The organism is Amycolatopsis sp. NPDC023774 (genome assembly GCF_040639695.1).
GTDB lineage: Bacteria > Actinomycetota > Actinomycetes > Mycobacteriales > Pseudonocardiaceae > Amycolatopsis.
The window spans coordinates 559,551-615,651 of the sequence record NZ_JBFAAJ010000002.1 but is presented as its reverse complement, the minus strand read 5'-3'; the positions used below and the strand labels follow the sequence as shown (position 1 = coordinate 615,651).

The following is a 56,101-nucleotide window of genomic DNA, read 5'->3' as shown; positions in this document are numbered from 1 at the left end:
GCCTCGACCATCGCCGCGTGGTTGCGGCACATCAGCGCCACGCGCTGGCCCGCGCGCACGTCGAGCTTCGCCAAGGAGTTGGCCAGCTGGTTGCTGCGCTCGTCGATGTCGCGGAACGAGCGGCTGTTTCGCTCGTCGTGCACCGCGATGTCGTCGGCACCGCGCGCGGTCGCCGCGAGGTAGCCGCCGGCGATCGTGGCGCCCCACTGGGAAAGGGAGTTGAGCTGCTTCGCGACCTTGTCCGGCCGGCCCGCGACGAGTACGCCCGCGCGCACCAACGTGTTGGCCGTGCGCAGCGCCGTCGCGCGGTCGTACTCAGGCGGCTCGGCGGCTTCGCCGGACAGCTGCAGCTCGATCCGCCGCGTCAGTTCCTTCAGCATGCTCTTGACGGCCGAGCGCGAAAGCAGGTCGCGGTGTTCAGGCGGCAGCGACGGGAGCATCAGGCGCAGCACGATCTCCGTCGCCCCGCCCGCGAGCGCGCGCAGTTCGAACGAGACCCAGTTGCGCTCGTCAGGCAGCCCGCACCACACCACGTGCTCGCCGGGCCGGTGCACCACCGCGTGGATGGTGCCTTCCACCAGCGTCTCCCGGTCGGGAGCCAGCCTGATCAGGCAGCGCGGGCCGCGGCCACGCGAGGGCGCCTCGGTCACCTCGCACCAGCTGATCACCGGCAGGAATCTCGGGTAGAGCTCGGGGGAGCCGACGATCTGCCACACCGCGTCGGGCGGGTGCCCGACGGTCGAGCTCGCCTCGACCACATCGTCTCGCATTGCGATCCGCCTCACCGCCGCGCGCGTTGCGCTCCCCGGTACGTACCGGACGCGCGTTCAGGTGCGGGCACGCTACCAGCAATCGGCTCAGCTCCGGTACTCCGAATGACCAGGAATCCGGCGGGACGGGAATTTTCAGACGAGAGTGGCGGGCACGGCAGGAATCGACGAGAGAGCCGAGCCGAGCTCGTGCCCGACGGCGAGCCGGACGTCATCACGCAGGCTGGCCAGCTTCGCGACGTCGAGACCGGTGGCGATGCCCTCGCGGTGAAGCAGGTGCACGAGGTCGTCGGTGGCGATGTTGCCCGAGGCCCCGGGCGCGAACGGGCAGCCGCCGATCCCGCCGAGCGAGGAGTCGAACCGGCGGATGCCGAGCCGCAGGCCCTCCCACGCGTTGGCGGCGGCGAAGCCGTAGGTGTCGTGCAGGTGCAAGCCGAGCGGCACGTCGGGCACCGCGTCGCGCACGGCTTCGATCCCGCGGCGCAGCAGGCTCGGGTTGGCCGCGCCGATGGTGTCGGCGAGGTGCAGCACACCGGCGCCGAGCTTGGCCAGGCGTTCCGCGGTGGCGGCGGTGCGCGCGGGGTCGGTGTCGCCGTCGAACGGGCAGACGAAGGCCGTCGCGATGGTCGCCTCGATGGCGACGTCCGCGGCGGTGAGGATCTCGGCGCACCTCTCGAGCCGGGCCAGCGCCCCTTCGGTGGGCACGCCGGCGTTGGCCGTGCTGTGCCCGTCGCTCGCCGAGACCACGAGCCGCACGGAGCGCGCGCCGGCTTCGACGGCCTGCTGGGCGCCGCGCTCGGTGAAGACGAGCGTGTGGAGGGTGGCGGGGCTGGTCGCCGGGTCGAGCGTGCGCAGGACCTCGTCAGTGTCGGCCATCTGCGGCACACGCCGCTTCGAGACGAAGGAGCCGACCTCGAGCGCGCGGAAACCGGCGTCGACGAGGCCGCGCGCGAGGCGGAGCTTGTCGGGGGTGGGCACGGTGCGCGCTTCGTCCTGCAGGCCGTCGCGCAGCACGACCTCGGTGATGAGGACCTCGTCCATGGTGGGTCTCCTTTGTTCTCGGTCTGTCTCGGTCTCGGCGGAGGGTCAGATCACGCCGTCGGCGCGCAGGCGCGCTCGGGCCTCGTCGTCGAAGCCGAGCTCGGCCAGCACGTCTTCGGTGTGCTCACCGAGCTCCGGCCCGAGCGTCCGCACGCTGCCCGGGTGCTCGCCGAGCGCGGGGACGACGCCGGGGAAGGTGACCTCGACGTCGTTGTCGTCGATGCGCACGGTTCGGCGCTGGTGCATGCCGCGGGCCTCGAAGTGCGGGTCCTTGGTGATGTCCTCGGCGGTGAGGATGGGGCCGCAGGGCACGTCGGCGGCGCGCAGCGTCGTCTCGGCGGCTTCCTGCGAACGGCCCTGCGCCCAGTCGCCGATGACCTGGTCGAGGCGGGCGGCGTTGGCGACGCGGCCGGCGTTGTCGGCGAGCGCCGGGTCGTCGGCCAGGTCGGGGCGGCCGATGGCGTGGGCGAGGCGGCGGAAGATGGCATCGCCGTTACCGCTCACGACGATGTACTTGCCGTCGCCGCAGCGGTAGGTGTTGGACGGCGCGATGCCGGGCAGCGCGGAGCCGGCGGGTTCGCGGACCACGCCGAACGCGTCGAAGTCCGGGACCAGCGATTCCATCAGCGAGTAGACGGCCTCGTACAGTGCGACGTCGACGGTCTCGCCCCCGCCGCCCTCGCGTTCGCGGCGCAGCAGGCCCATCAGCGCGCCGATCACGGCGTAGAGGCCGGCGACGGAGTCGGCCAGGCTCACGCCGACGCGCGTCGGCGGGCGGTCGGGGTAGCCGGTGAGCGCGCGCAGTCCGCCGACGGCCTCGGCGACGCCGCCGAAGCCGGGCCGGTCGCGGTACGGGCCGGTCTGGCCGTAGCCGGACACGCGCACGAGGACGAGGCCGGGATTGAGCCGCTTGAGCTCGTCCGGGCCCAGACCCCAGCGTTCGAGGGTGCCGGGGCGGAAGTTCTCGAGGACGACGTCGGCCGTCGCGATGAGCTTGCGTGCGACGTCCTGACCCTCGGGGGAGCGCAGGTCGAGGGTGACGGACCGCTTGTTGCGGCCCAGCGCGCGGAAGAGCAGGGAGGTGTCGCCCGCGTGCAGGCGCCAGCGCCGCAACTCGTCGCCGCTGCCCGGGCGCTCGACCTTCACGACGTCGGCGCCGAAGTCGGCCAGCAGTCTGCCGGCGGTGGGTGCGGCGATGAAGTTGCCCAGTTCGACCACCCGCACCCCGGTGAGGGGGCCACGATTGCTCATGATCACGCTCCAACCACATAGTGAGTTGCAGACTCAGAATACGGGTGTTCGGGTCGCCGTCAAGACGATCGAGGCTGACTACACTCGGCGAAACAGTCGGGTGGGTCACAGAAGCGGGGCGGCGATGGCGGAAGAGCGGGGCGGCACCGCGCCGGTGCTGGTGCTGCGGAAGTTCAAGCAGATCCTCGAGTCGTTCACGATCGAGGAGCCCGAGCTGACGCTGCAGCAGATCACCCGCACCACCGGCCTGCCGGCGAGCACCTGCCAGCGACTGGTGCACAACCTCGTGCGCGAAGGCTTCCTCGACCGCTACGACGACACCTACCGGGTCGGGCTCGGCCTGGTGCGCTGGGCCGCGCCGGGCACCTTCGGCCTTGACCTGGTGCGGCTCGTGCGACCCGTGCTGCACAAGCTGCGTGACGACTCGGGCGAAACGGCCTGCCTGTACGTGCGCGACGGCGCCTTCCGCACGGTGGTGTCGCTGGCCGAGTCGCGTCACCCCGTGATCCGGCTCTTCGTGGTCGGCATGGTGATGCCGCTGCACGCCGGCTCGGCCGGGAAGGTCTTCCTGGCGTGGGACCGGCTGGCGCTGCGTGATGCCGTCGGCCACGGCCTGGCGCGCTTCACCGAGCACACGATCGTCGACATCGACCTGCTCAACCAGCAGCTCGCCCAGGTCCGCGCCGACGGCTACGCCAGCAGCTTCGAGGAACGCGACCTCGGCGCGGCCTCGCTGAGCGCCCCGGTGTTCGGGCTGACGGGCGAGCTCAGCGCCGTGATCGGCATCGGCGCGCCGACACAGCGCATGACGTCGGCCGACGTGCCGCGCCTGGCGCCCCTGGTGGTCGCCGCGGCGGCCGCGGCGTCGGAACGGCTGGGGTACCGCGCGGGAATGGCGCGCGACGTCATCGGCTGAGAACTCCCGGGGGCCGGCGCGGCTGTTGCGCGGGGGATGGTCGGCGACGTGATCAGCTGACCCGTGCGGCTTCACGTGTCCGAATGAGCGCGGTGGAGGGGCCTTGCCTTGCGCCGGGCTGGTCCAGCCATTGCCGGTTCCGCGCGGGAATGGTCCGCAGCTTCCTCGGCTGACCTGCGCGGCATCGCTCGACAATGGATGGGTCTGGCCTGGTCGCGCACAGTGCGCCCCTGCTTCGAGCCGATCTTCGCTTGGTTCCGGCCGCGAACTGGTTCCGCGTTGCCGGCGCCCGTCGCCGGCGGCTCGCCTCCACCGCGCCCGCGAGGCCGCGGGCGTCCCCCGAAGCAGCCTGCGCCGGCCGCGGCTCGCGCGGCCAGGAACGGTCGCGGTGTCCGGTATGGGTTGTTCACCGGATTCGTTGCGAAGTGAAGATTTCTTGTCATGTGATCCGCCTGCGCGGCTCGCCACTCTTCGTGCTGGTGAGCGGCCTGTCGGGGGCGGGTCCGTCCCGATTGGTGGACCCCTCAAGCTGATGCACAACGCTCCGCGACTCTTGACGCCCGCACGCATCCCGCCACATCATGGGGGAACGAATCACATAGTGGATCCTGCTGTCGCTTGATCCGCGCGGCCATGACTGTCAAAGGAGACGACGGATGGCGAACCCCCTCGACACGGCGGAGCCGGGGACGGCCGCGGTCGCGGCACGGCTCGATCGGTTGCCGGTCACCCGCACCCACCGGCGCGCGACCGTCGCCGTCGGGCTCGGTCTGTTCTTCGAGTTCTACGAGGTGTTCCTGACCGGGACGATCAGCGCGGTGCTGGTCAGCGAGTTCAAGCTCAGCAAGGCGGCGCTCCCGCCGCTGCTGGCCTCGACGTTCCTCGGCATGTTCTTCGGCGCGTTGCTGCTCGGCCGCCTGGCCGACCGGTTCGGCCGGCGCGGGGCGTTCCTGCTCAACCTGGCGCTGTACTCGTTCTTCTCGCTGCTCGGCGCGTTCAGCGGCAACGCCGTCATGCTGCTGATCACCCGGTTCTTCGCCGGCGTGGGCCTCGGCGCCGAACCGCCGCTGGCCGATACCTACCTCACCGACCTGCTGCCCGCCCGCAAGCGCGGCAAGCTGATCGCGTGGGCGTACACGCTCGCGTTCTGCGGCGTGCCCGTCGTCGGGTTCCTCGCGAAGGGGCTCACGAACGGGTCGTTCCTGGGTATCGCGGGCTGGCGCTGGCTGTTCGTGATCGGCGCAGCCGGCGCCGGGGTGGTGTGCCTGCTGCGCCGCGGCTTGCCGGAGTCGCCGCGCTGGCTGCACTCGGTGGGGCGCGCGCAGGAAGCGGAGACCGTGATCCGGGGGCTCGAGGCCGAGGCGGGCCAGACCCCGGCCGCGGAGCCCGTGCCCGCGCCGGTGGAGAAGCCCGCGCGCAAGGCCGCGCCGGTGCGTGACCTGTTCGGGCCGACGTACCGCCGTCGCACGATCATGATGACGCTCTTCCACGTGTTGCAGACCATCGGCTACTACGGCTTCGGCACGATGGTCCCGCTCGTGCTCGCCGCAAAGGGCTACCCGGTTTCGCAGTCGCTGCTGTTCACCGCGCTCACGTTCCTCGGCTACCCCGTGGGCTCGGCGTTGTCGCTGCCGCTCGTGGAACGCTGGGAGCGCAAGCACTTGGTCATCGGCTCGGTGCTCGCGATGGCGGTGTTCGGCCTCGCGTTCGGGCTCGCGAACTCCATCGCGCTCGCCATTGTGTTCGGGTTCGTCTACACGGCGATCAGCAACGTGTTCTCCAACGCGTACCACATCTACCAGGCCGAGATCTTCCCGACGGGGCTGCGCTCCACGGCGTCCAGTGGCACGTACTCGATCTCGCGGCTGGCGAGCGGGCTGATGCCGTTCGTGCTGGTCCCGCTGCTCGACAGCTCGGGCGCGACCACGCTGTTCGTGGTGATCGGCGCGGCGCTCGTGCTGGTGGCGCTGGACATCGCGATCCTCGGCCCGCGCACCACGGGCCGCTCGGTGGAGAACGTGGCCGGGCAAGGCTGACCGCTCCGGACATAATGGGCCCCGTGGAAGATCTGGTTGAGGAGTACGGCCCGCGGTGGGAATCCGGGCCGTACGAACGGGGAACCGACGGACCGCGCGTGATCCTGGTCGGCACGGACACGTCGCCGACGGGGTTGCGCGCGGCTTCGTATGCGGCGGGTCTGGCCAGGCGCCAGCGGGCGCGCCTGGTGGTCGTGTACGTCGCGGCGCCGTCGATGTGGGCCGGGCTGGCCGCGGCCACCGCGGTCGATGTCGAGCAGCAGACGTTCACCGAGGAAATCGCGCAGCTGCGGTCCGGGCTGCGCGGACGCGCAGACGAGCTCGGGGTGCCCGTGACGTTCGTGGTGCGCCGCGGCGAGGCCTATCCGGAGCTGAAGGAAGCCGCGCTCGAGGTGAGTGCCGACATGGTCGTGGTCGGGGCGTCGGAGCAGGGCGGGCACCGGCTCGTCGGCTCGGTGGGCAACCGTCTGGTGCGCGCGGGGATCTGGCCCGTGGTCGTGGTGCCCTGACCGGCGGTCGTTGACAGGTGCACGGGAGTCGGTAAGGATTCTGAACCGGTAAGTTTCCTGAACCGGCCGGAGGACGACAGTGGGCACTCGCGACGACCTGCTCGACAAGGCGCAACCGGTGGCCGCGGCGGCCGCGGAGCACGCCGGTGAGACCGAACGGCGTCGCGCGCTGGCGCCCGAGGTGGTCTCCGCGGCCAAGGCTTCGAGGCTGTTCCGCGCCGGGCTGCCGGCCGCGCTCGGCGGCGCGGAACCTTCGGCGGCGGCGATCCTGCGCGCTGCCGAGCGCGTGGCCGAGGCCGACGCGTCGGCGGGCTGGTGCGTGTCGATCGCGGCCACGAGCAGCCTGCTGGGCGCGTACCTGCCGGAGAAGGGCGGCCAGGAGGTTTTCGGTGACCCCGACGCCGTGGCCGCCGGCGTGTGGGCGCCGCGGGGCAAGGCCGTGGCCGTGGACGGCGGGGTCACGGTGTCGGGGCGCTGGTCGTTCTGCAGCGGCGTGACGCATGCGGACTGGATCTTCCTGGGCGTCGTGCTCGACGGGAAGCTCGTGGTTGCCGCGATCCCCACGGCTGAGTTGCACATCCACGACACCTGGCACACGTCGGGCCTGCGCGGCACCGGCAGCCACGACACGAGCGCCGACGCGGTGTTCGTGCCGGACCACCGGATCCTGTCCGTTGTGGACGGTCCGCCCGCCGGCGCCGGTCAGCTGCACCGGTTTCCGCTGTTCGGGTTCTTCGCCGCGTCGATCTCGGCCGCCGCCCTGGGCAACGCGCGGGGCGCGATCACGGAATTCACCGAGCTGGCCACGGCGAAGCACCCCAGTGGTTCCCGCCGCACACTGGCCGAACGCTCGGCCACGCAAAGCGCCGTCGCCGAAGCCGAAGCGGCCCTGCGCGCGGCGCGCGAGTTCTACTACCGCGCGATCGACGACGCCTGGCAGGCCGCCGCTTCGGGCACGCTCGTGCCGGAAGACCTCCGCCTGGCCCTGCGGCTCGCGTGCACCCACGCGGTGCGCGTCTCAGCAGACGTCACCCGCTCCCTCTACGACCTCGGCGGCGGCTCGGCCATCTACGAGGCTTCCCCGCTGCAGCGCCGGTTCCGCGACGGGCACACGGCCACCGCACACTTCCAGGTCAACCCCGCCACCTACGAGCTGACCGGCCGCGTCCTGCTCGGCCTCTCGACCGACACGGCGCAGCTGTGAGCGCGCTCGGGGTCGTCGCGCCGTTCTGGCTCGACCGGCCCGCAGGGGAGGCCGTGGACATCGCGGTGGAGGCCGACCGGTGCGGCTTCGACGAGGTGTGGGTGGGGGAGATGGCTACGTTCGACGCGTTCGCGCTCGCCACGGCCGTGAGCCTGCGCACCGAGCGGATCGGCGTGAAGATCGGGCCGGTGCCGCTCGGGGTGCGCTCGCCCGTGGCGCTCGGGCTGGGCGTCGCGTCGGTCGCGGAGCTGGCGCGCCGGCCGGCGGGGCTCGCGCTGGGCGGCTCCAGCCCGGCGATCGTGAGCGGCTGGCACGACCGACCGTGGGACCACGCCGCCGGGCGGATGCGGGAGACCGTGGCCGCGGTGCGGACCGTCCTCGACGGACAGAAGCTGTCGGTGGCCGGGAAATACCTGCGCAGCAACGGTTTCCGGCTTCGGGAGCCGGTGCCGGTACCGATCACGGTGGCCGCGTTCGGGCCGGCGATGACCCGCGTGGCGGCGGAAGTCGCGGACGAGGTCGTGCTCAACCTGGTGCCGCCGGCCCACGTCGCGCGGACGCGCGAGGAGATCGACGGCCACGCGCGAGCCGCGGGCCGCACACCGCCGCGGCTGGCGGTGTGGGTGCCCGTGGCGCTCAACCCGGGGGAGCCGACGCTGCGGCAGCTCGCCGCACAGGCGAGCGTGTACCTGCGTCCGCCGGGCTACGGCGAGATGTTCACCGCGCTCGGCTACGGCGAGCTCGTCGCCGCGGCGCGAGCCGGTGCTTCGCGTGCCTCGCTGACCGTGCCGCCCTCGCTGGTGGCCGACGTCGGCGCCATCGGTACCGCGACGGAGGTCCGCGCCCGCCTCGCGGCCTACCACGACGCCGGCGCCGACCACGTCGGCCTGGTCCCGGCCACGGCGGAAGACCCGGCCGGCCGCACCCTGCTGCGCGAGCTGGCCCCGTGACGGCCGGGTCGCCGCGCTTCACGGCCGAGTCCGTCGGCCGGGCCCTCGACGTGCTCGGCGAACGCTGGACGCTGCTCATCCTGCGCGAAGCATTCTTCGGCGTCCGCCGCTACGCCCACTTCGCCCGCAACCTCGGCATCCCCCGCCCGACGCTGTCGGCGCGGCTCAAGCAGCTCGTGGAGCAGGGCGTGCTCGACCGCGTGGTCTACGCCACCGACCCGGACCGCCACGAATACCGCCTCACCACGACCGGCAAGGAGATCTTCCCGGCGCTGGTGATCCTCATGCGCTGGGGCGACGAGCACCTCCCCGTGCCCGACGGCCCCCCGCTGGTGCTGCGCCACTCCTGCGGCGAACCCGTCGCCCCCCTGCTGACCTGCACCCACTGCGGCGACGAGATCACCACGGCGAACGTGACCCCCGAACCGGGCCCGGGGTACCGCTGACCCGGGCCCGGTTACGGGCTGGCTACGTAGGCCGGGATCCCGCCGTCGGCCACCTTCAGGTCGTAGCGCCCGGCGGGCACGGACCCGAACGTGACGTGCCCGTCGGCGTCGGTGGCTCCCGTCGGCACTGTTCGGTGCGCGAGGATGTCCACCAGGCTCACGGCGGTGTCCGCGGAGGGCTTCGCCGGTAATGCCAGACTGGGGCTGGGATCCGGTGTTGGTCAGTGTGACGGTCACGTGGACGTGGTCGCCCGGCGCGTAGCTGTCGCGATGGCACGCTGCGCGTACAAGACCGCGTGGATGAACGGAGAAAGCCACCGAAGCCGTCGCCCTCAGCTGGTCCGACAGCGGCGGTACCGCGCGCACTCGATGTTCTGGTCGCCGGTGACATCGAAGCCTTCGTAGGCGTCGGCGAGCAACCAACCGTTAGGGAGTGTCGTGCGGTACAGCTGGTAGTAGCGCGCAGGAGGGTCGGCAAAGGTGAAGCCGCCGTCGGTGCCGGTCACGGCGTCGAGGGTCCGGTCACCGTAGATCGGATCGGCGCGCGCCGGCCAGCTCTTCGCCGAGGTCGGAGGTCTTGTTGTCGTTGCGTGAACGCGGTCTCCGTCGGGCCGTCCTGGCAGTTGTAGACCCTCGGGGTGGGGGTTCGAGTGCGGGTACGTCCACCTTCCCTGGCGGAACTCACCGAGGAGCACGGAATGTCCACTTCGGACGCTCCGCCGGTCGTCGGCGCCGACGTGCTCGTGGTCGGCGCCGGACCTACCGGCCTGCACGCCTGCTTCGCGTGTGGGAGCTCGGCGTGGAGCTGGTCGCGAGTCCTCGGCGCCGCGGAGGTCGCCGGCGTGGAGCTGACGAGCGGTGACGGCGCGCGGGCGCTGCAGTGCGGGCGGATCATCGCCGCGCTGGGTTCACCGCCAACCTCGGGCCGCCGCAGTGGGAGCATCGACGTCGAGAACCGCCGCCACATCCCGGTCGAAGCGACCAGAGCCACCTCGTCCCCCGGCATCTTCGCCGCGGGCGACATCAACGTCTATCCCGGCCAGGTGCGGCTCATCGCCGTGGGCTTCGGCGAAGCCGGGACGGCCGTGAACAACGCCGTGCACCACCTCGACCCCGCCGCGCTGGTGCCCCCCGGCACTCCACCCGACGAGCCCGCCCGCGCTCGCGGCTGAAAAACCGTTGGCAGAGAACAACATGCCGTACGTGATCGCCGAGCCGTGCATCGGCCTCACCGACCGCTCCTGCATGGAGGAGTGCCCGTCGACTGCATCTGCGGAGGCGAGCAAGCGTTACCTCAACCCGTTCGAGTGCATCAACTGCGGCAACTGCGAACCCGCCTGCCCGGTCGAGGCGATCTCGCCCGGGCCGGCATTTGCCCGACGAGTTCCCGCCTTCGGCGCGGATAACCGCCGCTTCTTCACCGAGGCCTTGCCCGGCCGCGACGCGCCCATCGGCCAGGCCGGCGGCGTGATGTCGTTCGGCCCGGCCGGCACGAACACGGCGCTGGTCGCGGAGTGCGGCCCGCGCGGCCGAGCTAGCCGCCGCTCTCGACGAAGGAGTCCCAGTGCTGCTGGGCTTCGTCGCGCCACTCGGCGTGGCGGGTGTGGAACAGCTCGGCCGCCTGCGTGCCGCTCCAGCGGTCGGGCAAGAGGTTGCGTGGCAAGTCCGGGTCGAGGAACGGGAAGCGGCGCCACTCGTGCACCAGGCGCGTCTGAGCGAGCAGCACGGCCTCGCCAGATCGGGGCGCGAGGCCGGTGAACTCGTCGATGAAGCGCTCGTAGTGGTGTTCGAGTTCGCGCAGGTCCCAGGCGCGCGCGACCATCTGCTGCTCGTCGCCGATCTCGGCGTAGCTCGCGACGAACGACATGGCCTGCCCGCCGTCGGTGAGCTCCGCGACGAGCCGGGCGGCCTCGGGTTCGGCGCCGACGTTGGGGCTGATCCACACGCCTGGCGCGGGCGAGCCGAAGCCCGCCCAGCTGAGCCGGGTGCGCATGCGGTGGCGCAGGTCGCGCTGGGATTCGGGCACCGACACGAGCAGCACCAGCCACGTGCGGTCCCACTCGCCGGTCTGCCGGCCGAACCCGTAGATGCGCTCGGCGCCTTCGCTCAGCAGACGGCGCCCCGGCGGCGTCAGCAACCAGCGCACGCGCCGGCCCGCGCGTTCGGACTTCAGCCAGCCCTCGCCGGAAGCGCGGGCGAGCGCCTGGCGGGCCGACTTCTCCTCGACCTTGAACAACGCGAGAGCGTCGACCAGCGACGACGTCCAGACCGGCTCCTGGCGAGGCAGCACGTACTCGCCGAGCACTGTCATGAGCAGCGACCGGGCGCTGGTGTGCGCCAGTTCGCGCCGCCGCGTGACGGTGGGCCGGGGGGCCGCCACCTGCGGATCACCGCCTTCCGGGAGAAAAACTGGTACAAGCGTCTGCTCAGATTACCCGGTTGGGGGTGCCTGAGCGCGTTCCCCAGGGGAGAACGGTTGCTCTCCTCGCAAGGCCTCCAGCCTGAACTTCCCCGGACGTTTTCGTGCCCGCCCCCGGACGTTTCAGAGCACTGAGATTTCCACTTCCGCCGGCCGCCTGACCTCGGTGACGATGTCGGCCTCGGTGATCACGCCGCCCGCGATCGTGAACGCCATCGCGACCCGCAGCCGGCCAGCGGCGCCGCGACGATTCCCGGCCGGCCGCCGAAGAGCGAGCCGCGAGACGGCGGCACGGTCGGCGAACCGGCCGGCGCCGGCCGCGATGTGCTCGGCCCCGCGCACGAGCTTCGCGACGTCGCCCTCGGCACGCAGCGCGGCGTCGGGATCGAGCAGCGCCACGAGGACCGCGCAGTCGCCGCCGCGCGAGGCCGCGAGGAACGCGTGGCCGGCCTCACGCTTGCGCCAGGTCCGCCTGCGCGCCGGCCGGGGTGCCGCAGACGCGCCGGCGGGCCCGGCTCGCGACCCGGCGCGCGGCCGCCGGGGCGCGGCCGACGACCGGGACGACCTCGTCGCACGACAGGCCGAAGAGGTCGTGCCGCACAATGCCAGGCGCTGGCCGGCGAGAGCGTGTCGAGGACCCCGAGCAGCGCCAGGCCGACCGAGTCGGCCATCACGGCCGCGGTTTCGGAGTCGGTGGCGGCGCCGCCGTCCGGAGCTGATCGCCGGCGGGTTCCTCGCGGTGAGATTGGCGGAAGCGCACGACGTCGCGGTAGACGCGGCTGACGACCGTGGTGAGCCGGCCGCCGAGGTTGGTCACGGCGGCGGAGCCGGCCCGGCTGCGCCGTTCCCGGACGTCAGACCAGTGACGCTCCACAACGGAAGGAGAAGGCCGACCCTGCACGAGCCGGCCGAGCGGTGCGAAACCCACCGCACCCACTTGGGATGTGACCGCGTGAGTTTCGGGTGCGCCTCAGGAGGTGGGAAGTGCCGAGGGGACGGCACCCCGAAGATCGAGTGTCACTACGGTTCGGGGGCAGTTGTCAAGGCTGGAAAGAGTACCTTGACAACTGCCCCCGAACCGGGTGCGGGCTTCGGATCGGGGAGGGGCTGGGCGGGTCCCCGGTGTGGTGTGTTCGTGGCGGTTGGTGGCGGTCGCAGGCGGTCGGGTGGGTGGTCGGCGCGGCGTCGTTGCCGAGGGTTGCGCAGTTTCTCTCTGCGGTGGAAAGGTTTCTGGTTGTTCGTGTCCTGGGATGTCGAGGCGGTGGTCGCGCGGTTGAGGGCGGCGGGCTGTGTGTTCGCCGAGGAGGAGGCGCGCGTGCTCGGCGAGGCGGCGGCGGGGGACGCCGCGGCGCTGGAGACGTTGGTGCGGCGGCGCGTCGAGGGGGAGCCGCTGGAGTACGTGGTCGGCTGGGCGGAGTTCGCCGGGCGGCGGTTCGAGGTGGCCGAGGGTGTGTTCGTGCCGCGGCACCGCACGGAGCTGCTCGTGCGGCTGGCGGCGGGGTTCGCGCGGCCGGGCGCGGTGGTGCTCGACCTGTGCTGCGGGTCCGGCGCGCTCGGGGCGACGGTGGCGGCAGAGGTGCCCGGTGTGGAACTGCACGCGGCGGATGTCGATCCGGTGGCGGTGCGGTGTGCGCGGTCGAACATCGACGGTGAGGTTTACGAAGGCGACTTGTTCGAACCCGTGCCCGAGCGGTTGCGCGGCCGCGTCGAGGTGCTGATTTCGAACGTGCCGTACGTGCCGAGCGGCGAGGTCGAACTGCTCCCGCCGGAGGCGCGCGAGCACGAGCCGCTCGTGGCTCTGGACGGGGGAACCGACGGGCTCGACGTGTTGCGGCGCGTGGTCGCCCAGGCGCCGCAGTGGCTGGCGCCCGGTGGCCGCGTGCTGTTCGAGACGAGCGAGCGGCAGGCGCAGTCGGCGGTCGCGGCGTTGGCGCAGGTCGGGCTGCGCGCGTGGGTCGAGGAATCGGAAGACCTCGGGGCGACGGTGGTCGTCGGGGAGCGGAAGCCGTTGCGGCACAAGGAGTAATCGTGGTTCGCCGAGCGACGGCCCGGGTAGTTGGCCGGGGCCGCGAAAGTGAGGGTCCCCGATGAAGGTCTACGCCGACCGCCCGGTCCGCCGCACCGCACAGGTGCTCAGCGACGTGTTCGCGTTCGGGCTGCTCGCGTTCGCCGCGTGGCTGGCCGTGCGCGTGTACGACGAGGTCATGCGCCTGCGCGCGCCGGGCGACGGGCTCGTCGACGCGGGTTCCGGGCTGCGCGCCACGTTCGACGCGGCCGCCGATCAGGCCGGCCAGGTGCCGTTGATCGGCCACCCGCTCGCCGACGCGCTCCACTCGGGATCGACAGCCGGCACGGAACTCGCCGACGCGGGCCGTTGGCAGATCACCGCCGTCGGGGACCTCGCGTGGTGGCTCGCGGTGCTGGTCGTCTCCGTGCCACTGGTGTTCCTGCTGGTCTCGTGGCTGCCGCTGCGGTGGCGGTTCGCGCGCGGCGCGACGGCGGCGGCCCGCCTGCGCCGCCAGGGCGCTGAAGGACTCGACCTGCTGGCCCTGCGCGCGCTCGTCACGCGGCCCCTGCCGCGCACGGTCCGCGCCGGCGACCTCACCACGGGCTGGCGTGAGCGCGATCCCGACGTCGTCGCCGGCCTCGCCGCCCGCGAACTCGCCCACTATGGGCTGCGCCTGCCCGCGGTCGAACGCGTGGGCCCGGTCACCGGGACGAGAGCCGGGTGAGTCGATCACGACACGGATTAGTCGCTTCCCCGCACTGCACTTCCCAGCCCGCGCCGTTTAGGGTCGGGGCATGAAGGTCGGCCTGCTCACCCGGGAGTACCCGCCGGACGTCTATGGCGGAGCGGGGGTGCACGTCGAGTTCCTCGCCCGCGAACTGCGGTCGCTGGTCGACCTGGACGTGCACTGCTGGGGGCCGGACCGCGACGACGGCGCCCACGGCCACCGCGATCTCCACGGCTACTCCCAGACCGCGTTCGCGACCATGGACATCGCCGTGTCGATGGCCGACGCGCTGGCGGGGCACGACCTCGCCCACAGCCACACCTGGTACGCGAACCTTGGCGGCCACCTCGCGAAGCTGACCCACGGCATCCCGCACGTGATCACCGCGCACTCGCTCGAACCGCTGCGCCCCTGGAAGGCCGAGCAGCTCGGCGGCGGCTACCGCGTGTCCTCGTGGATCGAGAAGGACGCGTACGAGGCGGCCGACGCGATCATCGCCGTGAGCGCGGGCATGCGCGAAGACGTGCTCACCGCGTACCCGGCCGTCGACCCCGCGCGGGTGCATGTGGTGCACAACGGGATCGACACCACGCTCTACCGCCCCGACCCCGGCCGCGACGTACTGGCGAAGCACGGCATCGACCCGGACCGGCCGTACGCGCTGTTCGTCGGGCGCATCACGCGGCAGAAGGGCGTGCCGCACCTCGTGCGCGCCGGTTCCGAGCTCGCCGAGGACGTGCAGCTCGTGCTGTGCGCCGGCGGCGCCGACACCCCAGAGCTCGATGCCGAGTTCCGCGGCCTGGTCGCCCAGCTGCAGGAGAAGCGCACCGGCGTGCACTGGATTCCCGAAATGCTGCCCCGCCCCGAGGTCGTGCAGCTGCTGACGCACGCGACCGTCTTCGTCTGCCCGTCGGTGTACGAGCCGCTGGGCATCGTGAACCTCGAGGCGATGGCGTGCGGCACCGCGGTGGTGGCCAGCGACGTCGGAGGGATCCCCGAGGTCGTCGACGACGGCGCGACGGGACTGCTCGTGCACTACGACGAGAACGACACGGCGGCGTTCGAGTCGGGGCTCGCGCGGCGGATCAACGAGCTGGTCGCGGATCCCGACCGGGCCGCCGCGCTGGGTCTGGCCGGGCGCGACCGCGCCGTGGGAGAGTTCGGCTGGGCGGCGATCGCCGCGAGGACGGTCGCGATCTACGAGGCGTGCGGGAGGGTTTCGTGATCGACGGATCGGATGTCCTGGGGATCGTGCTGGCCGGTGGCGAGGGCAAGCGGCTCATGCCGCTCACGGCCGACCGGGCCAAACCCGCGGTGCCCTTCGGCGGGGTGCACCGCCTGATCGACTTCGTGCTGTCGAACCTCGTCCACGGCGGGATCCGGCGGATCTGCGTGCTCACGCAGTACAAGTCGCACTCGCTCGACCGCCACATCTCCACCACGTGGCGGCTCTCGTCGCTGACCGGCGAGTACGTGACGCCGGTGCCCGCGCAACAGCGGCTGGGCCCGCGGTGGTTCCAGGGCAGCGCCGACGCGATCCACCAGAGTCTCAACCTGGTCTACGACGAGTCGCCCGCCTACATCGCGGTGTTCGGCGCCGACAACATCTACCGCATGGACCCGCGCCAGATGATCGACGAGCACATCGCGTCGGGCGCCGGCGTGACTGTGGCGGGGATCCGCGTACCGCGTGCGGAGGCGAGCGCGTTCGGCGTGATCCAGACCGGCGACGGCACGAAGATCGACGCGTTCCTCGAGAAACCCGAGGACCCGCCGGGTCTCCCGGACTCGCCCGACGAGGCGTACGTGTCGATGGGCAACTACGTGTTCACCACGCAGGTGATGCTCGACGCGCTGCACGCCGACTCGAAGAACGTCGGGTCCAAACACGACATGGGCCGCGACATCATCCCGGCGCTCGTGGACAAGGGCCAGGCGGCGGTCTACGACTTCAGCGGCAACGTCGTGCCCGGCGAGAGCGAACGCGACCACGGCTACTGGCGCGATGTCGGGACCATCGACAGCTACTACGACGCCCACACCGACCTGATCTCGACGTACCCGATCTTCAACCTCTACAACCGCAAGTGGCCGATCCTCGCCCACCCCGCCCAGCGCGCCGCGGCGAAATTCGTGGAGGGCGGCAGCGCCGGGCAGTCGATCATCAGCAACGGCTGCATCATCTCCGGCGCCCAGGTCGTGGACTCCGTGCTCTCCCCGGACGTCGTCGTCGAAAACGGCGCGGTCGTGCAGGGCTCGGTGATCCTCGACGGCGCCCGCGTGGGCCGCGGTGCCGTGGTGCGCCGGGCGATCCTCGACAAGAACGTGGTCGTCCCGCCGGGCGCCCACATCGGCGTCGACCTGGCCCGCGACCGCGAGCACTACCACGTGAGCTCGGGCGGGATCGTGGTGCTGGGCAAGGGAGAATCGGCGATCTAGTCCTGGCGGGCCGCTGCCACCAGGGACTGGTGCGTGGGGGGCGGCCGGGACGTTCGCCGGGCGGTTCTCGGCGAACCGCGCGCAGCACCGGAACCACTTGCTCGCCGAGGGTGTCGATCTGTTCCAGCACCGCCTTGTGGGGCAGGCCCATGCCGTCGACGACGAAGAGCCGGCGCTGGTAGTCGCCGGCGTAGTCGCGGAACGCGAGGGTGCGCTCGACGACCTGCTGCGGGCTGCCAACCGAGAGCGAGGTCTGGTCCATCGAGTCCTCGAGCGACGGGCCGCCGCCGTAGATGGGCGAGTGGTCGAAGTACGGGCGGACCTCGCGGATCGCGTCCTGGGTGTTCGGGCGCAGGAACGTCTGCCGGCCGAGGCCGACGATGGCCTGCCCAGCCGTGCCGTGGCCGTAGTGCTCGAAGCGGGTGCGGTAGAGCTCGATCATCCGCCGCGTGTGGTCGGCGGGCCAGAAGATGTTGTTGTGGAAGAACCCGTCGCCGTAGTAGGCGGCCTGTTCGGCGATCTGCGGGCTGCGGATGGAGCCGTGCCAGACGAACGGGGGCACGCCGTCGAGCGGGCGCGGGGTGGCGGTGAAGCCCCTCGGGGTGTGGAACTTGCCTTCCCAGTCCACGAGCTCCTCACGCCAGAGGCGCAACAGGGCGTAGTTCTCCACCGCGAGCGCGATCCCGTCGCGGATGTCCTTGCCGAACCACGGGTAGACGGGCCCGGCGTTGCCGCGGCCCATCATGAGGTCGACGCGGTCGTCGGCGAGGTGCTGGAGCGTCGCGCAGTCCTCGGCGAGCTTCACCGGGTACGGCGGTCTCGACCATCCACTTGAGTCGCTTGTGCTCGCTCGGAGTCCGCCCCGACACGGGGTCGCGCGCCACGTCGCCCACCGTGAAGATCCCGAACCGCATGAAAAAGCCTCCCGCTCCCGAAGTTGATGCATCAACTTCGGGAGCGGGAGGCGGGTATTCCGGACGTCAGTGCTTGCGCTTCTTGGCGTCGTCCTGCAAGTCGAACTGTTCCTTGCGGACCTCGCCCTTCACGGTCTGCTCCTCGGTGACCGTCTCGGTGTTGAGCCGCGCGCGCTCGACGGGCACGGTTTCCTTGCTGATCACCGGTTTTTCGGTGTGCAGCACCACGTCCTGCTCCTGCTCGCCGAGCTCGGCGCGACCGGTCCCGCCGCGCGCGTCGGTGATGGGCTCGCGCTCGAGGCGGACTTCCTCGTGGCTCACCGGGACGGTGACCTGCTGCTCCTCGGTCACGACGTACTTGCGCAGCCGCACGTGTCCGGTCTCGACCTGTTCGGTGCCGACGTTGAGGCGCTCCTCCGAACGGATCATCTCCTCGCCGCGGGTGCCGGAGTTCGCGTCGGCCGTCCGGTGCCGGTCCCGGGCCATCGCCGGGTCCTGCGTGCCGCGGCCGGTCGCGGTGTCCATTTTGTCCCGACCAGCCGCCATGTCTTGCTTCCCGCGGCGGGTGGTGGTGTCCATTTTGTCCCGTCCCGCGTTCGCATCCGGTGCGGAGCGCGGCATCGGCAGGCCGTAGTGGCGGTACAGTTCGGCGCTCTCGGTGGACGACAGGTGCCCGTCGGCGTCGATGCGCGGCGCCTCCGAGACCTGGTCCTTCGCGACGTTCACGTGGATCCCGTCGTTGTCGACGTTCGCGCCCGAGAGCGGCACGAAGCTCTCCTTGCTGCCGAACAACCCGGTTTTCACGGTGATCCACTCGGGTTCCCGGGTGGCGTCGGCGAGGTAGACGTTGCCGACCTTGCCGATCTTGTTGCCGTCCGGATCGACCACGGCGCTGTCCATCAGCTGCTGGGGTTGCAAGGTGCCGGCCACGGCACTCACGTCCTCTCTCCCTCGGCTTTTCGCTGCTGAACTCCACCGTCGGACGTGTCGTCGATCATGGCAACTCTCCGTTGCGCCGGTGGGTGACCCCGGAAAGAAAACGTTTGGTGCACTTCGTTCGGGGTAACGCGCGGGCATACCGGCGGCCCGGACGGTCGCGGTTCGCAGCCGAAGCGCACCTGATCGGGTAACAGTCGTCCGGTGTGGAGCGATTCAGGCGCAGACGCTCCCGTTCCTCTGAAAGGTCCCCTCGAACATGCGCAGAGCCACCTTCGCCAGATTCACCGCGGTGCTGACCCTGATCGTTCTCGGCGTCGGCATGTCCACGGTGGTCACCTCCGCCGACGCCGCCCAGGAAAGAAGCTGGTGCGCCCGTAAAGCCAACGTCGCCATCATCGGCACCTCGGCCGACACGGGTTACGGCTCGACCGGCTACCAGTCCACCACGGACACGTGGTCTCCCACCACTTACGGCTGGACCACGAAGTTCGCCGACAGCCTCCGCGCCCAGTGGCAGACCAACGTGCAGAACTACTCGCACAACGGCGCCCTCGCCGCCGACTACCTGCCCGGCGGCCGCTGGGCGGGCACGACCGGCGCGATGGCCGACATGGCCGCCAAGCAGCCCGACCTGGTCCTCGTCGACCTCGGCGGCAACGACCTGTGGGCGCAGGTCGACCCGGCGAAGTTCCAGACCGACCTGAACAACGTCATCGACGGCATCCGCGCCTCTCGACCGGGGGGCGTCGACATCCTCATGTCGATCTACGCCGAGCTCAAGTGGACGCCGAACCCGTACGGCGGCAACACCCAGAAGTACACCTGGGACCAGTACGCGTCGGTGATCTACCAGACGGCGGTCGCGAAGGGCACGGCGCTCGTGGACATGCGCCAGTACATCCCGCCGGCCGGCTCGGCGAACCTGCCCAACCCCAGCCCGTGGACGTCGGACAACATCCACCTCAACGACGCGGGCAACCTCGCCGAGTACGGCATGTGGTGGGGCTGGACCTCGAGCCTGGGCAGCATCTGCGGCTGAGGTTCCGCTAGACGCTCGCGTGGGCGAGCACGAACAGCTCCGCGGGACGCAAGGCGTCGGGGCGCGGCCACACGTCGTGGTCGCGCTGGTGGACGTGCCGGACGGTGCCGAAGCCCTTGTCCCGCAGCAGGTCTGTGAGCTCGTCGGGGGAGAAGCAGCTGCGCCAGGGTTCGCCGGCCCGCTCGGCTACCTGGGAGACGGCGTCGGCGTAGTGCGCGCCGGCGTCGTCCCGCAGCTGCGCCGGGAGCACGTAGTCGGCGACGAGCTGCGTGCCCGGGGCGAGGTCGGCGACGGCGCGCAGTGTGCGGGTGATGGCCGCTTCGGTGAGGTACATCGTGACGCCGAGCCAGCTGACGAGCGCCGGGCGGGCGAGGTCGAAGCCGTGCTTGACGAGGGCTTCGGCGAGGTCGCCGGTCGCGAGGTCCAGTGGGACGAAGGTGCGGTTCGCGGGTTCGGGGAGGCCGGCGTCGGTCAGCTGCGCGCGTTTCCAGTCCTGTGTCCGCGGGAGGTCCACTTCGAACACGTGGGTCTGCGGCGCGCGGTAGGCGGAGGTGTCGAGACCGGCGCCGAGGACCACGCTCTGGGGGAGGGTGGCTCCCTGGGCTTCGGTGTATCGGCTGCGGCAGAGCACCTGGGTGCGGCCGCCGGCGAGGATCGGGTCCTCGCGGTTGTCGCGGTGGTAGGCGAGGAGCTGGTCGCCGTAGCCGCCGAGCAGGGGCGCCGCGAGCTCGTCGGTGAAGATCTTGGGCTCGGCGTCGACGATCAGGTGCGCGGCACGAGCGGCGGCCGCGGTGAGGGCCGTGAAGCTGGGTTCGGTCACGAAGTCCAGCCTAGCTAATATTTCACGCATTATAGCACAAGTGTGTTTTTTTCACAAGTCCCACTGAGTTGCGATCCGGCGGCGGTGGCGGAACTCGCCGGACCCCGGACTTTTGGTGCTGGTCACCAGGTTTACCCAGGTCAGAGCGGGTGGCGTAACCCTGGCGTAATGCGCTTCCGAGTAGCGTCGCACGGGTGGAAGCTTCGTCTCCCCGGCCGCGCGCCGAGCGGGCCCGCCAGGTCGCCGACGTCCTGCGCCAACGCATCACCGCGGGCGCCTTCGACGACGGCCCGCTGCCCGACGAGCACACCCTCGGCACCCAGCTCGGCGCGACGCGCAACGCCGTGCGCGAAGCCCTCGGGCTCCTTCGCGCCGAAGGCCTCGTGGAGCGGCGCCAGGGCGTCGGCACGCTCGTGGTGCACCCGAAGTACGGCCACGGCCTCGATCGGCTCGCCGGTCTCGCCGAGGCACTCGACGGCTACGGCGACGTCGTGAACGAGGTCCGCTCGGCCGGCATCGGCACGCCCCCGCCGGCGATCGCCGAACGGCTCGGGCTGGTGCCCGGTGCGCCCGCTGTCCACCTGGAACGCCTGCGCCGCCTCGGCGGAGTGCCGCTCTCGCTGGACACCACCTACCTGACCGCCGACATCGGCGGACCGCTGCTCGGCCACGACCTCGCGGGCCGCGACCTGTTCGCCCTCATCGAGGAAACCAGCGGCCGCCGCCTCGGCCGGGCCGACGTCGTGGTCCACGCCGTGAGCGCCGGCCCGGACACGGCCGCGTTGCTGGGCATCGCCCCCGGTACGGCCGTCTTCGCCCTCGACCGCCTGACCCACCTCGACGACGGCCGCCCCGTGGACGCCGAAACCCTCCACATCCGCGCGGACCGGCTCACGCTGCGCGCGACACTGCACCGAGGTCCGGCATGACGAGCGTGACCACCGACGTTCTGCTCGCGTTGTTCGGGCTGGCCGGCGGAATCGGGATCACGGCGATCGGGCCCGGCGGTGTCCTGCCGACCATCGCGTTGTTCTTGCTGACGCCGCTCGCGCCGGCGCAGGTGGCGGGGACGGCGATCGTCACGCACGTGGCGACGGGGGTGGCCGGGAGCGGGGCGTATGTCCGGTCCGGGCAGTTGCGGGAGCGGCACACGAGGAGGGTCGCGGGGCTGTTGGCGGGGGTCGCCGTGATGGGGACGCCGGTCGGGGTCCTGCTGAACTCGCTGGTGTCCGCGCGGTGGTTCGGCGTGGTGCTCGGGGTGTTCGCCGTGGTGGTGGCGGCGCTGGTGGTGCTGCGGCGGCCGGTGGCGGGGCGGGTGCCGTCGACGGGCCTGATTCTGGGGATCGGCGCCGGGGTGGCGGTCGCGGCGGGGCTGGTGGGGGTGGGCGGGCCCATGCTGATCGTGCCGGTGCTCGTCGTGGTCGGGTTGCCGATGCTGGAGGCCCTCGCGGCGGCGCAGGTGCAGTCGGTGGTGATCGCGACGGCCGGCGCGGTCGGGTACCTCGCGAACGGGGCCATCGACTGGCGGCTGGCGGCCGTCGTCGGGGTGCCGGAGCTGGCGGGGGTGCTCATCGGCTGGAAGATCGCGCACGCCTTGCCGACGAAACGCTTGCGGATGGCGCTCGTGGTCGCGTTGGTGGCCGTCGCGCCCTACCTGGTGCTGCGGGGCTGAAGGCGGTCAAGGAGACCGGCTCCAGCCCCGCGACTCAGCGCACCCGGTCTAGCGGCAGCTGCACCACCGGACCCGGCCACACGGTGCGGCCGGCCGCGACGGCGTCCACTTCGGACTCGGTCAGCGCCTGGCGGTACAGCCGCGCGTCGTCGAGGGAGCCGGCGAAGTGGTTGGCGCCACCCAGGCGTCCGCCCAGCTGGAGCTGGAACAAGACGGTCTCGCTGACCGAACTGGGCGAGTCCGGGCCGGACGCGGCAAGCACGCCGTCGACCCAGATCTCCAGCCGGCCACCGGTACGTTCGAGCGCGAGGTGGTGCCACTGCTGGTCGTCGTAGGCCTGCTTGGTGGTCACCGACTTGCTGCCCGCCGCGGTGGTCATCATGGCGATGAGCCGGTGCGACGCGGGTTCACCGCGCAGCCACAGCTGCGGCGCCGTCGTGCCCATGCCGCCGAGCCACAGCAGCGCCTGCGGATCCTTCGAAGCGCCGTAGCTGAACGACGTCGTGAAGGTGAAGTCGCCGGAACCGGGCAGCTGCGCCCGGTCGAACGGCACCCGCACGAAATCGTCGACGCCGTCGAGCCGCTGTGCGCAGCGGGAAGCCGACGCGCCGCCGAGCACGTAGGCGACGCCGCCCGGCCGGGAGACGTCCGGGGTCGCCGCGCCGGCGGAACGCCGCCATCCTAGGTAGTTCTCGTCGAAGCGCGCGAAGCGGATCTCATCCCGGGCGTCGACCGCGCCGCCCTCGTACATCAGGCCGATCTTCGGGTCCCGGTCGAGCGGGCCGCTCAGCTGTACGAGGTCGGAGTAGCCGGACCAGTCGCCGGTCACTCGGGTACCCTGCTCCGCGTCCTCCCACGTGCGGCCATTGTCGTAGGACGAGCGGATCGTCCTTGAGAAGGATGACGTGGGACGTCCTATGTCTTCGCCACGACACTAGAACCCCGCCGGGTACCGGTCAAGGCGACGTGGCGTTTCGCCGCCGGGCCGAGATCGCTGAGGTATGACGTAGGATGTCCTCTGATGGCGACGTGCCAGCGAACGAAAGCAACACCCGGGGAGACTGTTTTGGCGCGCCCGCAACGCAGTGAAGAGATCACCAAGCGGATCATCGACCTGATCATCGACCGCGACCTCCCGCCGGGCGCGCCGATGCCGACCGAACTCAGCCTGATGGAAGACATCGGCGTGAGCCGCAACTCGATCCGGGAGGCGATCAAGGCGCTGCAGGCGCTCGGCATCGTCGAGATCCGCCACGGCTACGGCACCTTCGTCGGCTCGGCCGGCTCCGAGGCCCTGCAGACGTGGCTGCTGTTTCGCACGCGCACCCGCGGCGCCAGTGACGCCGGACGCCTGCGCGACCTGCTCGAGGTCCGCGAGATGATCGAGACGGAGCTGACCCGGCGCGTCGCCTCGGACCACCGCCTCGAGCTGATCGCCCAGCTGGAAGCCTGCGTCGCGCGCATGCGCCGCAAGGGGCCCGACGCCGCGGTCGCCGACCGGGAGTTCCACGATCTCATCTGCGCGGAAGCGGGTTTCGACCTGGCGCGCGAGCTCACGGGGCTGTTCTGGGACGTCTACCGCGCGGCCGAGGGCGAGCTCGGCGGACCGGTGTCCTCGGCGGCGAGCACCGCGAAGCGGCACCAGGTGATCGTCGACGCCCTGGTCTCGCGCGACGGCGACGCCGCGGCCGAGGCCGTGCACCGGCACTTCGACGAGGTGCGCAAGCGCGCGAAGGCCGGCCGTTACGGCGGGTTCGGCGAGTCGCGGCCGGTGGAGGCGGATTCCGCGGCGACGACTTCGTAGCGCGGCTCGCCGAGTTTGCCGGGCCGGCAAGTTCCCGTGCCGAAGCGGTGAGGAGGTGGCCAGGCTGGGGCGCAGCCGGCGGAAGGAGCCCCCGTGCCCGCCGCCCAACGCCGCGACGCGCCGCCGCTGCGGACGGGGGAACAGCGAGGCCGGAGTGCCGCGCGGGTTCCTCGGCCACCTGCGCGCCTGCGTCGCCGCGAAGGTGGACGTGGCGCCGGAGCCGGCGGTGCGGGCGGCGGCGGTGCCGTCGGGTGGCGAACCTGCTCGGCCGCTCAAACCCGACCTTCGTCGAGCGGGCGACTTTCCTCGGCGGGACCGGCATCCGCCGGGTCCCGCGACCTTCCGGGCCGCACCGATCGACAGCGTGGCCGACGTGGTCGCGTGCCACCGGGAGACGGCCGAGCGAGCGAACGCCGTGCCCGACGGCTGTCCGACCTCGCCGCACCGCGTCCAGGGCCGGCGGGCCGAGCGTCCGCCGGGCGCGCACGCACCTCGTGGAGGAAACCGGCCGGCACGCCGGCTACGCCGACATCCATCGCGAACTCGGCGACGGCGCGACCGGGCATTGATCGGTTCGTACACTGGGCGGCCGACGAGGAGGTGCGCCGTGGACGCCGTCGAGGTCGAGATGCTGCCGCAGTCCGCCGCGGCCGACGAGGTGCTGGCTGCCGAGGTCGGTGCCCTGGTGAACGCCGTCTACGCGACCGCCGAGGCCGGCCTGTGGGCGGGCGACGCGGACCGGACGAGCACGGCCGAGGTGGCGGGGCTCGTCGCGGCCGGCGAGATCGCCGTGGCGCGCCAGGCGGGTCGCGTGGTCGGCTGCGTGCGCGTGCGCACGGTCGCCGACGGCGTGGGCGAGTTCGGCCTGCTGGCCGCCGCGCCGGAGCTGCAGGGCGTGGGCATCGGGCGTGAGCTGGTGCGGTTCGCCGAACACCGCTGCCGGGCGCTGGGCCGGCGGCGGATGCAGCTCGAGCTGCTGGTGCCGCGGTCGTTCATGCACCCGTCGAAGGAGTTCCTCGCCGCCTGGTACACGCGGCTGGGCTACCGCCTCGAGGAGAAATCGACGATCGAGGAGACCTACCCACACCTCGCCCCGTTGCTGGCCACGCCGTGCGTTTTCCTCGTCTACCGCAAGGACCTCTGACCGCCGGGTCGTGACACGTGGTGTGATGATCATGGATCGTCGATGGCACTTCGTGGGGACGCTGCCGCAGTTCGCGGACGCGGAAGAGGCGGTTCGGTGGCATCGCGGCGAGCTGGCGGGGCAGGTGCGCCGGATCGGCGGCGGTGAGACGGGCAAGCGCCTGCAGTGGTTCGTGTCCGTGGTCGAGGAGCTCAAGCACTCCGGCGCGGTGCGCGTGGTCAAGGACGGCGACTGGACCGCCTACGACGACATCGACCACCTCGCGGCCCGGCGGCTCGAACCCGAGCGGATTCCGTTGCACATCGCCGACGACGTGCTGGCGGAGTTCGAGCTGCTGCCTGCTTCCGGCACTCCCGCGACGGCGCAGCAGCCGTTGCAGGTGGGCGTGCCGGCGTACCTCGACATGACGTTGTTCCTCTTCGGTCCGCTCGGGGTGGCCAAGCACGCGCGCGCGTTCCGGCGCCGCGGGCGCGCGCATCTCGCGTGTGCACGCCGCGGAGGGCGACCGGGTGGTGTTCCAGCTGGAGCTGCCGCTCACCGCGCCGCTGCGCCGCCTGCATCCGGGACCCGCCGTCGTGGTCGCCGGAATCGCGCACCAGCGGCAGGACGAACGGGCCGGCGGACGGTGCGCGACCACGTCGAGACGGCACTGGGCCGGCCGGTGGACCTCGCCCCGTCGTGCGGCCCCGGCGGCGCTCGCCCACGGAGGTAAAGGGCGCGGTCGCCCGGACGCGGTCGCTCCTGTGAGGGTGTGACGACACGTCCGTCCGGGGTACTGAGGACCTGTGACGACACGACTGGACTGGGTCGGCCTGCTGCGCCACGGGCAGAGCACCGGCAACGTCGCGCGCGAGGCCGCCGAGGCCGCGGGCCGCGAGGTCATCGACATCGCCGAGCGCGACGCCGACGTGCCGCTCAGCGAGCTGGGCGTGCTCGAGGCGCGGGCGGCGGGGGAGTGGCTCGCGGGTGAGCCGCCGCAGCTCGTGGTGGCCTCGCCGTACCTGCGCTCGCTGGATACGGCCCGCATCGCGCTCGCGGTCGCCGAGGAACGCGGCGTCGAGGTGCCCGGCGGGCTGTACGTGGATGAGCGTCTGCGCGACCGCGAGCTGGGTGTGCTCGACCTGCTCACCAGCCACGGCGTGGCCGAACGCTGGCCCGACGAGCTGCGCCGCAAGGAGCGGCACGGCAAGTTCTACTACCGTCCACCCGGCGGCGAGTCCTGGGCCGACGTCGTGCTGCGCGTGCGGTCGCTGCTCGCGGAACTGAGCGCGGAGACGCCGGGGCTGCGCGTGCTGTTCGTGGCCCACGAGATGACGGTGTTCGCGCTGCAGTACGTGCTCGAAGCCGTGCCGGAGCGGGATCTGCTGGCGACCGCGGCGCGCACCGACGTCCCCAACGCGTCCGTCACGGCGTGGGAACGCGGTCACGACGGCGGGTTCCGCATGACGCTCGCGCAGGAGACCGGGCACCTCGTGGACACACCGCCGGCCGCGCCGCTGGCGTGAGAGTCTTCGGACGTTCGGCGCGCGCGAGCCGGGCGCGCGTGTGGTGGTGAACGGGCGCGGCGAAGCGGGCGTCGCCAAGGCGGTCGAGGAACTCGAGAGCCAGGTGCCCGACGGGGAGTTCGTGGCCGGGGCCGGCGACGTGACCACCGACGAAGGCGCGCGCCAGGTCCTCGACAGTGCGGGGAGCGTCGACGTCCTCGTGAACAACCTCGGCATCTTCGGCGCGCAGGAACCGCTGGAGATCACCGACGACGAGTGGCGGCGCTACTTCGAGGTCAACGTGCTCGCGGCCGTGCGGCTGACGCGCCTGACGCTGCCCTCGATGACCGAGCGGGGCTGGGGCCGCGTGCTCAACATCGCGAGCGACTCGGCCGTGGTGATCCCCGCCGAGATGATCCACTACGGGATGTCCAAGACTGCCCTGCTGGGCGTCTCGCGCGGCTTCGCCAAAGTGGTGGCGGGGACCGGCGTCACGGTCAACTCCGTGATCGCCGGCCCCACGCACACCGGTGGCGTCGAAGACTTCGTCTACCAGCTCGTGGACAAGGACCTGCCGTGGGAGCAGGCGCAGCGGGAGTTCATGAAGACCCACCGCCCCCAGTCGTTGCTGCAGCGGCTGATCGAGCCGGAGGAGATCGCGAACCTCGTGGTGTACCTGAGCTCACCGCTCGCCTCCGCCACCACCGGCGGGGCGATCCGGGTCGACGGCGGGTACGTCGACTCGATCCTCCCGTAAGGCCTCGTCAGCGTCCCTGGGGCTCACCGAGCCGGTCGCGCACCTGCCGCTCGACGAGCACGGGCAGGAAGCTGCGCACGCCGGCGTCGTCGAAGTGCCGGCGCTGGGCGGTGATCGTGCGGGTGATCTCGGGTTCGCGCGCGCTGCCGTACTCGTCGACGAGCCGTGACTTCAGCGCGGAGAAGCTCTCCTCTTCGCCCTTCACCATCAAGTCGTCCATGCCTTGGTGGGTCATCGCCGTCCCTTTCCGTGGTTTCGGCCCTTGGTGACAGCTGCCCTCCCCGCGTCCTCCTCAAACGGCGGGCGAACGTGTGGACCTCTCGCAAACGCCTGGTGTCAATTTTGACCAGCTGGTAGAAATTCAGGCGACGCGGCGCGTCGGGCGCCGAACCGTGAAGCCAAGGAGCTGGAATGGGCAAGCCTTCCGTGCAGCTGTACTCGGTCCGCGACGCGTTCGCGGCCGATCCGGCGGACACCCTGCGGCGCCTCGCCGCGATCGGGTTCACCCAGGTCGAGCCGTACGGCGTCGTCGAGAACGTGGCTGCGCTCAACGCCGGCCTGCCGGCCAACGGGCTGACCGCGCCGACCGCGCACGCGAAGCTCATTGGCGAGGACCAGCACGCCGTGTTCGCGGCGGCGAAGCAGCTCGGCATCGCCGTGGTCATCGACCCGCTCGTGAAGCCGGAGCAGTGGCAGAACGCCGCGGACATCACGGCCACCGCGGAAGCCCTCAACGCCGCGGCGAAGGTCGCCGAGGAGCACGGGGTCCAGGTGGGCTACCACAACCACTGGTGGGAGCTGGAGTCCCGGATCGACGGCCGCCACGCGTTCGAGGTGTTCGCCGACCAGCTCGACCCGGCCGTCGCGCTCGAGGTCGACGCCTACTGGGCCACGGCGGGCGGGGCGAACGCGCCGGAGCTGCTCGCCCGGCTCGGCTCCCGTGTGCACGCCATCCACGTGAAGGACGGTGCGCTCGCCACCGACGCCTCCGGTCAGGTCCCGGCGGGCCGGGGCAGCGTCCCGCTCCCCGAGGTCCTCGCCGCGGCGCCCGACGCGTTGCGCGTGGTGGAGTTCGACCGCTACGACGGCGACATCTTCGAAGGCATCGCCGCCAGCTTCGCCTACCTCACCGAGGGCGCGAAGTGACGACCGGCCCCGTCGGCGTCGGCCTGATCGGCGCGGGGGTCATCAGCGACACCTACCTCGAGAACCTCACCGGCTTCCCCGACGTGCGGGTGCTGTCCGTCGCCGACCTCGACGTCGGCCTCGCGCGGGTGCAGGCGGCGAAACACGGTGTGCCGCAAGGGGAAACCGTCGGCGAGCTGCTGGCGAACCCGGAGATCGAGCTGGTCGTGAACCTCACGATCCCGGCCGCGCACGTCGAGGTCGGCCTCGCGGCGCTGGAGGCGGGCAAGAGCGTGTGGGCGGAGAAGCCGCTCGCGCTCGACCGCCAGACGGGCCGCAAACTGCTGGATCGCGCGCAGGAGAAGGGGCTGCGCGTGGCGAGCGCGCCCGACACCGTGCTCGGCGCCGGCCTGCAGACGGCCCGGCGTGCGATCGAGGCCGGCCGCATCGGCGAACCACGCACGGCGCTGGCGCTGTTCCAGACACCGGGACCGGAGAGCTGGCACCCCGCGCCGGAGTTCCTGTTCCAGCACGGCGGCGGCCCCCTGCTGGACATGGGGCCGTACTACCTCACGGAGCTCGTGCAGCTGTTCGGCCCGATCCGCAAGGTGACCGGCGCCGGCGGCCGCGCGCGGGACACGCGCGTGATCGGCTCGGGTCCGCGGGCCGGCACGGAGTTCGCGGTGACCGTGCCGACCACGGTGACCGCGCTCGTCGAGTTCGCCCGCGGCGGCAGCGCGCAGGTCGTGCTGAGCTTCGACTCCGCCTTGGCGCGCACGGGTTTCGTCGAGGTGTCGGGTGCGCTCGGCACCGCGGTGTTACCGGACCCGAACCGCTTCGACGGCCCGACGAAGCTGCACCTGCTGGGTGCCGCCGAGCCGGAAGAGCTTGCGCCGCAGGGACACGCGGCCTCGCGCGGCACGGGCGCGCTGGAGCTCGCCCGCGCGATCCGGGCCGGAGTGCCGGAACGCGCGTCGGGGGAGCTGGCCTACCACGTGCTCGACGCGATGCTCGCCATCGACGAGTCGATCACGCGGGGCCAGTCCGTCGAGCTGGACAGCACCGTCGAGGTCCCGCCCGCCCTTCCGGACGGCTGGGACCCCTACGCCCGCACGCTCTGACCACGCACTGCCGAAACCGCCCCAATGCCGCGTTGGTTGCGCCCAACGCATCCAATGCGGCGTTCGGTGCGTTGAGCGCATCGAACGCCACGTTGGGGTGCTTCGGGCCGGGCCGTCAGTCCTCGGGAGCCAGGGGGACAGTGAGCAAGGTGCGCAGGTAGAACCGCAAGGAGCCGACGAGGTCGACGTCACCGGGGGTGGTGAGCCACTGGACCTGCAACCCGTCCATGAGCGCGATGAACGTGAGGGCCGCGAAGTCCGGGTCCACGCCCTCGCGCAGCTCGCCCGTCGTGGCCAGCAGCCGGAACGAGCCGATCACGCTTTCGCGCGCCTGCCGGTAGTGCTGCTCGAAGTACCCGTGCGCCGGGTGGTCGGGCGCCACGGCCTCGGCCGCCAGCCGCGAGTACAGGTCGACGATGCCCGGGTGGCGCACGTTGTGCTCGGCCAGCGCGACGAAGTGCCGCAACACCTCCAGCCCGGGTGGCACGGTCAGCTGCTCGCGCTCGGAGTCCTCGGCGTCACGCCGTTCGAGCACGGCGGCGAGCAGCGCTTCCTTGGTGGGGAAGTAGTACAGCAGCCCGGCGTGGCTGATGCCGACGCGCTTGGCGATCTCGCGCAGCGACGAACCGTGGTAGCCGGCCTCGCCGTACACCACGGCGGCCGCGGAAATGATGTCCTCGCGGCGGATCCGGCCCTTCAGGTAACCCCCGGTCACGGGAGCGTGCTCGGTTCGGCGGCGCCCATCTTCCCATCATGCCCCAGGCATGATGGGAAGATGGCCCGCGCCGGCGTGTTCCGCCTGTTCGCCCACCCCTTGGCCGCTTGCCCCCGCTCGCTCGCCCTTGCTTGCTCACCGCCACTGACTCACCTTTGCTCGCTCGCCCGTGGCCGCTCACCCCGACTCGTTCACCCCGACTCGCTCACCATTGCTGGCTCACCCCTGGTGGCTGACTCCTGCTCGTTCACCGTTGCTGGCTCACCCCTGCTCGTTCATCCCTGCTCGCTCACCCCAATTCGCTCACCCCAATTCGCTCACCCCAATTCGCTCACCGCTACACGCACACCTTTGCTCGCTCACCCTTGCTTTCCCGCCCTCGCTCACGCTTGCCTGCTCGCCCTTGCTCGCCCACCTCTCCTCTCCCGGCCCACCAGCGAGATCGCGCCGGCTTCCGGATGGGGCGGTGCGATCGGCCCCGGCCGATCCGACCGCCCCATCCGGAAGCCGGCTCAACGGCGATCTCGCCCGGCCCGGCGGAGCCGGGGCAGACGACAGAGCGATCTCGCACGCCCCGGCGGAGCCGGCGCCAATGACACTAGGATTCCACTGCGATGACCGAATCGTCCCCGCCCGCCCGGTTGCCCCGGGCCGCCCGTGTCGCGACCTGGAGCTTCTTCGCGCTCAACGGCTTCGCCGTGGGCATGTGGGTGGTGCACATTCCCGTCGTCGAGCGCGCCACGGGCATCTCGCACACGACGCTCGGCGCCCTCTTGCTGGTGCTCGGCGGCGCGGCCTTCGTCGGGATGCAGGTGTCGGGCCCGCTCGCCGATCGTTTCGGCCACCGCCGCGTGGTGCCCGCGGCCGGCGTGCTGCTGGGCCTCGCGCTTTTCCTGCCCGGGCTGGCCACCAGCTGGTGGGCGCTCGGGCTTTCGCTTGTCGTCTTCGGGTTCTTCAACGGTTCCCTCGACGTCGCCATGAACGCCCAGGCGGTGGTCGTCGAGCGCGCTTACCCGCGCCCGATCATGGCGGCCTTCCACGCGATGTGGTCGATCGGCGGCGCGCTCGCGGCTGTCGTCGGGGCGGCGGTGCTCGGCACCGGCGTGCCGACGGCCGTCACGCTCGGTGCCACGGGCGCGTTGTGCGTCGTCGCTTCGCTGGCTGCCGGACGGCTCCTGCTCGGCTCCGGCAGCCCCGTGCCCGCTGAAACCGGCCCCGCGCCGATCACGCCGAGCCGCACCCCGTCGCGCGTGGTCTGGCTGCTCGGCGCGCTCGCGTTCGCGCTGATGCTGTCCGAGGGCGTCGCGAACGACTGGGCCGCGCTGCACCTGCAGGATGTGCTGGGCACGTCGGCGAGCACTGCCGCGCTCGCGTACGGCTCTTTCGCCGTGGCCATGACCGTCGGCCGCTTCGCCACCGACCGCGTCGCTGCGCTGGCCGGGCCCGTCGCGGTGGTGCGTTACGGCTCGGCGCTCGCTGCCGTCGGCCTCGCCGTCGCGTCGCTGTCGCCTTGGGTGCCGCTCGCGCTGGTCGGCTGGGCGATCTTCGGCCTGGGTCTCGCGGGCGGCGTGCCGCAGCTGTTCACCGCGGCCGGCAACCTCGACACGCGGGCCTCGGGTGCGCTGATGGCGCGGGTCGTCGGGCTCGGGTACGTCGGGCTGCTCGCCGGCCCGGCCCTCATCGGCGGGCTCACGCGGTGGATGCCGTTGAACGTCGCGTTCGCCGTGCCGTTCGCGCTCTGTGTGGCCGCGGTGGCGGCGGCGCCGGTGATCGCGCCGCGCAAGGCCCACGAACCGGCCGAAGTGGACTGAGGCGGCTCAGCCGCAGCGTTCGCCGCTGCGGACGTTGCCCCCGCCGACGAGCGTGAACACGCTGCCGTCCGGGGCGTCGCGCAGGTGCAGCGTGCACACGATCTGCGACACGGCCAAGGCAGACAGCGCCTGCACGTCCGTGGCCAGCCGCACGGTGATCTCCGACGCCGAGACCGCCACCGCGGCCGGCAGGGCGGACTGTGGGACCTCGGTGGTGAGGCCGGACGCCTTCTCCGCAGACGTCGGGCCTTGCACCAGCGCGTCGATCAGCGCGGCCCCGGTCTGGACCAGACCGGGGCGCTGGACCTGGACGACCGTGCCGTCGGCCACCAGGTAGATCGAGCTGACCCCCGGTGTCCCGGGCATGGTGGACGGCGGGCCGCTCGGCGCTTCGCCGCCCGAGATCGCGCCGCTCGGCTGCACGCCGCATGCCGTGGCGGCCAGCGCGACCAGCACGAGGGCCGCCGCGGCGCGCCGGATCACGCGTCACCGCCGGGGTTCAGCGGGAGCCGCAGTGTGAAGATCGCACCGCCGTGCGGACGGTTGGCCGCGGTGAGCTCACCGCCGTGCAGCTTGGCGTTCTCCCACGCGATCGCGAGCCCGAGGCCACTGCCCTCGGAGCGGCTGCGTGCGGTGTCGGCCTTGTAGAAGCGGTCGAACACGTGGGGGAGCACCTCCTCCTTCAGCCCCGGGCCCTCGTCGGTGACCTCGATCATGAGCGATTCCTCCGTCGCGCTCAACCTCAGCCGGACGGGCGGCGCTCCGTGGCGCAGCGCGTTGCCCACGAGGTTCGCGACGACCACGTCGAGCCGGCGCGGGTCGAGCCGCGCGCGCACGCCCGACGGCAGCTCTGTGGCCACCGCGTCGACCCAGCCGCGGGCGCGCAGGGTGGCGCCGATCGCCTCGGCGACGTCCACCTCGTCGAGCGCGAGCGACGCGGACCCGGAGTCGAAGCGGGTGACCTCGATGAGGTCATTGACCAGCCGGGTGAGGTTGTGGGTCTCCTGGCTCACCAGCCGCACCGCGCGCCCGGCGATCTCGGGCAGGCCGGCGACCTCAGCCTCGAGCACCTCGGTGACCGCGGTCATCGCGGCGAGCGGGGTGCGCAGCTCGTGCGACACGTCGGCCACGAACCGCCGCGCGTCCGACTCCATGCGTTCGAGCTCGCCGACGTGGTGCTGCAGCGACTCCGCCGTGGTGTTGAACGTCCTGCCGACCTCGGCGAGCTCGTCGGTCCCGTGGATGGTCAAGCGCGTGTCCAGGTCGCCCTCGCCGAGGCGGTGCGCCGCGCGGCGCAGCTCGCGCACCGGCCCGAGCACGCTGCGGGCGGCCGCGAGCGCCAGCAGCAGCGCCAGGACCACCGCGCCGGTGCCGGTCAGCCACGCGCTGCGGGCCAGCGTGGCGATGTCCGCGCTCTCGGTCTCCAGCGGCTCGAGCACGTAGATCTCGATCCCGGACGGTTCCGTCACGTGCGATTTGCTGGTCGTGAGCCGCAGCTGGGTGCCGATCAGCAGCCGGGTCTCGCCACCGACGTCCACCCGCTGCCAGGCGATCTTGCCCTGGTCCACGAACTCCCTGAGCTCATGCGAGATCAGGGCCCCGTCCAGACTGCCGCCGGAGACCGTGCCCGCGGTCACGAGCGCGGTGGAGTCGCGGTCCGCGAGCTTGCCCGCGGCGTTGAGGAGCATGTCCGTCGACGGCTGGCCCGCGGGCAGCGGGTAGAGCAGCTGGATGCGGCTGCGCAGCTCCAGCACCGCGTTGTCCTGGGTGTTCTTCAGGATGGTGTTGCGCGCGGTCCGGTAGCCGAACCCGGCGACGGCGATGGTCGTGAGCACGCTCAGCAGCACGAACGCGCGCAGCAGCCGCGTGCGAAGCCCCCAGCCAGGCCAGAGCTTCCGGAGCCGGGCGCCGGTCACAGGGGCCCGAAGCGGTACCCGAACCCGCGCAGGGTCTGCACGTACACCGGGGCCGCGGCGTCGTCCTCGATCTTCGCGCGCAGCCGCTGCACGCACGCGTCGACGAGTCGCGAGTCGCCCAGGTAGCCCTGATCCCACACGGATTCCAGCAGCTGCTGGCGGCTGAGCACCCGGCCTGGCGACGCGGACAGCTCCAGCAGCAGCCGCATTTCCGTGGGCGCGAGGCCGACGGGCCGGCCGTGCTTGGTCACGACGAGCCCGTCGCGGTCGATGGTGAGGTCGCCGTGGCGCTCGACCTCGGGTTTCGGGGTGCCCGCCTGGCGCTGCTCGCCGCCGGTGCGCCGCAGCACGGCCTTGATCCGCGCCTCGAGCACGCGCGGCTGGGCGGGCTTCACCACATAGTCGTCGGCCCCGGCTTCGAGCCCGGCGACCACGTCGATGTCGTCGTTGCGCGCGGTGAGCATGATGATCGGCAGGTCACCGGTCGCCCGGATGCGCCGGCACACCTCGAACCCGTCCATCCCGGGCAGCATCAGGTCGAGCACGACGACGTCGGCCGGGTCCGCGCTCAGCCGCGCGAGCCCTTCCTCGCCGCTTTCCACCGCGTCGACGGTGTGACCCTGGTAGGTCAGCGCGATCTGCAGGCCGTCTCGCACGGCCTGGTCGTCTTCGATCAACAGCACCCGGGGCATGTCTCCCACTATCGCAGCGCACTTCCGCGCCCGCCCGTCCGGATTCCCCGGACAGTCCACAGCGGACACCTCCCCGAGAGGATCCGCGTCCGGTCTCATCGCGCGGTGCGCGGAATGTCATGGTTGCGTAACAGCCCCGTCCGTGCGCAGCTGTTACAAAACTGTCGGGGTCCGCGGACAAGACCCCGACCATCGGCGCACACGGGGCCGCGACCGTGGACACCATGACCGAACTGCTCCGCTCCCGTGCCGCGGCCTACGCGGTGGCCGCCCGGCTGCTGGCCGTGCTGCTGCTGCCGGTGGCCTTCGTGCGTTCGCCCTGCCACGCCCGCCGGCTCGCCTGCCAGTGGGCGCTCGCGCTGCGCTACCCGGCGGAGGACTTGGCGGGCCTCACGGCCGCGGCGCGCGAAGCGTTCGTGGCGGCGCGCACCGACGCGTTCTGGCGCGACGGGCAGCTGATTGGCCTCACCTCCGGCCACCGCGACGCCGCCCGGCAGCACGCGATGTTCACCGCCGAAGTGCGGCGCACGGGGTCGGTCTGGGCGGCCCGCCGTCTCGTGCTGCCGCCCGAGGAGTCGGCCCACGTCGGCGGTTTCGCGCTCGACGTGCGGCCCACGGAGGGCGCGGCGTGGCTGGAACGCCACGGCGCCGCGTACCACCTGCACCGCCGCTACGACAACGAGTGGTGGCATTTCGAGTACCACGCCGACACGCTCCCGATCCGCCTGCCGCACCCGGGCGCGGCCGTGCTGGTCAGAACCGCCGGGTGAACGGTATCGGCTTGCGCATGCGGATCAGCAGGAGCAGGGGCACGAGGACGTACCAGATGTTGAAGGCCAGGAACTTGACCGGGTTGCCCGTGCGCATCGCCGGGTCACCGAAGAACTCCACGCCGAACACGACCACGCCCGTTAGCGTGACGATCATCGTCGCGTAGATCACCGCGAAGAGCTGGATCCAGTTCTTGCCGGCGAGCAGGCACACGACGAGCACTACGTAGAACGGCATGTACACGAACGCCGAGAGTCCCGTGATGATCCGCATCCAGTCCGGCGGGTGCATGAAGAGGATGTCGGCGTCGTGGGCGTACCAGTAGTTGGAGTTCACGATGAAGTTGTCCGACGGGCGCGAGAAGTCGACGCCCACGGTCGGCAGCAGGTCACTGATGAGCGAGGTGATCGTGAACGCGGCGAACACGATCGCGAAGAAGATGTCGATCCCGCGTCGGCGCAGCGGCAGGTTCATGCGATGATCCTAAGCGGACGGCTCGGGCCGTACTCGGGCAGTAGAGTGCGGGCATGAACGCGTTCCAGGTCTGCCTCTGCGTCTTCGCGGGTGTCTGCGCCCTGTGCTGGGTGCTCTCGGTCGTCACGCGCGAGTACTCGTGGGTGGATCGGATCTGGTCCCTGGTGCCCGTGGCGTACGTCGCGATCTTCGCCGCTTTCGCAGGCTTCGCCGACGCGCGCTTGGACGTGATGTTCGTCCTCGTGCTGCTTTGGGGTTCGCGCCTCACCTTCAACTTCGCCCGCAAGGGCGGCTACGCCCGCGGCGGCGAGGACTACCGCTGGGTGGTGCTGCGCGGGAAGATGGCGCCCTGGCAGTTCCAGGTCTTCAACTTCTTCTTCATCACGATCTACCAGAACGCGATTCTGCTGCTGATCACGCTCCCGGCGTGGACGGCTGGGGAGCATCGCTCACCGTTCGGTGTGGGTGATGCGATCGTGGCCGTGATCTTCGTCGCCTGCCTGGTGGGGGAGACGGTCGCGGATCAGCAGCAGTGGAACTTCCACCAGTGGAAGAAGGGTGAGCAGACTGCCGGGCGGGTGCCTTCGCCGCGGTTCCTGCAGACTGGTCTGTTCCGCTTCTCGCGGCACCCGAACTTCTTCTTCGAACAGGCGCAGTGGTGGCTGGTGTTCGTGTTCGGCGCGCTGGCTTTCGAAGGAATCCCTTGGACGATCGCGGGCGCGGTCCTGCTGACCCTGCTGTTCGTGGGGTCGACGATCTTCACGGAGTCGATCACCCGGGGGCGGTACCCGGAGTATGCGGAGTACCAGAAGCGGACTTCGGCTGTCGTGCCTTGGGTTCCGCGAGGCCGGGTTTCGGTGGGTTGATTCTCGGCTTTCGTCGGCGAACTCGATGTCGTCCGCCCGCGACTGCGGTGGCCGGTAGGGCATTCCGTCGAGCCGGGCACCCTCGAACCTGAGGTCACCGTCGAACGCGGCGCCGACGAACGCCGTGCAGCTGGCGGACGATAACCGTTCGAACCACGCCCGCTCCCTGTACCTCGCGGGTGAAGCTCGTGGGGCCGAAGTACGCGCTCTGCACGGCCACGTCCTCGTCGAACACCGGCGCGACCACGAATCCCGCTCGGTTGAAGTTGGCACTGCGCGGGAAAGGGCGCCGTCGAACCGGGGTGGTGCCGGTGAAGAGGGCATTGTCGAACCGCGCGTTGTGGGCGAACCGGGCGCTGCGGGGCGCCGTGGCGCCTGCGAACTCGGTGGCTTCGAAGCGGGCTTCGCCGCGGAACTGGGCGTTCTCGAATCGAGTGCTGCCCTTGGACGTGGCCCGGGTGAAACGCGTCGCCTCCGAAAGTGGCGCCGTCCAACCGGGTGGTGCAGGTGAACCGCACCTCGTGGGACCAGTCGTCCTCGGCGAAGCGCGTGCCGGCGAAGCGGGCGTTGTGGCGCTCGCAGCCGTTGGACCCGGGAAATCGATGTGCACCGCGCCGGAGAGCTCGAGCTCGATGCCCGCCCAGACCGGTCGTCTTCGTCGGCCGGCACGAGCTGCCGCACGAGCAGGCACTGCGCCGTCAGCCGCACTTCGCGTTCCTGCAATTGGTCGCGGTCGCCGGGCTTTCGTGTAGAGCCCGTTGATGCGCCGTTCGGTGGTGTCGTGCCGGTCGGCCTGTTCCCGGAGCCGCAGTTCGGCGCGCTTGGTCGCCAGGTCGTGTTCGGTGGTCTGCTGCCGCCTCGCCGCGAGCACCAGGGCCAGGGCGCTGCCAGTGCCCACCACGATCGTCCCGATGTGGCCGCGTCTCCCGGAAAACGGGAGGCTCAGGCGGGCGGCACCGCGACGAACGTCCTCACTGGACACTCACTTGGTGAACGAAACCCCCAACCCGCCACCGCCCGTTTGCGGCGCACCCACCGGGCGGACCGTCACCTGTGGCCGGTCCCGGTCGGGAGCCGGGCGCTGCGGAGTGGCGGGTCGCGACGAAGGTGGCGGGGTGACCGAAGAAGGCGGCGTTCCCGTGACCGTGAACGTCGCGGTGGCCACGCGGCCGTCGGAGCAGGGGAACGTGGCCGTGTACGCGCCGGGGCGGGTGGTGGCGGTGCTGGTGCCCCCGGCGCGGCCCCAGTTACCGCCGGTGGACCAGCGGAGGGGGACGGCGAAACCGGGTGAGGTGACGGGGCCGGAGGGGGTGCAGCCGTTGCCTTGGGCGGCATACGTTTCCGCGTGCATTTCGCCACCCGGCGCCACTTCCGAGAGCCACAGGGACCAGCCGACGTCACCGGGTGCCGTAAGCGATGCGCCACCAGGGCCGCGCCCGTGAGAAATTCCGTGAACATGTCGTCCTCCCCGAGACTGTGTGCGGAACACGTCCGGGGAGGACGGGTGGTTGCCTCTAACGGTCGTAGAAGTTCGACGGTGGCTCGTTCCACTGCTGCGTCGGCGCGTCGGGACGCGTGGAGCGCTTGCGCCGGTGCAGCGTGCGCGCGTTGGCCGCCATGCTGTTCACCACGATGGCGATCACCAAGCCGATCACGAGGTTGATCGCGGCCGTCGCGTATTTGGCGCTGGTCTCGACCGTCAACGTCAGCGGCAGAACCACCGCGATGAGCGTCACGAGCACCATGATCCAGCCGAAGAACTGGCTGGGCGCGGGCGTCGCGACACTCAGCAGGTGCATGAGGCCCGTGGCGAGCAGCGCGGCGGCCGCGGCGGCGAGGGCGTACGTGGTGGTGCTGACGCTGCCCCACGCGCCCTCGCCCTTGGGGGCGAGCACGGGGACGTCGAAGATGCCGCGGGCGATGAGCAGCCCGACGATGGCGACGAGCGCCGCCACTACCGCCGTGGCGACGCCGCCCGCCCACAGCCGCGCCGCGTCGATGCCGGGTCGGGCGTCCTGGTCGTACGGGTTCTGCGCCATCACGGATCCCTCCGTCAACGAAGCTATCCCCCTCGATTGTCGTCCTCAGCGGGCTCGTTCGCCTGCTCGAGTTTTGCGACGCGCCGCAAGCGGAACGACAGGACGACGAGCATGATCCCGTACAGCAGCGCGTAGATGCCCACGAGCAAGGCGATTCCGAACGCCCCCGCGATCGGGTGGATGAGCACCAGCACCCCCGCGATGACCGACACCGCGCCGGCCACGATGAGGAACGCCTCGCCTGCGATCTGCTTGCGCAGGCGGATCGCGGCGACGATCTCGGCGACGCCTGTGACCACCGCCCACGCCCCCACGAGCGTCGCCAGCACGAGGATGGTCGCGCCGGGCCACACCAGCGCGAGCACCCCCGCGGCGAGCCCGAGCACGCCCAGCAACGCGTACGCGAGCCGGTGCGCGCCGTCGCCCGGGCGGAACGCCTGCATGAACGCACCGATCGCGTCCACGAGCGCGTACACGCCGAAGACCAACGCCAGCGCCAGCACCGTGAGGCCCGGCCAGATCAGCGCGATCACGCCGAACACCACCGCCAGCACACCCCGGACGAGCACCAGCGGCCACGTCTGCCGCGGGTCCATCACGAGACCACCGGCCCCAGCGGAGATGTGTGCGGACATGCTTTCCTCCCGAGCACGATGCTGACCTGGGAAAACGTTAGCAGCGCAGGAAGATCGAAGCACCGCTTCGTTGTTCACCCGATCGGTGACGAAGTGTCCGAAGAGGACGTCAGAAGCTCACCGGCAGCGCCGCGAGCCGCCACGTGCCGGGGTCGGGAGCGCGCCGCACGTCGCCCAGGCGCAGCGCGGAAAAGCGCTCCAGCAAACCCCGCAACGCCACCTCCGCCTCCACCCGCGCGAGCGCCGCGCCGAGGCAGAAGTGGGGCCCGTACGCGAACCCGAGGTGCCCGCCCTCGGTGCGGCGCACGTCGAGACGATCGGGATCGGTGAATACGCGCGGATCGCGGTTGGCCGACGCGATAGCGCCCGACACGGGCTCGCCCGCCCGGATCGCGACTCCGTGCAGCGAAAGGTCCTCGGTGGCTTGCCTCGGAATCGTCAGCAGCTGAGGTCCGCACCACCGCATCAGTTCCTCGACCGCCGTCGGCCACAGCTCGGGTTCCGCGCGCAGCACGGCGAGCTGGTCCGGATGAGTGAGCAGAGTTTCGATGGCGTTGGCGACGAAGTTCGCCGGCGTCTGCCCCGCGAGCACGAGCTGCCAGACGAGGGTGACGAGTTCGGGTTCGGACAACCCGTCCGTGCCGGCCAGCAGTTCGAGGAACTCGCTCGCCGGTGGCGCGGTGAGCTCGCGCGCGCCGTCGATGATGCCGGGCACTGCGGCGGCGAAGCTCTCGCCCGAGCCGGCGACCACGTTCTGGCCGTACTCGTGCCAGCGCGGCCGATCCCCCTCGGGTACGCCGACGAGCTCGCAGATCACCTCCATCGGCAACGGCTGTGCGAACCCGGCCAGCAGGTCGGCGCCGTCGGCGGGGAGGCCGTCGAGCAGCTTGTCGACGATCAGTTCGATCCGCGGCCGGAAGTCCGCCGCGCGGCGCGCCGTGAAGGCGGGGGAGACGAGGCCGCGCAGCCGCCGGTGCTCCGCGCCTTCCATCTCCTGCATGGTCCGCAGGTACGGCCGGCAGTGCTCGGGCACGTCGAGCGCCTGGTAACTGCCGGGGCCGAGCGCGAAGCGCGGGTCGGTGAGCATTGCGCGCGCGTCCGCGAGGCGGGTGAGCACCCACAGGGGGCCGAAGCCGGGGCCGACGAGTTTGGCCACGGGGCCGTGCTCGCGGGCGGCGCCGTAGACGGCGAACGGGTCGCGGTGGACCGCGGGGTCGGTCAGGTCGATCTCGGGTACGTCGGACACCGGCACTCCTCATTCTGGATGGTGAAATCAGATGGTCTCATCATATGTACCTGAGCGCTATCGTGACCAGCACGGGAGCACGAGGAGGACGATGGCCCGGCTGACCAGAGCGGAGGCTCAGGAGCTCAACCGCGCGAAGGTGCTCGCCGCCGCGCGCGACGAGTTCACCGAGCGGGGTTTCCGAGAGGCGAAGATCGACGCGATCGCCGAACGCGCCGAGCTCACCCGCGGTGCCGTCTACTCGAACTTCCCCGGCAAACGAGCGCTGTACTTCGCGGTGCTCGCGGAGGAGGCCGAGCGTGTCGCCGCTGAGCCCCTGGCTGCGGACCCCGGTCTCACCGCCGCGGAGGCCCTGGGCGCCCTCGCCCGCGCCTGGGTCGCCCGTCTGCCGCTCGCCACCGACCCCGGCTCACGCCTCGGCGTGGACCTCGGGCCGGAGATCCTCGCCGACGAGCTCACCCACCGTCCGTACGCCCAGCTGTTGCGCTTCGAAGCCATCGTCCTCGGCCTGGCCCTCGAGCGGCTCGCCCCGTCCGCCGGCCGCCTCGTGCGCGTCGCAGAACTCGCGCTGACCACGTTGCACGGTGCGACCGGCCTCGCCGGCGCCGCACCGGGTTTCGGGGAACCGTTCAACGTCGTGCGCGCCTGCGAAGCCCTGCCGGCGCTGGGGTTGGCCGACACCTGGCCCGAGGTGCCGCCGATCGTGGCGCACGCGCAACCCGTGGACGAGCCCTGGGTACCGCCTGCTGCGTTCGACTCGCTGCGGTCGCAACCGGCCGAGCTGCCCGGCGACGGCGTGGTCGCGATTCTCGGGCTGCACCGGCTTTCCGCCGCGGAGGAGGCCGTGCGGGCCGCACCTTCGGCCACCACGGTGACGGTCGCGGTGGTCACCGGCTCGGCACCGGAGCTGGCGCCGTTGACGCATCTCGCGCTCGCTCAGCTGCGCGGTCACCTGCGCAGCGCTTTCCCGGCGTCGGCGTGGCCGCGGCTGCAGGTACTGCGCGACGACACGGGCGCGGTCGCGTCGGCGGCCGGGGTCTCGGCGGTGAGCGACGCGACGGAAACGGCCGTGCGGATCACTTCCGGGCGTGTGGTGCGCCGCGCCGAAGGCTTTGGCGCCTGTCACGCCGCGGCGACCGGCTGAGAGAAACCCAGCCGGGTTCACCGATGGGCGGCCAGCACTGCCGCGAGGCCCTCCTGGAGATCTCGGACGAAATACCCGGGAACCTCCAGCGACGGGAAATGGCCGCCGGTTTCAGGTGACCTCCATCGGACGATCTGCCGGTACCGCTCCTGTGCCCAGGGGCGCGGACACTTCTCGACGTCGCGGGGATACATCGTGAGCGCCGACGGGACGTCGACCCGAAGTTCGGGATCGAGCGAGTTGTGGCTTTCGTAGTAAATGCGGGCCGCCGATGCGCCGGTCCGCGTCAGCCAATACAGGGTCACGTCGTCAAGAATTCTGTCTCGGGAAATCGTCTCGAACGGGCTGTCTTCGGTGTCCGACCACTCGGCGAACTTGTCCAGGATCCAGGCAAGAAGCCCGACCGGTGAGTCGACGAGCGAGTAGCCGATGGTCTGCGGCCGGGTCGCCTGCTGCTTCGCGTACGCCCCGCGGTGGCGCCAGAAATCGCGGGTTTCCTCGATCCACTCGCGTTCGACCGCCGTCAGCCCGTCCGTGGCCAATCCGGGCGGTCCCTCCGCGAACGTCGTGTGGATGCCGAGAACGTGCTCCGGGAACCTGCCGCCGAGAACCGTGGTGATATTGCCTCCCCAGTCGCCGCCGTGGGCGGCGAATTCGCGGTAGCCGAGCCTGCCCATCAGTTCCACCCAGGCGGCCGCGATCTTTTCGGTTCCCCACCCGGTGGTGGCCGGCTTGTCGCTGTAACCGAAGCCTGGTAACGACGGGACCACGACGTGGAACGCCGGCGCGTCCGCATCTTTCGGATCTGCCAGCTCGTCCACCGCATCGACGAACCGAGCAATGCTGTCTGGCCACCCGTGCGTCAAGATCAGGGGAGTGGCATCCGCACGCGCGGATCGGCGGTGCAGGAAGTGGATTCCCAGATCGTCGATGGTCGTGCGGAACTGGCCGATCCGGTTGAGGCGCTCTTCGAACGACCGCCAGTCGTACCCGGTGCGCCAGTAGTCCACGACATCGACGAGGTCGGCGAGGGGAACGCCCTGGTCCCATCGGCGAGGGCCGGGCGCGCCGCGGCGGACCGTCTCGGCCTCCGGGAGCCGCGCCGCGGCCAGTCGCGCGCGCAGATCGTGGAGTTCGGCGTCCGGTGCGTGGGCTTCGAATGCGTGCACGTCGCTGGTGGGACGGGGCATGAGACCTCCTGCCATCGCGGAACCGGCTTAGACGGTTCTAGCAGGCCTCTGTGGCAGAGTGCAACCTGCTAAGGTGGTTCCATGCGTGCCGAGTTCCCCGACTTTCGCCTCGGTACCGTGCTGGCGACCAGCTTCACGGGGACTCTGACGGAGCGTCGTGGCAACGCTGTGGAGCGCATCCCCACGCCGCAGCGACTCGTCGACTGGCTGGCGGTGAACGGCCTCGCCGTGGACTCCTGCACCGCCGCCCAGCTTGAACTCGCCCGGGAACTGAGGGAGTCGATTCACGGCGCCGCGACCGCGGCCGCGATCCAGGACGCTCTTCCTGCGTCTGCTGTCCAGGTCATCAATGACCGCAGCGCTCAGGGCCGGGCCGCGGCCATCCTGACGCCCGAGGGTGAGCGGCGATGGCGGCTCAGCTCGGCATCCTGCGTGGAAGACGCCCTCAGCGTGATCGCCGCCGACGCGATCAGCATCATCGCGGGCGAACGAGACGGAAAGCTGGCGTTGTGCGCATCGCCGACCTGCCAAGCCGCCTTCTTCGACACCAGCCAAAGCCGCACCCGCAGATGGTGTGACATGAACACGTGCGGGAATCGCCAGAAGAAGGCACGCTTCAACGCCAACCGGCTCAAGAACTCCGGATCAGCGGATTGATCCTTCATCTGCGATGAGCGAAGACAACCGGGCCACCAGTCCGAAGAGGACTGACGGCCCGGTTGTCCTGTTGCGACACTCAGCCGATCTTGTAGCTGTAGGGCAGTGTTGCGATCACTTCACCGGTGCCGACCTGCGGGAGGCCCGTCGCGCCGGTCGGGAGGGTCGGCACGGTCACCAGGTTGAGGTGGCCGGTCACCGACGCGCCCCGCTTGCCCGACGGCGTGATCGTCACGGTGACGGTCACCGTCTGGCCCGGGTGGACGAGCAGCGGTGTGCCGCCCGTGCCGTTCGGGTCCACGGACTGGTCGTACGGGTCGCCGGTGGACGACGTCACCGCGGAGTCGAAGCCCGCGGTCTTGATCGACGCCGTGTAGGAGGCGTGGCCGGCCGGGGCACCCGACGGGCCGAACGGACCGATCTCCTGCACGTCGGCGAACCAGATGCCCTTGGTGACGTAGCCCTGCTTCTCGCCGATCGTCGCGACGGACACGGTGCTGCCGGCCTGCGCGGCCTTCAGGTCACCGAGCACGTCGATGCCCGCGGCGGAACCCTGGAGTTCCACCTGAGCCGGCACCGAAGACGACGTGGCGACGGTGAACTTGCTCGTGTCCGGGGGGATCGAGTACACCGGCGCGTTGGTACCGAGCTCGGGCAGATCGACCTCGGTCGAGCCCTGGATGGGCTGCGGCTGCAGGGTCTGCTGCGCGTTCGTCCGCGCGTCCACGCCGATTGCGATCGGCTCGACGCCGGTGTTGCGAACCGTCACCGGCACCTTGACGGCCTGGCCGGCGGCCAGCTTCTTCGCGGCCGAGTTCGGCAGCGCCGGAGCGCTCACCACGACCTGGTCGAAGCCCACCGTGCCGGTGAACGGCTGCTCGATCTGCTTGCCCGTCACCGGGTTCTGCACCACGACCACGAAGTGCCAGCGGCCCGGCAGCGGGTTCGCGTCCGTGAGCTGCAGCGTGGTGCCCTGCGACAGCTGCGTCGCGGAGCTGAGGAACACGTTGCTGTTCACGTCGGCGAGCTCACCGTTCGGGTCCACGAGCACACCGTCGACGACGGTGCCCGGGTCCTGCAGCTTCACCGCGACGTCGAGGTCCTTCTTACCCTTGGGCACGTCGAACTCGTAGCTGAACGTCTGCGCCGGCGAGACCGCCCGCGCGTTGCCGCCAGTGATCGTGCCGCCGAAGGAACCCGCGCCGTTCTCGGTCGGGATCAGGGCGCGCAGCACGGCCGACACGGTGGTCTGGTGGCCGTCGGAGCTGCCGAACGTGATCGAGTAGTCCGCGTCGCCCCCAGTTGCCGGGGTCTGCAGCGACACCTTCACCGGCTTGGTCTGGCCCGGCTTCAGCGACAGCACGGCCGGCGAGACCTGGCCGTACGGGACCGCCCGCTGCGTCGACGTGGCGAGCTGGATGTTGCCGGTGTAACCGGTCGGGCCACCCGCCGAGTACAGCACCGCGGTCCACGTGCCCGCGACGGGGTGCGTGACGTCCACGTTGGCGTAGTTCGCCGTCGCCGCGCCACCCTGCGGGCGGCTGTTGGCCACGAACGTGCCGTCCGGCGCCAGCAGCGACACGCGCACGACCGGCGTCACCGACTGGCCGTTCACAGTCTTCGGACTGCCCTGCCAGGCCATCCGCGCGAGCAGTCGCTGCGCACCGGCCGGCACGGAGAACGTGACCTTCTTGTACGCCCAGTCCGTGCCGTTGTAGTACGGGAACGTCGGCAGCTTCGTCGAGTCGAACGCGGTGGTCTGCGTCTGCGCCGAAAGCGACGCGAACGAGCGCGTGCCCGCCGTGACCGTCAGCGGCTTGCTGCCGACGTTGGTCACGTTGACCGTGGCCTTCTGCGTGCTGCCCGGCGCGCCTTCCAGCGTGAGCTGGTCGGCCGACAGGGCGATGTTCGACGAGACACCGGCCGGCGCGCCGGAAGTGCCGGGCGAGGTCAGCGCCGCCTCCACGGCCGCGTGCGCGTCGAGCAGGCCGGAGCCCTGCTCGTCGGCGGGCAGGCCGAGGTCGCGCGTGGTGCCGGTGATGAACTGCTTCACCTGCGCGGGCGTCGGCGACGCGCCGTGGTGGGTGCCGCGGTAGGCCTGGATCACCAGCGCCGCGACACCCGCGGTCAGTGGGGCCGCCTCACTGGTGCCACCGAAGGACTCGAGGTCGGTCGGCTGCGGCACGGTCTTGAAGTCGCGGCATTCGGCGTACGCGGGCGCGCAGTCGGCCCAGTTGCCCTCGCCCGGGGCGACCAGGTCGATGGTGCGCCCGTTCTGAGTGATGCCCGACGACGACAGCGCGGAGATGTTGTCGCTCGTCCACTTCCCGTTGGAGAACGGGAACGCCGCGTAGGTGGTCTGCGCGTAGAGCCGGTTGTCCGTGGTCGCGCCGGCGGAGATCACCAGCGGGTCGGTGGCCGGGCTGCCGATGGTCGAGGTGATGCCCGCGTCGCCGCTGGAGGCGGTGACGGTGACGCCCGCGGCCACGGCCTCGTCGTTGAACACCTGGAACAGGTTGCGCGAGCTCGCGTCCGGGTACTGGTTCAGACCCAGCGACTCGTTGATCACGTCGACGTGGTCGACGGTCACCGCGTAGTCGATCGCCTGCAGCACCGCGGAGTTCGTGGCGGTGGCCCCGAACACGTTGAGTCCCACCAGGCTCGCGCCCGGCGAAACGCCCTTCACCACGATGTTGCAGCCCGCGGGCAGCGGGTGCTTCTCGTTCACGAACTTCGACAGGTCGTGCACCACCACACCCTGCGCGGCGATGGACGACGCGTCGCCGAAGGCCTCGGCGCCGGACTCGGTCGTGCCGGGGCCGTCGCCGGAGAAGTCCTGGTAGTCGGAGAAGACGTGGGAGCCGTCGGGACGGATGAAGTCCGCGTAGTTCGGGTCCATGTTGTCCGCGAGGAACGCGACCTTCACGCCCGAGCCGTCGGCGAGGTCCGAGGCGGCCGTGGACCCGTCGGTGCTGTACGCGTGGATCGAGGTCAGCGCCTCGGGCTCCAGCAACGGCTTCGCCGGGTCGCTCGGGCAGATCGCGTTCGGGTCCTGGTTCTGCGCCGTGCCGCCGCCGGCCTGGGGCGCGCCGGCGTCCGCGTTCTTCCCCGAGGAACCGGCGTCGGGCAGCGTGACCTTGCTGTCCGGCAGCACCTGCGCCACGGCCGGGTCGGCCGCCAGCTGCGCCGCCTGGTCCGGCGTCACCGTGGCGGAGAACGCGTTGCCCAGCGCGAAGTGCTTGACCTTGGCCGGTGCCGTGCCGGCCAGCTTGGCCAGCACCGACTCCTGCTGCTGGGTCGCCTTGGCCCGCCGGGTGCCTGAAGCCGCCTTGGTGGCCGGCGCGTCGGGCAACTGGTCCTTGAGGACCACGATCACCGATTGCGGTGCGGTGCTCGCCTGAGCGGTGGGTGCGGCGACGGCGGCCTGACTGCCGACCTGGGTGACCCCGGCCAGCGCCAGACCGCCTGTCGCGGCTATGACGAGCGCGCGAACGGATCGCGAGGAACGCCGCATGTGCAGCTCCCACTTCCTTCTCGAAGGGTTCGAAAGTTACCGGCCCCGACGAAATCGAGCACGGTCGTGCCGGCCCGATTTCCCATGCCGGAGAACTATTTCGCGCACCTCGACGATCCACAAGCGACAATAGTGGTGAAGATATCCGCGCAAATGGGACACCATTTCCGGAATGCCCGGAATCGGTGTCCCATTTGTCGGTGAAGCGAATTCCCGCTCAGGTCACGGGAAGGTGACTGCGGGAGTTTCGGGCAACCGTCAGTGTCCCCGCGAACGCCACCACCGCGAGGCAGCCGAGCAACATCGGGTAGCTTGCGAACCCGCTGAGCGCCGCGAGCAGCGACGGCAGCAGGAATCCGATGTAGGCCAGCGCGTAGTACACGCCGGTCAGCTGGGCGATTTCCTCGGGCCGCGCGAGCCGTTGCAGCTCCAGCAGTCCGGACACCACGACGATGCCGTACGCGGTGCCGAGCACCACGGCCGTGAGCAGCGCGAGCCACGGCGAACGCAGGTCCGCGGCCACGGCGGCGAGGACCAGGCCAGTGCACATCACGGTCATTCCGGTGAGCACCGCGCGGGCGCTGGTGGTCCGGTCCACGCGTTTGGCGATCGGCTGGATCCCGACGCCCGCGCCGATCGCGCACACCGTCAGCAGCGTTGAGTAGGCGAGTGACCACGAACCGAGTTTGTCCTGCACCAGCTGCGGCATGATCGCGTACGCGACACCGCACGAGCCGAAGATCCACGGCGCCATCGGCAGGATGATCCGGCGGAACCGCGGGTGCCGGGTCGTCACGGGCAGCCGGCTCAGCGCCGGCTTGCGGCTTTCGACGCCGAGAGTCTCCGGGCTGCGCGGGATGAACGGCAGGGCGAGCAGGGCCAGTCCGATGTGGACGGCGAACGGCAGCACCATCGGCCACGGCCCCCACTGCGCGAGCACTCCGGCGGCACCGGGTCCGATGCCGAGCCCGAGCGTCAGGCACAGGGCCGCGCGCCGGGTGCCGAGGTCGGCCGCGCCGCGCGGGTCGGCGTCGGCGAGCTCCTTGATCCACGTGGAGCCCACGGCCATCGCGGCCGCCACGGCCACGCCGGTGAGGAACCGGCCCGCGGCGATCCAGCCGGCGCCTTCCGGGCCGAGCGCGATCAGCACGCTCGCGAGCAGCGACAGCACGGTGCCGGCGAGCATCACGGGCCGGCGACCGTAGCGATTGGACAGTCCACCCGAGAGCAACAGGCCCGGCACCAGCCCGACCACGTACGCGCCCAGCAGCGCGTCGACGGTGAAGGTGGAGTAGCCGGCTTCCTTGTACATCACCAGGAGCGGAGTGAACTGGTTGCCGCCCCAGCCGACCACGAACACCGCGGCGGCGGCGCCGAACCAGGCCGGGCGCGCGGTGGCTTCGCGGGGGAGCGGGGTGCTTTCGGCGGTGGCGGTCATCGGCGGTGCACCAGGTCCAGGTGGGCGCGCAGCGCGGGGCCGAACGCGCCGCCGTCGGCGCGCTCGATGATGCCGAGCAGGTCCTCGTGCTCGCGCAGCACCACGGGCAGCACGTCCGGGATCGGGCGCAGCGCGTGCACGTTCATGCGGCGCTGCCGGTCGGCGAGCGTGGCGTAGAAGTCGAGCAGCAACGCGTTGCCGCCGGCCGCGACGATGGTGCGGTGGAACAGTTCGTCGGCTTCGGCGAACCCGTGCAGGTCACCGGAGTCCGCGTGGCCGCGCTGCGTGTCCAGCACCGCCCGCAGCTGCTCCAGCGCGTCCGGGATGAGGTCGGGCCGGCGCACGAGGCGGCGCACGGCCGCGCCTTCCACGGCCTCCCGCGCGTCGAGCACGTCCTCGGCCTCACCCGGCGGCACGGGCACCACCACGGCGCCGCGCTTCGGGATCAGGTTGAGGAACCCCTCGACCTGCAGGCGCAGGAACGCCTCGCGCACGGGCGTGCGGCTCACCCCGAGCCGCTCGGCGATCTCCCCTTCGCTGAACAGGTGCCCACCGGGGAGCTCGCCCGTGAGGACGAGCTCCTTCGTGAGCCGGTACGCGCGGTCGGCGGCGCCGGGCGCGGTGTACTTGGCAGGTGTCACGCCCGCGAAGCTAGCATGCGTCCAAGCTTGTATCTAAGACCTTGTGACCTGCGGCTCACTCGATCCAGTGCAGCACGGGAGCCGATGTCAGCGCACCTGGCCGGAGCGTGGCCGCGGTCTCGACGGTGAAGGTCGCGGACTCGCCGGGCAGCAGCGTCACGAGGGCGAAGTCCACGGTCGCGTCGGGGGCGAGGCGGTCGGGGAACAGGCAGACGTCGCGCATGAGCGTGTCGGCGACGACGGTGACCTCGTAGCCACCGTCGAAGCCGGTGACGGACTGCGTGAACTCGGCTTGGGGGTAGGCGATGTCCTTGTCCTCGGCGAAGAACCAGAACGCACGCTCGTCGCCGGCGTCGGCCACGAGGAACTCGCGCGTCGGGTCGACGGCGGCGAACTCGGGGCCGAGCGCGGTGCCGGGCGCGACCGAGGCCGACGCCAGCTCCTCGCCGGTCACGGACATCCGCCGCACGCCGACCGCCTCCGGGGCGAAGCCGAGCGCGAAGACGGTGAGGCCTTCGGGGCGCGGCTGGATCGTGAGCAGCTCGTCGGCGTAGACCTCGCGCAGCGCGTACCACAGGGGCTTCGGCCGCCCGGCGCCGTCGACCGCGGCCCACGACGTGACGGGCCAGCAGTCGTTGAGCTGCCACACGATCGCGCCCATGCAGCGCGGCGCGTGCGAGCGGTAGTGCTCCACGGCCAGCCGGATCGCGCGCGTCTGGTTGACCTGGTTGAGGAAGTGCCAGTCGTCGAACGTCTCCGGCTCGGCGAAGTGCGGGGCGAGGCCGCGGGCGAGCTTTCCGTTGCCGTCGAAGGCTTTCTGGTGGTGCAGCACCCCAGGGGAGTCGGCGGCGAGCGGCTCGTCGTGCACGGCCTCGGTGAGCGTCGCGAACGTCGGCGGCGCCTGCCAGCCGAACTCGGACACGAATCGCGGCACGGTGTCGCGGTAGCCGAGGTAGTCGCGCTCGTTCCACATGTCCCACACGTGCTGGCAGCCGTAGTCGGGGTCCAGTGCGTCGCGCTCCGGCGAGAGCGCCCACGGGCTGCCCGGCACGTACGGCCGCGTCGGATCCAGCTCGCCGACGACCGCGGGCAGCAGCTTCTCGTAGAACGTGGCGCCCACGGCTGCCCGGCCAGGCGCTCCTGCCAGTCCCAGTGGAACCAGCCGAGGTAGTTCTCGTTGTTGCCGCACCACAGCACCAGCGACGGGTGCGGCGCGAGCCGGACCACGTTCTCGCGCGCCTCGGCCTCGACCTCGTCGGCCAGCACGTCCTCGGGGTAAGGCATGCAGGCGAACGGGAAGTCCTGCCACACGAGCACGCCCTCGCGGTCGCATTCGGCGTAGAACTCGTCGCTCTCGAAGATCCCGCCGCCCCACACGCGCAGGAGGTCGATGTTCACGTCCTTCGCCTGCTCGATGCGGCGGGCGTAGCGCTGTGCGTCGACGCGGTGGGGGAAGCAGTCGTCGGGGATCCAGTTGGCGCCGCGGGTGAACAACGGCGTGCCGTTGACCGACAGGGTGAACGCGCCGTCGGCGGTGTCGAGCGTGACGCTGCGGAAGCCGATCTCGCGGGTCCAGGTGTCGAGCACGGTGCCGTCGGCGGCCACGAGTGTCACCTCCAGCGGGTACAGCGGCTGCTCGCCGAGCGTGTGCGGCCACCACAGCTCAGGCGACGGCACGCGCGCGGTGTCGCCGGTCGCCTCGACGCCGGCCACGCGGATGCGCACGGTGCCTTCGCCCTCGACCTCGGTGCGGACCGTGACCACGCCGTCGGTGCCGTCGACGGTGATCACCGGGCGGACCGCCGCGAGCCGGCCCGTGGTGACCTCCAGGCGCGCCGGGCGCCAGAGTCCGGCGGTGACGAGCGAGGGCCCCCAGTCCCAGCCGAAATTGCAGGCCATCTTGCGGATGAAGTTCGACGGCTCGCCATCGTTGGTGCGCGGCAGCGGGTGGGCCTTGGCGCGTGCGCGGGCGTAGCGCACGGCGGAGGCGAAGGTGACCGACAGCTCGTTGCCCTCGGACCGCAGCTCACCGGTGGGGAAGCGGTACGAGCGATGCATGTTCTCGGTTTCGCCGAGCACGCGGCCGTTGAGCTCGATCTTGGCGACGGTGTCGAGGCCGTCGAACGCGAGCGCGGCTGCGCCGGCGGCGTCCGGGCGGTCGAACTCGGTCTCGTAGCGCCAGTCCGTGAGCCCGATCCACTGCACGAGGTCCTCGTTGCGGTCGAGGTACGGGTCGGGGATCAGGCCGGCGGCGAGCAGGTCGGTGTGCACCGATCCGGGTACGGTCGCCGGCACCCCGGCGCGCAGCGGGTCCACCAGCTCGGCCGGCACCTCGCCCAGGTCGCCGGTCGCCCGCACCGTCCACCGCGTCAGGTCCATCCGCATGCCTTGCAGTCCTCTCTCCGGGCCTGTCCGCGCGATGACGCCCTGTCTCGTCGTTGTCCACCGCCACGAGGGACCGCGAACGCGCTGCTCTCAATGGTCTGAACCATTGCTCTGTTCGCCGCGCGGAGGTCCCGGACATCGGGAAAATCCTGATCCTGTCCGGCCTTCTGTCCGTTCGGGCGTGATCGTTCACGAGGCGGCGCTGCCAGAATTCCGCGACGTCGGGTGAGCAGCCGACCGCGGTTCGTCAGCGAAAGGGACGCGCATGTCGTTCGCCAAAGCGGCACTGAAGATCCTCCTCACGTTCCTCCTGGCGGTGGTCGCGTCCGCGGTGGTGCCGGCAGCGGCTCAGGCCGCGCCGGCCGCCGCCACAGGTCCGGTGGTCGGGCGCAAGGCGTGCCCGGAGGAGCCGAGACCCGGGGAGGTCACGTGCTTCGCGCTGTTCCGCGCAGATGCGCACGGGATGCAGCGTGCCGCGGCCCCGCAGGGCTACGGCCCGGCGGACCTCGCCGGCGCGTACGAGCTCCCGACCGCCACGGGCGGCGACGGGATGACGGTCGCGATCGTCGACGCCTACGACACCCCCGACGCGGAAGCCGAGATGGGCGTGTACCGCGCGCAGTTCGGCCTGCCCCCGTGCACGGTCGCGAACGGCTGCTTCACGCGCGTGGACCAGCGGGGCGGGCAGGACTTCCCGACCGGGAACAGCGGCTGGCAGCAGGAGACGATGCTCGACCTCGACATGGTCTCGGCCGTCTGCCCGCGCTGCCACATCCTGCTCGTCGAGGCCGACGACTCGCTGGTGCCGAACATGGGCGCCGCGGTGAACCGGGCCGTCGCCATGGGTGCGAAGTTCGTGTCCAACAGCTACGGCGCCGACGAGGACCCGGCTGAGCTCGACCTCGACGAGGCCTACTACGACCACCCCGGCGTCGTGGTCACCGCGAGCTCCGGCGATTACGGCTACGGGCCGCAGTTCCCGGCCGCCTCGCCGCACGTGACGTCCGTCGGCGGCACCTCGCTCTACCGCGACGCGAACGCCCGCGGCTGGCGCGAGACGGTGTGGTCCGGCACCGGCAGCGGCTGTTCCGCGTACGAGCCGAAGCCCCCGGCACAAACGGACGCCGGCTGTGCCAACCGGACCATCGCCGACGTCTCGGCGGTCGCGGACCTCGCCACCGGGGTAGCGGTGTTCGTGCACGGCGCGTGGGGTCTCGCGGGTGGCACGAGCGCGTCGTCGCCGATCGTCGCGGCGGCCTACGCGCTGGCCGGCGCGCCCGCGCCGGGCACCTACCCGAACGCGCTGCCGTACCGCTCCGGCGCGACCTTCAACGACGTCACCGAAGGCGCCAACGGCACCTGCGCGTCGGCGTACCTCTGCACTGCCGGCCCCGGCTTCGACGGGCCGACGGGCCTGGGCACCCCACGCGGCATCTCAGCCTTCACGCCGGGCGCGACCGGCCTCGTCTCCGGCACGGTCCGCGACTCCGCGGGCGCGCCGCTGGCCGGCGCGCTGGTGAAAGCGGGTGACCTCACCACCGCGGTGGACGCCGAGGGCCACTACACCCTGGGCGTCCCCGTGGGCACCTACGCGGTGACCGCGAGCAAGTTCTCCTACCGCGACAGCACTGCCGACAGCGTGACCGTCGAAACCGGCAAGACCGCGACCGCCGACTTCACACTGGCGGCCGTGCCTTCGGTTCAGCTCAACGGGACCGTGCGCGACGGCAGCGGCCACGGCTGGCCGGTGGCCGCGCACGTCCAGGTCGCCGGGCAGCCGACCACGGCCGTGCGGACGGATCCGCTCACCGGGCGGTACTCGATGACCGTGCCCGAAGGCGCGACCTACTCCGTGCAGGTCGACCCGGACTACCCCGGTTACCTGCCCGGCTCCGCGTCCGTGCCGGTCGGCGACACCGCCGCCACGCACGACGCTTCGGTCACGGTCGACCCCGTGACCTGCGGTGCGCCCGGCTACGCCAACCGGTTCACGGGCGACACGCAGGACTTCGAGGCGCCCTCGACATGGCAGGTGGTGAACAACCTCGGCGACGGCGCGGCCACCTGGGCGTTCGACAACCCCGCCGGCCGCGACAACCTCACCGGCGGCACCGGCGCGTTCGCCACCGTGGACAGCAACTCGATCGGCGGTGACCAGGACACGTCGTTGGTCAGCCCGGTTGTCGACCTGAGCGGCACGGCGAACCCGACCGTGCGGTTCGCGAGCGACTACCAGGGCACCCAGGGCCAGCAGGCGGCCGTGGACTTCACGACCGACGGCGGCGTCACCTGGACCACCGTGTGGCAGCACGGCAGCGACACCCTGGCCGGACCGTCGACGCAGGTCGTGCCGCTGCCCGGCGCGGGCGGCAAGAAGGCCGTGCAGGTGCGCTTCCACTACCGCGACCAGCTGTTCGGCTTCTGGTGGCAGGTCGACGACGTGCTGATCGGCGACCACGCGTGCGATGTCGTGCCCGGCGGGCTCGTCACCGGCACGGTGCACGACCACGTGACCGGCGCCGCGCTCGGCGGGGCCTCGGTGGACAGCGTCGACCGGCCCGCCGAGGGCGCGACGACGCAGGCCGACGGCTCGTACTGGTTCTTCTCGAGCGTCACCGGCAGCCACCCGGTCACCGCGTCGGCCACGAACTTCGTGCCGGGCACGCAGAACACCGTGGTCGCACCCGACGCAGTGACCCCGGCCGACTTCCTGCTCGACGCCGGCCGACTCGAGGTGACCAGCGGCGCGGTAACCAAAACCGTGGCCTGGCAAGGAAAGGCGACCACGAACGTCAAGGTGCGCAACACCGGCACGGCACCCGTGGACGTGCGGCTGAACCCGTCGTCCGGCGCGTTCACGCCGGCCGTGGTGCACTCGGCGCCGCTGCAGCGGATCAAGGGCGACTTCAGCACGGGACCGTTGCTGGGGCACGTGAAGCAGGCCGCGCCCGCGGAGCTGCCGGCGGCCGGCGACGCGTGGCAGACCGTGGCCGACTACCCGACGAAGATCATGGACAACGGCGTGGCGACCGTGAACGGGAAGGTGTACTCCTTCACCGGCCTCAACGGCGCGGAGCTGACGACCAAGAACTTCGTCTACGACCCGGCCACGCTCGCGTGGACCCCGATCGCCGACCTCGCGACTCCGCGGGAAACCCCCGCGGTGGCGGCGGTCGGCACGAAGATCTACGTGACCGGCGGCTGGGCCGACGGCAGCATCCCCGTGACGAACACGGACATCTACGACACCGCCACCGACACGTGGACCACGGGCGCGCCGATGCCCGCGGCCACCTCCGCGATGGGCGTCGCCGTGGCCGGCGGGCGGATCTACACGGTCGGCGGCTGCGACGGCGGCAACTGCGGTGTCACGCGGGTGCAGGTCTACGACCCGGGCGTGGACGAGTGGTCGGCGGGCCCGGCGCTGCCCGCGCCGATCGGCTGGACCAACTGCGGCACCATCGCCGGCTCGATCTACTGCGCCGGCGGCGTCAGCGGCCTGGACAACCTGAAGACCGCGTACAAGCTCGATGTCGAGAAGGGCACGTGGTCGCGCGTGGCCGACCTGCCGGTGCAGATGTGGGGCTCGGCCTCGACCGTCGCGAATGGACAGTTGCTGCTCTCGGGCGGCATCGCCGACGGTGAGCTCACCAACGCGGGCTACGCGTACGACCCGGCGTCCAACCAGTGGTCGGCGCTGCCGAACTCGAACGAGACGCTGTTCCGCGGCGGCAGCACCTGCGGCTTCTACCGCATCGGCGGCTCGGCGAACGCGAGTTTCAACCCGACCAGCCACGACCTGCTGCTGCCGGGCTACGGCGAATGCGCGGAGTACCTGTCGATCCCGTGGCTGTCGACCACGCCGTCGGCGACCACGATCGCGCCGGGCACGACGGCGACGTTCGCGGTGACGCTCGACGCGAACGTCGCGGCGATCACCCAGCCGGGCACGTACACGGCGCAGCTGGTCGTCGGGGCGCAGGTGCCGAAGGCGGTGGCCGCGATCCCGGTGTCGTTCACGGTGCAGCCGCCGGCGACGTGGAGCAAACTGACCGGCACCGTCACCGGCGCCCGTTGCGGGGCGACAGCGGGTCCGCTCGCCGCGGTGACCGTGCAGGTCGACAGCTGGGCGGCGAGCTACACGCTCAAGACCGACGCCGCGGGCCACTACACGCTGTGGCTCGATCGCCGGAACAACCCGCTCACGCTCATCGCGGCGCGCGACGGCTGGCAGCCCCAGACGCGCAGCGTCAAACTGGTCAAGGGACAGGCGGTGACGGCGGACTTCGTCCTCAAGCCGGCCGGCTGCTGAGCTCGAGCTTCAAGCGCCCCAATGCGGCGTGGGGGGGGGGGGCGGGCCCCCAACCCCCACCAGTGGTGGGGGGGGGCCCCAAACCCCCCCAGGGGGTGGGGGTGGTGGTGTTGATGTTTA

54 protein-coding genes and 4 pseudogenes (1 of these 58 running past the window's edge) are annotated in these 56,101 nt (G+C 71.4%); 29 read left to right on the top strand and 29 right to left on the bottom strand.

All coding sequences use genetic code 11. From position 1 onward, the window contains the following. The 3 genes from AB0F91_RS09065 to AB0F91_RS09055 form a co-directional block, all read right to left on the bottom strand. A protein-coding gene (locus AB0F91_RS09065; protein WP_360596124.1) for an AMP-binding protein crosses the window boundary here: on the bottom strand, positions 1-770 show its 5' end (the start). Its footprint begins 1,303 nt before the window's first position; only the first 770 of its 2,073 coding nucleotides appear in the window; the start codon lies at positions 768-770; the stop codon falls past the left edge of the window. A gap of 135 nt (positions 771-905) precedes the next feature. Further along, positions 906-1,811: a hydroxymethylglutaryl-CoA lyase gene (locus AB0F91_RS09060; protein ID WP_360596122.1), complete on the bottom strand. Its 906-nt coding sequence runs from the start codon at positions 1,809-1,811 to the stop codon at positions 906-908. A gap of 45 nt (positions 1,812-1,856) precedes the next feature. Next, the gene (locus tag AB0F91_RS09055; protein WP_360596120.1) at positions 1,857-3,062 is read right to left on the bottom strand and encodes a CaiB/BaiF CoA-transferase family protein; all 1,206 of its coding nucleotides are present in this window, start codon (positions 3,060-3,062) and stop codon (positions 1,857-1,859) included. Between the two features lie 124 nt (positions 3,063-3,186). Here AB0F91_RS09055 and AB0F91_RS09050 point away from each other — a divergent pair, with 124 nt between their 5' ends. From AB0F91_RS09050 to AB0F91_RS09025, 6 genes are all read left to right on the top strand, one after another. Next, the gene (locus tag AB0F91_RS09050; RefSeq protein WP_360596118.1) at positions 3,187-3,978 is read left to right on the top strand and encodes an IclR family transcriptional regulator; all 792 of its coding nucleotides are present in this window, start codon (positions 3,187-3,189) and stop codon (positions 3,976-3,978) included. Positions 3,979-4,634: 656 nt separating this feature from the next. Further along, positions 4,635-6,014 carry an MFS transporter gene (locus tag AB0F91_RS09045; RefSeq protein ID WP_360596116.1) on the top strand — a complete coding sequence of 460 codons (1,380 nt, stop codon included), beginning with the start codon at positions 4,635-4,637 and terminating at the stop codon, positions 6,012-6,014. Positions 6,015-6,037: 23 nt separating this feature from the next. Next, positions 6,038-6,523 carry a universal stress protein gene (locus AB0F91_RS09040; RefSeq protein ID WP_360596115.1) on the top strand — a complete coding sequence of 162 codons (486 nt, stop codon included), beginning with the start codon at positions 6,038-6,040 and terminating at the stop codon, positions 6,521-6,523. 79 nt (positions 6,524-6,602) lie between these two features. Then, positions 6,603-7,727: an acyl-CoA dehydrogenase family protein gene (locus AB0F91_RS09035; RefSeq protein WP_360596113.1), complete on the top strand. Its 1,125-nt coding sequence runs from the start codon at positions 6,603-6,605 to the stop codon at positions 7,725-7,727. Then, positions 7,724-8,677: an LLM class F420-dependent oxidoreductase gene (locus AB0F91_RS09030; protein ID WP_360596112.1), complete on the top strand. Its 954-nt coding sequence runs from the start codon at positions 7,724-7,726 to the stop codon at positions 8,675-8,677. The genes AB0F91_RS09035 and AB0F91_RS09030 overlap by 4 nt, the downstream gene beginning before the upstream one ends. After that, positions 8,674-9,123, top strand: coding sequence for a helix-turn-helix domain-containing protein (locus AB0F91_RS09025; RefSeq protein WP_360596110.1), 450 nt, complete (start codon positions 8,674-8,676; stop codon positions 9,121-9,123). Before AB0F91_RS09030 ends, AB0F91_RS09025 begins: the two co-directional genes overlap by 4 nt. Positions 9,124-9,134: 11 nt before the next feature. On the opposite strand, the gene AB0F91_RS09020 is transcribed toward AB0F91_RS09025, so the two are convergent. Both AB0F91_RS09020 and AB0F91_RS09015 read right to left on the bottom strand, forming a co-directional pair. Continuing rightward, positions 9,135-9,284 carry a hypothetical protein gene (locus tag AB0F91_RS09020; protein WP_360596108.1) on the bottom strand — a complete coding sequence of 50 codons (150 nt, stop codon included), beginning with the start codon at positions 9,282-9,284 and terminating at the stop codon, positions 9,135-9,137. Positions 9,285-9,455: 171 nt separating this feature from the next. Continuing rightward, complete coding sequence (locus AB0F91_RS09015) at positions 9,456-9,629, bottom strand: hypothetical protein (protein ID WP_360596106.1); 174 nt, start codon at positions 9,627-9,629, stop codon at positions 9,456-9,458. 192 nt (positions 9,630-9,821) lie between these two features. On the opposite strand from AB0F91_RS09015, the gene AB0F91_RS09010 reads away from it, so the two are divergent. Continuing rightward, positions 9,822-10,295 (top strand): hypothetical protein, encoded by a 474-nt coding sequence (locus AB0F91_RS09010; RefSeq protein WP_360596105.1) that lies wholly within the window; start codon positions 9,822-9,824, stop codon positions 10,293-10,295. Positions 10,296-10,317: 22 nt separating this feature from the next. Continuing rightward, positions 10,318-10,452, top strand: a pseudogene (locus AB0F91_RS09005) ((4Fe-4S)-binding protein); the annotation flags it as partial. On the opposite strand, the gene AB0F91_RS09000 reads toward AB0F91_RS09005, so the two are convergent. The 4 genes from AB0F91_RS09000 to AB0F91_RS08985 form a co-directional block, all read right to left on the bottom strand. Beyond that, positions 10,413-10,622, bottom strand: coding sequence for a hypothetical protein (locus AB0F91_RS09000; RefSeq protein WP_360596307.1), 210 nt, complete (start codon positions 10,620-10,622; stop codon positions 10,413-10,415). The pseudogene AB0F91_RS09005 and the gene AB0F91_RS09000 overlap by 40 nt on opposite strands. 35 nt (positions 10,623-10,657) lie before the next feature. Further along, a complete protein-coding gene (locus tag AB0F91_RS08995; protein ID WP_360596294.1) occupies positions 10,658-11,464 on the bottom strand; it encodes a PaaX family transcriptional regulator C-terminal domain-containing protein in 807 nt (268 codons plus the stop codon). A 201-nt stretch (positions 11,465-11,665) separates the two neighbouring features. After that, on the bottom strand, positions 11,666-11,941 hold the full coding sequence (locus tag AB0F91_RS08990; protein ID WP_360596103.1) for a hypothetical protein: 276 nt from the start codon (positions 11,939-11,941) through the stop codon (positions 11,666-11,668). 52 nt (positions 11,942-11,993) lie between these two features. Next, positions 11,994-12,143, bottom strand: coding sequence for a hypothetical protein (locus tag AB0F91_RS08985; protein WP_360596102.1), 150 nt, complete (start codon positions 12,141-12,143; stop codon positions 11,994-11,996). A gap of 639 nt (positions 12,144-12,782) precedes the next feature. Between AB0F91_RS08985 and AB0F91_RS08980 the strand changes: the two genes are divergently transcribed. The 4 genes from AB0F91_RS08980 to glgC all read left to right on the top strand — a co-directional run bounded on the left by AB0F91_RS08980 (position 12,783) and on the right by glgC (position 16,716). Beyond that, positions 12,783-13,568 carry a putative protein N(5)-glutamine methyltransferase gene (locus AB0F91_RS08980; protein ID WP_360596100.1) on the top strand — a complete coding sequence of 262 codons (786 nt, stop codon included), beginning with the start codon at positions 12,783-12,785 and terminating at the stop codon, positions 13,566-13,568. Between the two features lie 61 nt (positions 13,569-13,629). Beyond that, a complete protein-coding gene (locus AB0F91_RS08975) occupies positions 13,630-14,274 on the top strand; it encodes a hypothetical protein (RefSeq protein ID WP_360596099.1) in 645 nt (214 codons plus the stop codon). A 70-nt stretch (positions 14,275-14,344) separates the two neighbouring features. Beyond that, a complete protein-coding gene (gene glgA, locus AB0F91_RS08970) occupies positions 14,345-15,502 on the top strand; it encodes a glycogen synthase (protein ID WP_360596097.1) in 1,158 nt (385 codons plus the stop codon). Then, on the top strand, positions 15,499-16,716 hold the full coding sequence (gene glgC / locus AB0F91_RS08965) for a glucose-1-phosphate adenylyltransferase (protein WP_360596095.1): 1,218 nt from the start codon (positions 15,499-15,501) through the stop codon (positions 16,714-16,716). Before glgA ends, glgC begins: the two co-directional genes overlap by 4 nt. Here the strand turns inward: glgC and AB0F91_RS08960 are convergent. Both AB0F91_RS08960 and AB0F91_RS08955 read right to left on the bottom strand, forming a co-directional pair. Further along, positions 16,713-17,630 (bottom strand): annotated as a pseudogene (locus AB0F91_RS08960) (LLM class flavin-dependent oxidoreductase). The gene glgC and the pseudogene AB0F91_RS08960 sit on opposite strands and share 4 nt — an antisense overlap. 66 nt (positions 17,631-17,696) lie before the next feature. Continuing rightward, positions 17,697-18,560 carry a PRC and DUF2382 domain-containing protein gene (locus AB0F91_RS08955; RefSeq protein ID WP_360596292.1) on the bottom strand — a complete coding sequence of 288 codons (864 nt, stop codon included), beginning with the start codon at positions 18,558-18,560 and terminating at the stop codon, positions 17,697-17,699. A 265-nt stretch (positions 18,561-18,825) separates the two neighbouring features. Between AB0F91_RS08955 and AB0F91_RS08950 the strand changes: the two genes are divergently transcribed. Then, positions 18,826-19,608, top strand: a complete 783-nt coding sequence (locus AB0F91_RS08950) for an SGNH/GDSL hydrolase family protein (protein WP_360596093.1) — start codon at positions 18,826-18,828, stop codon at positions 19,606-19,608. Between the two features lie 7 nt (positions 19,609-19,615). Here the strand turns inward: AB0F91_RS08950 and AB0F91_RS08945 are convergent, their stop codons facing one another. Continuing rightward, the gene (locus AB0F91_RS08945) at positions 19,616-20,428 is read right to left on the bottom strand and encodes an SAM-dependent methyltransferase (protein ID WP_360596091.1); all 813 of its coding nucleotides are present in this window, start codon (positions 20,426-20,428) and stop codon (positions 19,616-19,618) included. 194 nt (positions 20,429-20,622) lie between these two features. On the opposite strand from AB0F91_RS08945, the gene AB0F91_RS08940 reads away from it, so the two are divergent. Then, positions 20,623-21,357: a GntR family transcriptional regulator gene (locus AB0F91_RS08940; RefSeq protein WP_360596089.1), complete on the top strand. Its 735-nt coding sequence runs from the start codon at positions 20,623-20,625 to the stop codon at positions 21,355-21,357. After that, on the top strand, positions 21,354-22,100 hold the full coding sequence (locus AB0F91_RS08935) for a sulfite exporter TauE/SafE family protein (RefSeq protein ID WP_360596087.1): 747 nt from the start codon (positions 21,354-21,356) through the stop codon (positions 22,098-22,100). The genes AB0F91_RS08940 and AB0F91_RS08935 overlap by 4 nt, the downstream gene beginning before the upstream one ends. Positions 22,101-22,134: 34 nt before the next feature. Here the strand turns inward: AB0F91_RS08935 and AB0F91_RS08930 are convergent, their stop codons facing one another. Continuing rightward, the gene (locus tag AB0F91_RS08930; RefSeq protein WP_360596086.1) at positions 22,135-22,929 is read right to left on the bottom strand and encodes a sialidase family protein; all 795 of its coding nucleotides are present in this window, start codon (positions 22,927-22,929) and stop codon (positions 22,135-22,137) included. A gap of 237 nt (positions 22,930-23,166) precedes the next feature. On the opposite strand from AB0F91_RS08930, the gene AB0F91_RS08925 reads away from it, so the two are divergent. The 6 genes and pseudogenes from AB0F91_RS08925 to AB0F91_RS08900 all read left to right on the top strand — a co-directional run. After that, complete coding sequence (locus AB0F91_RS08925; RefSeq protein ID WP_360596084.1) at positions 23,167-23,904, top strand: FadR/GntR family transcriptional regulator; 738 nt, start codon at positions 23,167-23,169, stop codon at positions 23,902-23,904. Between the two features lie 47 nt (positions 23,905-23,951). Then, the gene (locus AB0F91_RS08920; protein ID WP_360596082.1) at positions 23,952-24,473 is read left to right on the top strand and encodes a DUF664 domain-containing protein; all 522 of its coding nucleotides are present in this window, start codon (positions 23,952-23,954) and stop codon (positions 24,471-24,473) included. 38 nt (positions 24,474-24,511) lie between these two features. Further along, the gene (locus AB0F91_RS08915; protein WP_360596081.1) at positions 24,512-25,048 is read left to right on the top strand and encodes a GNAT family N-acetyltransferase; all 537 of its coding nucleotides are present in this window, start codon (positions 24,512-24,514) and stop codon (positions 25,046-25,048) included. Positions 25,049-25,079: 31 nt separating this feature from the next. Then, on the top strand, positions 25,080-25,760 hold the full coding sequence (locus tag AB0F91_RS08910; RefSeq protein ID WP_360596080.1) for a hypothetical protein: 681 nt from the start codon (positions 25,080-25,082) through the stop codon (positions 25,758-25,760). 73 nt (positions 25,761-25,833) lie between these two features. Further along, the gene (locus tag AB0F91_RS08905) at positions 25,834-26,553 is read left to right on the top strand and encodes a histidine phosphatase family protein (RefSeq protein ID WP_360596078.1); all 720 of its coding nucleotides are present in this window, start codon (positions 25,834-25,836) and stop codon (positions 26,551-26,553) included. A 31-nt stretch (positions 26,554-26,584) separates the two neighbouring features. Further along, a pseudogene (locus AB0F91_RS08900) lies at positions 26,585-27,289 on the top strand (SDR family oxidoreductase); the annotation flags it as partial. 7 nt (positions 27,290-27,296) lie between these two features. On the opposite strand, the gene AB0F91_RS08895 reads toward AB0F91_RS08900, so the two are convergent. Beyond that, positions 27,297-27,509, bottom strand: coding sequence for a three-helix bundle dimerization domain-containing protein (locus tag AB0F91_RS08895; RefSeq protein WP_360596076.1), 213 nt, complete (start codon positions 27,507-27,509; stop codon positions 27,297-27,299). Positions 27,510-27,700: 191 nt separating this feature from the next. Between AB0F91_RS08895 and AB0F91_RS08890 the strand changes: the two genes are divergently transcribed. Further along, positions 27,701-28,435: a TIM barrel protein gene (locus tag AB0F91_RS08890; RefSeq protein ID WP_360596074.1), complete on the top strand. Its 735-nt coding sequence runs from the start codon at positions 27,701-27,703 to the stop codon at positions 28,433-28,435. Beyond that, positions 28,432-29,535 (top strand): Gfo/Idh/MocA family oxidoreductase, encoded by a 1,104-nt coding sequence (locus tag AB0F91_RS08885; protein WP_360596072.1) that lies wholly within the window; start codon positions 28,432-28,434, stop codon positions 29,533-29,535. Before AB0F91_RS08890 ends, AB0F91_RS08885 begins: the two co-directional genes overlap by 4 nt. Positions 29,536-29,650: 115 nt before the next feature. Here AB0F91_RS08885 and AB0F91_RS08880 read toward each other — a convergent pair whose 3' ends face one another. Then, complete coding sequence (locus tag AB0F91_RS08880; RefSeq protein WP_360596070.1) at positions 29,651-30,250, bottom strand: TetR/AcrR family transcriptional regulator; 600 nt, start codon at positions 30,248-30,250, stop codon at positions 29,651-29,653. A gap of 614 nt (positions 30,251-30,864) precedes the next feature. On the opposite strand from AB0F91_RS08880, the gene AB0F91_RS08875 reads away from it, so the two are divergent. Then, complete coding sequence (locus AB0F91_RS08875) at positions 30,865-32,061, top strand: MFS transporter (RefSeq protein ID WP_360596069.1); 1,197 nt, start codon at positions 30,865-30,867, stop codon at positions 32,059-32,061. A gap of 6 nt (positions 32,062-32,067) precedes the next feature. Here the strand turns inward: AB0F91_RS08875 and AB0F91_RS08870 are convergent, their stop codons facing one another. The 3 genes from AB0F91_RS08870 to AB0F91_RS08860 are packed head-to-tail and all read right to left on the bottom strand — an operon-like array spanning position 32,068 to position 34,669. Continuing rightward, positions 32,068-32,544 (bottom strand): hypothetical protein, encoded by a 477-nt coding sequence (locus AB0F91_RS08870; RefSeq protein ID WP_360596067.1) that lies wholly within the window; start codon positions 32,542-32,544, stop codon positions 32,068-32,070. Continuing rightward, complete coding sequence (locus AB0F91_RS08865; protein WP_360596065.1) at positions 32,541-33,977, bottom strand: ATP-binding protein; 1,437 nt, start codon at positions 33,975-33,977, stop codon at positions 32,541-32,543. The genes AB0F91_RS08870 and AB0F91_RS08865 overlap by 4 nt, the downstream gene beginning before the upstream one ends. Further along, complete coding sequence (locus AB0F91_RS08860) at positions 33,974-34,669, bottom strand: response regulator transcription factor (RefSeq protein WP_360596063.1); 696 nt, start codon at positions 34,667-34,669, stop codon at positions 33,974-33,976. The genes AB0F91_RS08865 and AB0F91_RS08860 overlap by 4 nt, the downstream gene beginning before the upstream one ends. Before the next feature lie 224 nt (positions 34,670-34,893). Between AB0F91_RS08860 and AB0F91_RS08855 the strand changes: the two genes are divergently transcribed. After that, positions 34,894-35,439 carry a D-alanyl-D-alanine carboxypeptidase gene (locus tag AB0F91_RS08855; protein ID WP_360596062.1) on the top strand — a complete coding sequence of 182 codons (546 nt, stop codon included), beginning with the start codon at positions 34,894-34,896 and terminating at the stop codon, positions 35,437-35,439. Here AB0F91_RS08855 and AB0F91_RS08850 read toward each other — a convergent pair. Next, entirely contained in the window at positions 35,423-35,914 is a 492-nt protein-coding gene (locus AB0F91_RS08850) for an emopamil-binding family protein (protein WP_360596060.1), read from the bottom strand. The two genes, AB0F91_RS08855 and AB0F91_RS08850, sit on opposite strands and share 17 nt — an antisense overlap. Positions 35,915-35,967: 53 nt before the next feature. Between AB0F91_RS08850 and AB0F91_RS08845 the strand changes: the two genes are divergently transcribed. Further along, positions 35,968-36,780 (top strand): DUF1295 domain-containing protein, encoded by an 813-nt coding sequence (locus AB0F91_RS08845; protein ID WP_360596059.1) that lies wholly within the window; start codon positions 35,968-35,970, stop codon positions 36,778-36,780. Between the two features lie 982 nt (positions 36,781-37,762). Here the strand turns inward: AB0F91_RS08845 and AB0F91_RS08840 are convergent. From AB0F91_RS08840 to AB0F91_RS08825, 4 genes are all read right to left on the bottom strand, one after another. Next, positions 37,763-38,131: a hypothetical protein gene (locus tag AB0F91_RS08840; RefSeq protein WP_360596058.1), complete on the bottom strand. Its 369-nt coding sequence runs from the start codon at positions 38,129-38,131 to the stop codon at positions 37,763-37,765. A 163-nt stretch (positions 38,132-38,294) separates the two neighbouring features. Then, positions 38,295-38,819 carry a DUF6069 family protein gene (locus AB0F91_RS08835; RefSeq protein WP_360596290.1) on the bottom strand — a complete coding sequence of 175 codons (525 nt, stop codon included), beginning with the start codon at positions 38,817-38,819 and terminating at the stop codon, positions 38,295-38,297. Between the two features lie 23 nt (positions 38,820-38,842). Beyond that, positions 38,843-39,454, bottom strand: coding sequence for an HdeD family acid-resistance protein (locus AB0F91_RS08830; RefSeq protein ID WP_360596056.1), 612 nt, complete (start codon positions 39,452-39,454; stop codon positions 38,843-38,845). 109 nt (positions 39,455-39,563) lie between these two features. Then, entirely contained in the window at positions 39,564-40,700 is a 1,137-nt protein-coding gene (locus AB0F91_RS08825; RefSeq protein WP_360596054.1) for a cytochrome P450, read from the bottom strand. Between the two features lie 91 nt (positions 40,701-40,791). On the opposite strand from AB0F91_RS08825, the gene AB0F91_RS08820 reads away from it, so the two are divergent. Then, positions 40,792-41,844, top strand: coding sequence for a helix-turn-helix domain-containing protein (locus AB0F91_RS08820; RefSeq protein ID WP_360596053.1), 1,053 nt, complete (start codon positions 40,792-40,794; stop codon positions 41,842-41,844). A 17-nt stretch (positions 41,845-41,861) separates the two neighbouring features. On the opposite strand, the gene AB0F91_RS08815 is transcribed toward AB0F91_RS08820, so the two are convergent. Next, positions 41,862-43,034: an epoxide hydrolase family protein gene (locus tag AB0F91_RS08815; RefSeq protein ID WP_360596051.1), complete on the bottom strand. Its 1,173-nt coding sequence runs from the start codon at positions 43,032-43,034 to the stop codon at positions 41,862-41,864. Between the two features lie 81 nt (positions 43,035-43,115). On the opposite strand from AB0F91_RS08815, the gene AB0F91_RS08810 reads away from it, so the two are divergent. Then, entirely contained in the window at positions 43,116-43,691 is a 576-nt protein-coding gene (locus AB0F91_RS08810) for a CGNR zinc finger domain-containing protein (RefSeq protein WP_360596050.1), read from the top strand. Positions 43,692-43,770: 79 nt separating this feature from the next. Here AB0F91_RS08810 and AB0F91_RS08805 read toward each other — a convergent pair whose 3' ends face one another. The 5 genes and pseudogenes from AB0F91_RS08805 to AB0F91_RS08785 all read right to left on the bottom strand — a co-directional run. Then, on the bottom strand, positions 43,771-47,205 hold the full coding sequence (locus AB0F91_RS08805) for a S8 family serine peptidase (RefSeq protein WP_360596048.1): 3,435 nt from the start codon (positions 47,203-47,205) through the stop codon (positions 43,771-43,773). Between the two features lie 217 nt (positions 47,206-47,422). After that, entirely contained in the window at positions 47,423-48,643 is a 1,221-nt protein-coding gene (locus AB0F91_RS08800; protein WP_360596046.1) for an MFS transporter, read from the bottom strand. Then, a complete protein-coding gene (locus tag AB0F91_RS08795) occupies positions 48,640-49,284 on the bottom strand; it encodes a GntR family transcriptional regulator (protein WP_360596045.1) in 645 nt (214 codons plus the stop codon). Before AB0F91_RS08795 ends, AB0F91_RS08800 begins: the two co-directional genes overlap by 4 nt. Positions 49,285-49,339: 55 nt before the next feature. Next, entirely contained in the window at positions 49,340-50,404 is a 1,065-nt protein-coding gene (locus AB0F91_RS08790) for a hypothetical protein (RefSeq protein ID WP_360596305.1), read from the bottom strand. A gap of 491 nt (positions 50,405-50,895) precedes the next feature. After that, positions 50,896-51,183: pseudogene (locus tag AB0F91_RS08785) on the bottom strand (glycoside hydrolase family 2 protein); the annotation flags it as partial. Positions 51,184-51,934: 751 nt separating this feature from the next. Between AB0F91_RS08785 and AB0F91_RS08780 the strand changes: the two are divergent. Further along, a complete protein-coding gene (locus tag AB0F91_RS08780; RefSeq protein WP_360596044.1) occupies positions 51,935-55,981 on the top strand; it encodes a carboxypeptidase regulatory-like domain-containing protein in 4,047 nt (1,348 codons plus the stop codon). The last annotated feature ends 120 nt before the right edge of the window (positions 55,982-56,101 follow it).

Coding starts and splice junctions, on each gene's coding strand:
- AB0F91_RS09060 (WP_360596122.1), bottom strand. CDS start 1,811: ATGGACGAGGTCCTCATCACCGAGGTCGTGCTGCGCGACGGCCTGCAG.
- AB0F91_RS09055 (WP_360596120.1), bottom strand. CDS start 3,062: ATGAGCAATCGTGGCCCCCTCACCGGGGTGCGGGTGGTCGAACTGGGC.
- AB0F91_RS09050 (WP_360596118.1), top strand. CDS start 3,187: ATGGCGGAAGAGCGGGGCGGCACCGCGCCGGTGCTGGTGCTGCGGAAG.
- AB0F91_RS09045 (WP_360596116.1), top strand. CDS start 4,635: ATGGCGAACCCCCTCGACACGGCGGAGCCGGGGACGGCCGCGGTCGCG.
- AB0F91_RS09010 (WP_360596105.1), top strand. CDS start 9,822: ATGTCCACTTCGGACGCTCCGCCGGTCGTCGGCGCCGACGTGCTCGTG.
- AB0F91_RS08975 (WP_360596099.1), top strand. CDS start 13,630: ATGAAGGTCTACGCCGACCGCCCGGTCCGCCGCACCGCACAGGTGCTC.
- glgA (WP_360596097.1), top strand. CDS start 14,345: ATGAAGGTCGGCCTGCTCACCCGGGAGTACCCGCCGGACGTCTATGGC.
- AB0F91_RS08950 (WP_360596093.1), top strand. CDS start 18,826: ATGCGCAGAGCCACCTTCGCCAGATTCACCGCGGTGCTGACCCTGATC.
- AB0F91_RS08935 (WP_360596087.1), top strand. CDS start 21,354: ATGACGAGCGTGACCACCGACGTTCTGCTCGCGTTGTTCGGGCTGGCC.
- AB0F91_RS08910 (WP_360596080.1), top strand. CDS start 25,080: ATGGATCGTCGATGGCACTTCGTGGGGACGCTGCCGCAGTTCGCGGAC.
- AB0F91_RS08895 (WP_360596076.1), bottom strand. CDS start 27,509: ATGGACGACTTGATGGTGAAGGGCGAAGAGGAGAGCTTCTCCGCGCTG.
- AB0F91_RS08890 (WP_360596074.1), top strand. CDS start 27,701: ATGGGCAAGCCTTCCGTGCAGCTGTACTCGGTCCGCGACGCGTTCGCG.
- AB0F91_RS08875 (WP_360596069.1), top strand. CDS start 30,865: ATGACCGAATCGTCCCCGCCCGCCCGGTTGCCCCGGGCCGCCCGTGTC.
- AB0F91_RS08860 (WP_360596063.1), bottom strand. CDS start 34,669: ATGCCCCGGGTGCTGTTGATCGAAGACGACCAGGCCGTGCGAGACGGC.
- AB0F91_RS08855 (WP_360596062.1), top strand. CDS start 34,894: ATGACCGAACTGCTCCGCTCCCGTGCCGCGGCCTACGCGGTGGCCGCC.
- AB0F91_RS08850 (WP_360596060.1), bottom strand. CDS start 35,914: ATGAACCTGCCGCTGCGCCGACGCGGGATCGACATCTTCTTCGCGATC.
- AB0F91_RS08845 (WP_360596059.1), top strand. CDS start 35,968: ATGAACGCGTTCCAGGTCTGCCTCTGCGTCTTCGCGGGTGTCTGCGCC.
- AB0F91_RS08840 (WP_360596058.1), bottom strand. CDS start 38,131: ATGCACGCGGAAACGTATGCCGCCCAAGGCAACGGCTGCACCCCCTCC.
- AB0F91_RS08835 (WP_360596290.1), bottom strand. CDS start 38,819: ATGGCGCAGAACCCGTACGACCAGGACGCCCGACCCGGCATCGACGCG.
- AB0F91_RS08830 (WP_360596056.1), bottom strand. CDS start 39,454: ATGTCCGCACACATCTCCGCTGGGGCCGGTGGTCTCGTGATGGACCCG.
- AB0F91_RS08820 (WP_360596053.1), top strand. CDS start 40,792: ATGGCCCGGCTGACCAGAGCGGAGGCTCAGGAGCTCAACCGCGCGAAG.
- AB0F91_RS08815 (WP_360596051.1), bottom strand. CDS start 43,034: ATGCCCCGTCCCACCAGCGACGTGCACGCATTCGAAGCCCACGCACCG.
- AB0F91_RS08810 (WP_360596050.1), top strand. CDS start 43,116: ATGCGTGCCGAGTTCCCCGACTTTCGCCTCGGTACCGTGCTGGCGACC.
- AB0F91_RS08805 (WP_360596048.1), bottom strand. CDS start 47,205: ATGCGGCGTTCCTCGCGATCCGTTCGCGCGCTCGTCATAGCCGCGACA.
- AB0F91_RS08800 (WP_360596046.1), bottom strand. CDS start 48,643: ATGACCGCCACCGCCGAAAGCACCCCGCTCCCCCGCGAAGCCACCGCG.
- AB0F91_RS08780 (WP_360596044.1), top strand. CDS start 51,935: ATGTCGTTCGCCAAAGCGGCACTGAAGATCCTCCTCACGTTCCTCCTG.